Annotated in this window: 42 protein-coding genes (1 of these 42 running past the window's edge); 27 read left to right on the top strand and 15 right to left on the bottom strand. The window is 69.3% G+C overall.

Features of this window, described 5'->3' with window-relative positions:
- On the bottom strand, positions 1–647 hold the 5' portion of the coding sequence (locus ACZ5GP_RS32195; RefSeq protein WP_468754203.1) for an MFS transporter. Its footprint begins 604 nt before the window's first position; 647 of the gene's 1,251 nt are visible here — the first part of the coding sequence; the start codon lies at positions 645–647; its stop codon lies beyond the left edge, outside the window.
- 195 nt (positions 648–842) lie between these two features.
- Between ACZ5GP_RS32195 and ACZ5GP_RS32190 the strand changes: the two genes are divergently transcribed.
- Both ACZ5GP_RS32190 and ACZ5GP_RS32185 read left to right on the top strand, forming a co-directional pair.
- A complete protein-coding gene (locus ACZ5GP_RS32190) occupies positions 843–1,970 on the top strand; it encodes a ferrochelatase (RefSeq protein ID WP_468754202.1) in 1,128 nt (375 codons plus the stop codon).
- 85 nt (positions 1,971–2,055) lie between these two features.
- Positions 2,056–2,865 carry an inositol monophosphatase family protein gene (locus tag ACZ5GP_RS32185; protein ID WP_468754201.1) on the top strand — a complete coding sequence of 270 codons (810 nt, stop codon included), beginning with the start codon at positions 2,056–2,058 and terminating at the stop codon, positions 2,863–2,865.
- A 149-nt stretch (positions 2,866–3,014) separates the two neighbouring features.
- Here ACZ5GP_RS32185 and ACZ5GP_RS32180 read toward each other — a convergent pair whose 3' ends face one another.
- Positions 3,015–3,188, bottom strand: a complete 174-nt coding sequence (locus tag ACZ5GP_RS32180; protein ID WP_468754200.1) for a hypothetical protein — start codon at positions 3,186–3,188, stop codon at positions 3,015–3,017.
- A 302-nt stretch (positions 3,189–3,490) separates the two neighbouring features.
- Between ACZ5GP_RS32180 and ACZ5GP_RS32175 the strand changes: the two genes are divergently transcribed.
- From ACZ5GP_RS32175 to ACZ5GP_RS32160, 4 genes are all read left to right on the top strand, one after another.
- Positions 3,491–4,144, top strand: a complete 654-nt coding sequence (locus ACZ5GP_RS32175) for a response regulator transcription factor (protein WP_389713522.1) — start codon at positions 3,491–3,493, stop codon at positions 4,142–4,144.
- Positions 4,145–4,149: 5 nt separating this feature from the next.
- Complete coding sequence (locus ACZ5GP_RS32170) at positions 4,150–5,397, top strand: sensor histidine kinase (RefSeq protein WP_468754199.1); 1,248 nt, start codon at positions 4,150–4,152, stop codon at positions 5,395–5,397.
- Between the two features lie 393 nt (positions 5,398–5,790).
- Positions 5,791–6,087 (top strand): DUF4193 domain-containing protein, encoded by a 297-nt coding sequence (locus tag ACZ5GP_RS32165; protein WP_205035431.1) that lies wholly within the window; start codon positions 5,791–5,793, stop codon positions 6,085–6,087.
- Positions 6,088–6,100: 13 nt separating this feature from the next.
- The gene (locus ACZ5GP_RS32160; protein WP_468754198.1) at positions 6,101–7,030 is read left to right on the top strand and encodes a hypothetical protein; all 930 of its coding nucleotides are present in this window, start codon (positions 6,101–6,103) and stop codon (positions 7,028–7,030) included.
- A 21-nt stretch (positions 7,031–7,051) separates the two neighbouring features.
- On the opposite strand, the gene ACZ5GP_RS32155 is transcribed toward ACZ5GP_RS32160, so the two are convergent.
- A complete protein-coding gene (locus ACZ5GP_RS32155; protein ID WP_358912324.1) occupies positions 7,052–7,504 on the bottom strand; it encodes a DUF3093 domain-containing protein in 453 nt (150 codons plus the stop codon).
- Between the two features lie 58 nt (positions 7,505–7,562).
- Here ACZ5GP_RS32155 and ACZ5GP_RS32150 point away from each other — a divergent pair, with 58 nt between their 5' ends.
- The 8 genes from ACZ5GP_RS32150 (at position 7,563) to ACZ5GP_RS32115 (ending at position 15,587) form a co-directional block, all read left to right on the top strand.
- Positions 7,563–8,147, top strand: a complete 585-nt coding sequence (locus tag ACZ5GP_RS32150; protein ID WP_468754197.1) for a PaaI family thioesterase — start codon at positions 7,563–7,565, stop codon at positions 8,145–8,147.
- A 23-nt stretch (positions 8,148–8,170) separates the two neighbouring features.
- Positions 8,171–8,713 carry a dUTP diphosphatase gene (gene dut / locus ACZ5GP_RS32145; protein ID WP_468754287.1) on the top strand — a complete coding sequence of 181 codons (543 nt, stop codon included), beginning with the start codon at positions 8,171–8,173 and terminating at the stop codon, positions 8,711–8,713.
- 1 nt (position 8,714) lies between these two features.
- Positions 8,715–9,482 carry a DUF3710 domain-containing protein gene (locus tag ACZ5GP_RS32140; RefSeq protein WP_468754196.1) on the top strand — a complete coding sequence of 256 codons (768 nt, stop codon included), beginning with the start codon at positions 8,715–8,717 and terminating at the stop codon, positions 9,480–9,482.
- Positions 9,483–9,724: 242 nt separating this feature from the next.
- Complete coding sequence (locus tag ACZ5GP_RS32135; RefSeq protein WP_468754195.1) at positions 9,725–10,954, top strand: alginate lyase family protein; 1,230 nt, start codon at positions 9,725–9,727, stop codon at positions 10,952–10,954.
- A gap of 140 nt (positions 10,955–11,094) precedes the next feature.
- Complete coding sequence (locus ACZ5GP_RS32130) at positions 11,095–13,650, top strand: sensor histidine kinase (protein ID WP_468754194.1); 2,556 nt, start codon at positions 11,095–11,097, stop codon at positions 13,648–13,650.
- Positions 13,651–13,682: 32 nt separating this feature from the next.
- Complete coding sequence (locus ACZ5GP_RS32125; protein ID WP_358581429.1) at positions 13,683–14,366, top strand: response regulator; 684 nt, start codon at positions 13,683–13,685, stop codon at positions 14,364–14,366.
- 78 nt (positions 14,367–14,444) lie between these two features.
- Positions 14,445–14,843: an OB-fold nucleic acid binding domain-containing protein gene (locus ACZ5GP_RS32120; protein ID WP_358581427.1), complete on the top strand. Its 399-nt coding sequence runs from the start codon at positions 14,445–14,447 to the stop codon at positions 14,841–14,843.
- A 3-nt stretch (positions 14,844–14,846) separates the two neighbouring features.
- Positions 14,847–15,587, top strand: a complete 741-nt coding sequence (locus ACZ5GP_RS32115) for a DUF3159 domain-containing protein (RefSeq protein WP_468754193.1) — start codon at positions 14,847–14,849, stop codon at positions 15,585–15,587.
- Between the two features lie 108 nt (positions 15,588–15,695).
- Here the strand turns inward: ACZ5GP_RS32115 and ACZ5GP_RS32110 are convergent, their stop codons facing one another.
- The 4 genes from ACZ5GP_RS32110 to ACZ5GP_RS32095 all read right to left on the bottom strand — a co-directional run bounded on the left by ACZ5GP_RS32110 (position 15,696) and on the right by ACZ5GP_RS32095 (position 17,774).
- Entirely contained in the window at positions 15,696–16,364 is a 669-nt protein-coding gene (locus ACZ5GP_RS32110) for a potassium channel family protein (RefSeq protein ID WP_358583578.1), read from the bottom strand.
- Positions 16,364–17,032 (bottom strand): potassium channel family protein, encoded by a 669-nt coding sequence (locus tag ACZ5GP_RS32105; protein ID WP_468754192.1) that lies wholly within the window; start codon positions 17,030–17,032, stop codon positions 16,364–16,366. Before ACZ5GP_RS32105 ends, ACZ5GP_RS32110 begins: the two co-directional genes overlap by 1 nt.
- A gap of 134 nt (positions 17,033–17,166) precedes the next feature.
- Positions 17,167–17,406 carry a hypothetical protein gene (locus ACZ5GP_RS32100; RefSeq protein WP_358583574.1) on the bottom strand — a complete coding sequence of 80 codons (240 nt, stop codon included), beginning with the start codon at positions 17,404–17,406 and terminating at the stop codon, positions 17,167–17,169.
- A complete protein-coding gene (locus ACZ5GP_RS32095; RefSeq protein WP_468754191.1) occupies positions 17,406–17,774 on the bottom strand; it encodes an ArsR/SmtB family transcription factor in 369 nt (122 codons plus the stop codon). The genes ACZ5GP_RS32100 and ACZ5GP_RS32095 overlap by 1 nt, the downstream gene beginning before the upstream one ends.
- 183 nt (positions 17,775–17,957) lie before the next feature.
- On the opposite strand from ACZ5GP_RS32095, the gene ACZ5GP_RS32090 reads away from it, so the two are divergent.
- From ACZ5GP_RS32090 to ACZ5GP_RS32080, 3 genes are all read left to right on the top strand, one after another.
- Entirely contained in the window at positions 17,958–20,255 is a 2,298-nt protein-coding gene (locus ACZ5GP_RS32090; protein WP_468754190.1) for an MMPL family transporter, read from the top strand.
- A gap of 60 nt (positions 20,256–20,315) precedes the next feature.
- Complete coding sequence (locus tag ACZ5GP_RS32085; RefSeq protein WP_468754189.1) at positions 20,316–22,433, top strand: APC family permease; 2,118 nt, start codon at positions 20,316–20,318, stop codon at positions 22,431–22,433.
- Positions 22,434–22,572: 139 nt separating this feature from the next.
- Positions 22,573–23,946 (top strand): class I SAM-dependent RNA methyltransferase, encoded by a 1,374-nt coding sequence (locus ACZ5GP_RS32080; protein ID WP_468754188.1) that lies wholly within the window; start codon positions 22,573–22,575, stop codon positions 23,944–23,946.
- 284 nt (positions 23,947–24,230) lie between these two features.
- Here ACZ5GP_RS32080 and ACZ5GP_RS32075 read toward each other — a convergent pair whose 3' ends face one another.
- Positions 24,231–25,040, bottom strand: a complete 810-nt coding sequence (locus ACZ5GP_RS32075; protein ID WP_405186857.1) for a hypothetical protein — start codon at positions 25,038–25,040, stop codon at positions 24,231–24,233.
- A gap of 1,113 nt (positions 25,041–26,153) precedes the next feature.
- On the opposite strand from ACZ5GP_RS32075, the gene ACZ5GP_RS32070 reads away from it, so the two are divergent.
- The 3 genes from ACZ5GP_RS32070 to pglW all read left to right on the top strand — a co-directional run bounded on the left by ACZ5GP_RS32070 (position 26,154) and on the right by pglW (position 32,087).
- Positions 26,154–26,432 carry a DUF2399 domain-containing protein gene (locus ACZ5GP_RS32070; RefSeq protein ID WP_468754286.1) on the top strand — a complete coding sequence of 93 codons (279 nt, stop codon included), beginning with the start codon at positions 26,154–26,156 and terminating at the stop codon, positions 26,430–26,432.
- Between the two features lie 103 nt (positions 26,433–26,535).
- Positions 26,536–27,429 (top strand): hypothetical protein, encoded by an 894-nt coding sequence (locus tag ACZ5GP_RS32065; RefSeq protein ID WP_468754187.1) that lies wholly within the window; start codon positions 26,536–26,538, stop codon positions 27,427–27,429.
- Between the two features lie 278 nt (positions 27,430–27,707).
- Positions 27,708–32,087 carry a BREX system serine/threonine kinase PglW gene (pglW, locus tag ACZ5GP_RS32060; protein ID WP_468754186.1) on the top strand — a complete coding sequence of 1,460 codons (4,380 nt, stop codon included), beginning with the start codon at positions 27,708–27,710 and terminating at the stop codon, positions 32,085–32,087.
- Positions 32,088–32,144: 57 nt separating this feature from the next.
- Here pglW and ACZ5GP_RS32055 read toward each other — a convergent pair whose 3' ends face one another.
- The 3 genes from ACZ5GP_RS32055 to ACZ5GP_RS32045 are packed head-to-tail and all read right to left on the bottom strand — an operon-like array spanning position 32,145 to position 35,469.
- The gene (locus ACZ5GP_RS32055) at positions 32,145–33,593 is read right to left on the bottom strand and encodes a hypothetical protein (protein ID WP_468754185.1); all 1,449 of its coding nucleotides are present in this window, start codon (positions 33,591–33,593) and stop codon (positions 32,145–32,147) included.
- Positions 33,590–34,966 (bottom strand): KGGVGR-motif variant AAA ATPase, encoded by a 1,377-nt coding sequence (locus ACZ5GP_RS32050; protein ID WP_468754184.1) that lies wholly within the window; start codon positions 34,964–34,966, stop codon positions 33,590–33,592. The genes ACZ5GP_RS32055 and ACZ5GP_RS32050 overlap by 4 nt, the downstream gene beginning before the upstream one ends.
- Before the next feature lie 17 nt (positions 34,967–34,983).
- A complete protein-coding gene (locus ACZ5GP_RS32045) occupies positions 34,984–35,469 on the bottom strand; it encodes a hypothetical protein (protein WP_468754183.1) in 486 nt (161 codons plus the stop codon).
- Positions 35,470–35,619: 150 nt separating this feature from the next.
- Between ACZ5GP_RS32045 and pglX the strand changes: the two genes are divergently transcribed.
- Entirely contained in the window at positions 35,620–39,351 is a 3,732-nt protein-coding gene (pglX, locus tag ACZ5GP_RS32040; protein ID WP_468754182.1) for a BREX-2 system adenine-specific DNA-methyltransferase PglX, read from the top strand.
- A gap of 53 nt (positions 39,352–39,404) precedes the next feature.
- On the opposite strand, the gene ACZ5GP_RS32035 is transcribed toward pglX, so the two are convergent.
- Positions 39,405–39,596: a DUF397 domain-containing protein gene (locus ACZ5GP_RS32035; RefSeq protein WP_468754181.1), complete on the bottom strand. Its 192-nt coding sequence runs from the start codon at positions 39,594–39,596 to the stop codon at positions 39,405–39,407.
- Entirely contained in the window at positions 39,593–40,438 is an 846-nt protein-coding gene (locus ACZ5GP_RS32030; RefSeq protein ID WP_468754180.1) for a helix-turn-helix domain-containing protein, read from the bottom strand. The genes ACZ5GP_RS32035 and ACZ5GP_RS32030 overlap by 4 nt, the downstream gene beginning before the upstream one ends.
- Positions 40,439–40,588: 150 nt before the next feature.
- Here ACZ5GP_RS32030 and ACZ5GP_RS32025 point away from each other — a divergent pair, with 150 nt between their 5' ends.
- A complete protein-coding gene (locus tag ACZ5GP_RS32025) occupies positions 40,589–41,053 on the top strand; it encodes an ATP-binding protein (protein ID WP_468754179.1) in 465 nt (154 codons plus the stop codon).
- An 8-nt stretch (positions 41,054–41,061) separates the two neighbouring features.
- Here ACZ5GP_RS32025 and ACZ5GP_RS32020 read toward each other — a convergent pair whose 3' ends face one another.
- The gene (locus ACZ5GP_RS32020; protein WP_468754178.1) at positions 41,062–44,349 is read right to left on the bottom strand and encodes an AAA domain-containing protein; all 3,288 of its coding nucleotides are present in this window, start codon (positions 44,347–44,349) and stop codon (positions 41,062–41,064) included.
- Positions 44,350–44,575: 226 nt separating this feature from the next.
- Here ACZ5GP_RS32020 and ACZ5GP_RS32015 point away from each other — a divergent pair, with 226 nt between their 5' ends.
- The 5 genes from ACZ5GP_RS32015 (at position 44,576) to ACZ5GP_RS31995 (ending at position 57,155) form a co-directional block, all read left to right on the top strand.
- Positions 44,576–48,532, top strand: a complete 3,957-nt coding sequence (locus ACZ5GP_RS32015; protein ID WP_468754177.1) for a BREX-2 system ATPase PglY family protein — start codon at positions 44,576–44,578, stop codon at positions 48,530–48,532.
- Positions 48,475–51,318, top strand: coding sequence for a BREX-2 system phosphatase PglZ (gene pglZ / locus ACZ5GP_RS32010; protein ID WP_468754176.1), 2,844 nt, complete (start codon positions 48,475–48,477; stop codon positions 51,316–51,318). Before ACZ5GP_RS32015 ends, pglZ begins: the two co-directional genes overlap by 58 nt.
- Positions 51,315–52,649 carry a BREX system ATP-binding protein BrxD gene (gene brxD / locus ACZ5GP_RS32005; RefSeq protein ID WP_030321487.1) on the top strand — a complete coding sequence of 445 codons (1,335 nt, stop codon included), beginning with the start codon at positions 51,315–51,317 and terminating at the stop codon, positions 52,647–52,649. The genes pglZ and brxD overlap by 4 nt, the downstream gene beginning before the upstream one ends.
- Entirely contained in the window at positions 52,646–54,784 is a 2,139-nt protein-coding gene (locus tag ACZ5GP_RS32000) for a DEAD/DEAH box helicase (RefSeq protein ID WP_468754175.1), read from the top strand. Before brxD ends, ACZ5GP_RS32000 begins: the two co-directional genes overlap by 4 nt.
- A 241-nt stretch (positions 54,785–55,025) precedes the next feature.
- Entirely contained in the window at positions 55,026–57,155 is a 2,130-nt protein-coding gene (locus tag ACZ5GP_RS31995) for a DUF2075 domain-containing protein (RefSeq protein WP_468754285.1), read from the top strand.
- 56 nt (positions 57,156–57,211) lie between these two features.
- Here ACZ5GP_RS31995 and ACZ5GP_RS31990 read toward each other — a convergent pair whose 3' ends face one another.
- Positions 57,212–57,340 carry a DUF6408 family protein gene (locus ACZ5GP_RS31990; protein ID WP_245234619.1) on the bottom strand — a complete coding sequence of 43 codons (129 nt, stop codon included), beginning with the start codon at positions 57,338–57,340 and terminating at the stop codon, positions 57,212–57,214.
- Positions 57,341–57,671: the final 331 nt, after the last annotated feature.

Genomic DNA, 57,671 nt, shown 5'->3' with positions numbered 1-57,671 from the left:
ACCTGGAGCCCGATCGAGCGCAGCGCCGAGCCCTTGGTGTGGTGCTCGCGCGGATGCGGCACCGGCTCGGTGGCCTGCTGGGCCGTCAGCCAGAAGACGCCCACGGCGAGAAAGGTACCGGCGAGCAGCGGTCCCGCCTCGGGGAACCACACCGTGGAGAGGCCGATCGAGATGATCGGCCCGAAGATGAAGCACGCCTCGTCCACCACGGACTCGAAGGAGTACGCGGTGTGCAGCTGCGGGGTGTCGCGGTAGAGCACGGCCCAGCGGGCCCTGATCATCGAACCCACGCTCGGCACACAGCCGACCAGGGCGGCGAAGACGAACAGCGTCCAGTCGGGCGCCTCGAACTTCGCGCAGAGCAGCAGCCCCGTCACCGCGGCCAGCGAGACCAGGGTCGCGGGCCTGAGCACCCGGCGCTGGCCGTGCCGGTCCACGAGCCGCGATATCTGCGGCCCGATCGCGGCCGCGGACAGCGCGACGGTCGCCGACAGCGCGCCCGCCAGGCCGTACCGCCCGGTCAGCTGGGACACCATCGTCACGATGCCGATGCCCATCATGGATATGGGCATGCGGCCGAGGAACCCGGCGGCGGAGAACGCCTTGGTGCCGGGGGCGGCGAAGATGGCGCGGTAGGGGCTGGGCACGTGGACTCCGCTGGAGCGCCGGCGCCGCGCGCCGGGAGGGACGCGGGCTCCGGTAAGGCGTGAAGGTGGCTGATACAGCTTACGGCTCCCCGGGTGCCGGACGCACCGTGATTCGCGTGTCGGACGCAGCGTGCTCCCCGTGTCGGACACACCGGGGTTTTCCGGCTGTCGGTGGCGGGTGGCAGGATCGGTCGCATGTCCGATGCGCCTGATCCCACTCCCTACGACGCCCTGCTGCTGCTCTCGTTCGGCGGCCCCGAGGGCCCCGACGACGTGGTCCCGTTCCTGGAGAACGTGACGCGGGGCCGCGGCATCCCCAAGGAGCGGCTCAAGGAGGTGGGGCAGCACTACTTCCTGTTCGGCGGGGTGAGCCCGATCAACGACCAGAACCGCGCCCTGCTGGACGCCCTGCGCAAGGACTTCGCGGAGCACGGCCTCGACCTGCCGATCCACTGGGGCAACCGCAACTGGGCGCCGTACCTCACCGACACCCTGCGCGAGATGGTCACCGCCGGCCACCGCCGCGTCCTGGTCCTCGCCACCAGCGCGTACGCCTCGTACTCGGGCTGCCGCCAGTACCGCGAGAACCTCGCGGACGCCCTCGCCGCGCTGGAGGCCGAGGGACTGGAGCCGCCGAAGGTCGACAAGCTCCGGCACTACTTCAACCACCCGGGTTTCGTGCGCCCGATGATCGACGGCGTCCTGAAGTCCCTCGCCGAGCTGCCCGACGAGGTCAGGGACGGCGCCCACCTGGCCTTCACCACGCACTCGATCCCGAACGCCGCGGCCGACACCTCCGGCCCGGTCGAGGCGCACGGGGACGGCGGCGCCTATGTCGCGGAGCACCTGGACGTCGCCCGGCTCGTCGCCGACGCGGTGCGCGAGGAGACCGGCGTCGAGCACCCCTGGCAGCTCGTCTACCAGTCGCGCAGCGGCGCCCCGCACATCCCGTGGCTGGAGCCCGACATCTGCGACCACCTGGCGGAGCGGCACGCGGCCGGGGTCCCCGCGGTCGTCATGGTCCCGATCGGCTTCGTCTCCGACCACATGGAGGTCCTGTACGACCTCGACACCGAGGCGAAGGCCAAGGCCGCGGAGCTGGGTCTGCCGGTCCGCCGCTCGGCGACGGTCGGCGCGGACCCGCGGTTCGCCGCCGCGATCAGGGAGCTGGTCCTGGAGCGCGCGGCGCGCGAGAGCGGCGCGGCCGTCACGCCGTGCGCCCTGGGAGCGCTGGGCGCGAGCCACGACGTGTGCCCGGTCGGCTGCTGCCCCGCCCGCGCCCCGAAGCCCGCGGCCGCCGGCGCCGACAGCCCGTACGCGTGATCCCGTACGCCTGAATCCGTACGCCTGAATCCGTACGCGTGAATCCGTACGCATGACCCCGAGATCGCGGAGCACAAGGAGCACCATGACGGACCCGCTGAAGGCGCTCAAGGCCGAACTCCTCGACGTCGCCCTGGAGGCCGCGCACCGAGCCGGGGTCTTCCTGCGCGACGGCCGCCCGGACGACCTGGGCGTGGCGGCGACCAAGTCGAGCGCCGTGGACGTCGTCACCGAGATGGACATCGCCTCCGAGAAGCTGATCACCGACTTCCTCGCCGAGCGCCGGCCGGCCGACGGTGTGCTGGGCGAGGAGGGCGCGAGCCTGGCGGGCACCAGCGGCGTGCAGTGGGTCGTCGACCCGATCGACGGCACCGTGAACTACCTGTACGGACGCCCCGACTGGTCCGTGTCCATCGCCGCCCGCAAGGACGGCGAGACCCTCGTCGGGGTCGTGCACGCGCCGATGCGCGGGGAGACCTACCGCGCGGTCCTCGCTCAGGGCGCCTTCGTCGGTGACCGGCCCGCGTTCGTCCGCCCGGCGCCGCCGTTCGAACAGGCCCTGGTGGGCACCGGCTTCGGATACCTCGCCGAGCGCCGGGAGCGGCAGGCCGAGGTCGCCCGCCGGCTCGTCCCGAAGGTGCGGGACATCCGGCGCGGCGGGTCGGCGGCGATCGACCTGTGCGACGTCGCGACGGGCAGGCTGGACGCGTACTACGAGCGCGGACTGCACCCCTGGGACTTCGCGGCCGGTGACCTCATCGCCCGGGAGGCGGGCGCGCTGACCGGTGGCCGCCCCGGAGAGCCCCTCTCGGGCGAGCTGGCCATCGCGGCCCCGCCCGGCCTCTTCGAGGCCCTCCAGGGCCTCCTGGAGGACCTCGGCGCCTGGCACGACTGACCGCGCCCACGACCGCCGGCACGGGGCCGCCGGCGCAGGGCCGACAACAGCACAGGGCCCCGGCATCGCGTCCAGATGCCAGGGCCCTGTGCTGTGTGCTCGGCGTGCGTATGTGCGGCGTGCGTATGTGCTCAGCCGTACGTGTGCGCTCAGGCGTGCACGGCGCCTACTTCGACTCCGTGCTCGGCCGCCAGACGGTGGAGGTCCTCAAGCTCCGCCTGCTCGACCTCGGCCAGGAAGTCGTCTCCCGTCTCACGGGCCATCGTGAGGTCGGACTCCGTGGCCTTTATGCGCTGCAGGAGACCTGCGGTGAATGCGTCCATGGTTGCGCCCCCTCGGCTGGGTCGTGGGTCGATGGCACGGGGGTGTGCCCTCAAGAAGGGGCGATCACGTCTCAAGCCGCCCTGGAGAAAGCGGGTTGGTGGTACGCCACATACAAAGCGTGATCGCGGGTGTAAAGCCGTCCTCCCCCCGCTCCCTTCCGCAGAAACCTCGGAGGACGGAGAAAATCCCGCGTTCCCGGGGCCGACGACCGCCTTACAGCCGGTTTATGGCCGAAAGGGGCAGGATGGAGCCCTACCCCGAGACAAACCTGCCCGCAGGGGCACAGCGGAAGGACAGCGACGTGCGCGTACTCGTCGTCGAGGACGAGCAGCTGCTCGCCGATGCGGTGGCCACCGGACTGCGCCGGGAGGCCATGGCCGTCGACGTCGTGTACGACGGGGCGGCCGCCCTGGAGCGCATCGGCGTCAACGACTACGACGTGGTGGTGCTCGACCGGGACCTCCCGCTCGTGCACGGCGACGACGTCTGCCGCAAGATCGTCGAGCTCGGCATGCCGACCCGCGTCCTGATGCTCACCGCGTCGGGCGACGTGAGCGACCGCGTCGAAGGACTGGAGATCGGCGCCGACGACTACCTCCCCAAGCCCTTCGCGTTCAGCGAGCTGACCGCACGCGTGCGTGCCCTCGGCCGGCGCACGAGTGTGCCCCTGCCGCCGGTCCTGGAGCGCGCAGGGATCAAGCTCGACCCCAACCGCCGCGAGGTCTTCCGGGACGGCAGGGAGATCCAGCTCGCCCCCAAGGAGTTCGCCGTCCTCGAAGTGCTGCTGCGCAGCGAGGGCGCGGTCGTCTCCGCGGAGCAGCTCCTGGAGAAGGCCTGGGACGAGAACACCGACCCGTTCACGAACGTGGTCCGGGTGACCGTCATGACGCTGCGCCGCAAGCTCGGCGAGCCGCCCGTCATCGTGACGGTGCCGGGCTCCGGCTACCGGATCTGACCCCGGTGGCCGCGACCCCGGCGCAACCAGCCGCGCCCCCCAAACCGACATGGGACCCGAGGAAGGTCGAAGCGCCTTTCCCGTGGCTGCGTCCCACCATCCGCATACGGCTCACGCTGCTGTACGGCGGCATGTTCCTGATCGCGGGCATCCTGCTGCTCTCGATCATCTATCTGCTCGCCGCCCAGGCGTTGAACGTGGGCAGCGACCTGCCGTTCCGGGTCACGGGCAGTTCCTCGGTGAGCAGCGAGAGCTGCGCGAACTTCCGGCTGCTGCCCGCGCACCCCACGGAGACCCAGCTCAACTCCGCGCTGAACGAGTGCGTCAACCAGATGCGCCGGAACGCCCTGGACAATCTCCTGAGCCGCTCACTTCTGGCCCTGCTCGGGCTCGCGGTGATCGCGTTCGCCTTCGGGTACGCGATGGCGGGCCGTGTCCTGTCGCCGCTCGGCCGCATCACCCGCACCGCCCGCAGGGTGGCCGGCACGGACCTGACCCGGCGCATCGAGCTGGACGGCCCGGACGACGAGCTGAAGGAGCTGTCCGACACCTTCGACGAGATGCTGGACCGCCTGGAGCGGGCCTTCACCGCCCAGCAGCGGTTCGTCGGCAACGCCTCGCACGAGCTGCGCACGCCGCTGGCGATCAACCGCACGCTCCTGGAGGTGCATCTCTCCGACCCTCAGGCGCCGCCCGAGCTCCACCAGCTCGGCAAGACGCTCCTGGCCACCAACGAGCGCAGCGAGCAGCTCGTGGAGGGCCTGCTGCTGCTCGCCCGCAGCGACAACCAGATCGTCGAGCGCAAGCCCGTCGACCTGGCCGAGGTCGCCGACCACGCCGTCGACCAGGTGCGCTCCGAAGCCGAGGCGAAGGGCGTGCGGATCCGCGGGCAGCGGGCCCCGGCCGTCGTGCAGGGCAACGGCGTGCTCCTGGAGCGCATCGCCCTGAACCTCGTCCAGAACGCCGTCCGGTACAACGTGGCGGACGAGGGCTGGGTCGAGGTCGTCACGGAGGCACAGCACGGCCAGGCGGTCCTGGTGGTGTCCAACACGGGGCCGGTGGTTCCCGCGTACGAGATCGACAATCTCTTCGAGCCGTTCCGCAGGTTGCGGACCGAGCGAACGGGCAGTGACAAGGGCGTCGGGCTCGGCCTGTCGATCGCCCGGTCGGTGGCGCGGGCCCACGGGGGCCGTATCATCGCGGAGCCGCGTGAGGGGGGTGGGCTCGTGATGCGTGTCACGCTCCCCATCTGAGGCGCTGCCGTGAACGTGTCGGCGTGTTCGCTCTGCGCGGAATTCTCGGGGCTCGATCCCAAGGAGTTCGTGTGTGATCGATCACAAAGGCGATTTATCGGCTCTCTACTCTCCGTGATCGCGAAAGTCGTCGGAAAGCCGGGAAAATCCGGGTTTTCGGGGGTCTTGATCACGGGAAGTACACGGGGTGGCGCCCGTGAGTGCGACATTCGGACCGTGTACGGTCCCGATCGCCATCCAAGCCGATCACCTCTTCAGGGGTGCGGTTGGGTGTCGATTGAGTAACAGACCTTGATGTGAGGCAAAATCTCCGCCTCGGGCCGGGCACAAGCCCGGCCTCTCACGCGTTACGTGCGCTGGAGACACCGCAGACACCCAGAGGGGGAGAGCGACATGGCAACGGACTACGACACCCCACGCAAGACCGATGACGACCTCAACGAGGACAGCATCGAGGAACTGAAGGCCCGGAGGAACGACAAGTCGACTTCGACTGTCGACGTCGACGAGTTCGAGGCCGCCGAGGGCCTTGAGCTGCCCGGCGCGGACCTGTCCAACGAGGAGCTCGCCGTCCGGGTGCTCCCGAAGCAGCAGGACGAGTTCACCTGCATGAGTTGCTTCCTGGTGCACCACCGCAGCCAGCTGGCCAAGGAGAAGAACGGCCAGCCGATCTGCCGCGACTGCGACTGAGGCGGGGTCGGCCATGACTGGCTCGACCCCGTTCAGGAAGCGCCGTCTCCGCAACCGCGGAGCGGACGAAGCCGGCGCCCTCGGCGACGGCGTGCGTGACGACGAGCGGGGCTCTTCCGCCAGCGGATCAGCCTCGCTCGAACCGGCGAACGCCCTTGAGGTGGCGCCGGACGAGACGGCGGCCGGCAAGGCCTCCGGGACCACTCGGACACCCGGGTCCCGGAGCCGCGTTGCCGCCGTCACGGACGGAATGAAGGAAGGCGTGCGCAAGGGCGGGCGCGCCGGCCGGGCCGGCATCGGCTATCTCGCCGACCGGCTCATCGAGAACGCCCCGCGGATCCCGGTCCGCGATCTGGCGACCCTCCGCAAGCAGTTCCCGGGCCTTGGCCCCGAGCAGCTCGCGGACAAGCTCGTCTCCGGTGCGGCCAACGCCTCGTCCACGGTGGGCGCGGGAGTGGGCGCGGCGGCGATGATGCCCGTGCCGCCCGCGATGCCGGCGGAACTGGCGGCGGAGATCACCGGCGTCGCCGCGGTCGAACTGAAGATGATCGCCGAACTGCACGAGGTCTACGGCCGACGGCCCGAAGGCAACCTCAAGCAGCGCAGCACGGCCTATCTGACCTCCTGGACGCAGGAGCGCGGCGTGGACGTGGGCAAGCCCTCGACCCTGAACGCGGCGCTGGGCGGCCAGGTCAAGCGGGAACTGCGCCAGCAGATCATGAAGCGCATGGTCCGCAACCTCCCGAACCTCATGCCCTTCATGGTGGGCGCGGCGGTCGGGGCGGTGATGAACCGCCGGGACACCAAGAAGCTCGCCGAGAAGATCCGGGCCGACCTGCGCAAGCAGCAGGTGCCGTGGGACGCGCTGCCGGAGCTGGCGCCCCTGGAGACGCCGGACGATCCTCTGCGGGTGGCCGGCGGCCCCAAGGAGCTGGGGAGCTGACCGGCCGGCCGCCCGGCCGGTCTACGGGGTGTTCTGGCGCACCGCGTCCAGCGCCTTCGCCAAGGCCTCCGGGTGCCGCGTCGAGACGTACGCGTACGGCGTCGGATCGGCCGGGTCCGTGATCGGCACACGCAGGGCCGTCGGGATGTACGCGCGCAGCAGCATGAAGGCGCGCGGGTCGGCCTTGTAGGAGCGCCAGGCGCGGGTCTCCTCGCCCCTGAGGACCTCCGCCTCGCCCAGGGCGGAGACCGGGATCCTCGCGTCGCCCGCGACCAGCGAGCCGGCGACCACGCGGATCCGCACCGAGCCGTACGCGCTGGTGACGACGGCCGCCACCGCCGTGCCGCCGACCAGGCCGCCGAGGAGCGGCAGCGTGCCGAACGGCAGCATGATCAGGCCCATCGCCACACCCACCAGGACCGAGGCGAACCACCACGAACGGGGCGCGGTGAGGCGTTCTTCGTAAGGCTGCATGGAACCAAGCTTGGCACGGGGAGCTGCGAGCGCCGACGCGGAGGTAAGGTCTGCGCCTGTGAGTGGTACATCTGCGGCTCTGAAGCCCCCGGCCGACGCCATAGCGCCCGTCCGGCACCCTGACGCGCCCGCCCCCGGCGAGCTGATCGGCGCGCACTACGAACACTGTTTCGGCTGCGGCGACGGGCAGGCACATGGGCTGCACCTCGCGGCGCGGGCCGGAGACGGTGTGACCGTCACCGCCGAGTTCACCGTGCGCGAGGCGCACCAGGGTGCCCCGGGCCTCGCCCACGGCGGCATCCTCGCCACTGCGCTCGACGAGACGCTCGGCTCGCTGAACTGGCTGCTGCGGGTGATCGCGGTGACCGGCCGCCTGGAGACCGACTTCGTGCGGCCCGTGCCGCTGGGCACCGTGCTGTTCCTGGAGGCCGAGGTCACGGCGGTCGCCGGACGGAAGATCTACTCGAGTGCCACCGGCCGGATCGGCGGCCCCGAGGGGCCCGTGGCGGTCCGCGCCGACGCCCTCTTCATCGAGGTGAAGGTCGACCACTTCATCGACAACGGCCGCCCGCGGGAGATCCGGGCGGCCATGAACGACCCGGACCAGATCCGGCGCGCCCGCGCCTTCGAGGTGAACCCGTGACGTCCCCTACCCCTTCCGGCGAACTGAACGTGCTGATCAGGCGCGTCGACCCCGAAGTGCCCCTGCCGTCGTACGCGCGGCCCGGCGACGCCGGCGCCGATCTGCGGACGACGGAATCCTGCGAACTGGCGCCCGGCGAGCGGGTCGTGCTGCCCACCGGGGTGTCCATCGCGCTCCCGGAGGGGTACGCGGCCTTCGTGCACCCCCGTTCGGGGCTGGCCGCCCGCTGCGGTGTCGCTCTGGTGAATGCCCCGGGGACGGTGGATGCCGGGTACCGTGGAGAGATCAAGGTGATCGTGGTGAATCTCGATCCGCGCGAGAGCGTGCGGTTCGAGCGCTTCGACCGGATTGCCCAACTGGTCGTCCAGCAGATCGAGAAGGTGCGCTTCCAGGAGGTGGCGGAGCTTCCCGCGTCGGCGCGGGCCGAGGGGGGCTTCGGGTCCACCGGTGGCCATGCCGCCGTGGGCGTCGGCCCGGGCGAGAGCGCGGGCGAACCGGCGGGCACCGGCGGACAAACGGGTGGGAATCGATACGCATCGGTCGTATCTGACCGGGAAGGACAGTGACGTGTTCGGACGTCGCAAGAAGGACAGTGCCGCCGAGGACGCGGCAGGCGCGGACGAGCAGGTCGTCGACGGCGTGGACAGCAACGACCGGCCCGACGTCGCGCGCTCGCGCGTGAGGCTCGAGCCGGAGCCCCGTCCCGACGGTCCCTGGGACATCTCGGAGGTCCGCGAGCCCGGCGAGGGCCGGGTCGACCTCGGCGGACTCTTCGTGCCGGGGGTCGAGGGCATGGAGCTGCGGGTGGAGGTCGCGGGGGACGCCATCGTCGCCGCCACCGTCGTGCTCCAGGACAGTGCCATCCAGCTCCAGGGCTTCGCCGCCCCGAAGAAGGAGGGCATCTGGGGCGAGGTCCGCGAGGAGATCGCGGGCGGCATCACGCAGCAGGGCGGTGTCATCGACGAGGTCGAGGGCCCCCTCGGCTGGGAGCTGCGCGCCCAGGTCCCCGTGCAGCTGCCGGACGGCACGGGTGGCGTGCAGGTCGTGCGCTTCGTCGGCGTCGACGGGCCGCGCTGGTTCCTGCGCGGTGTGATCTCCGGGCAGGGCGCGGTGCAGCCGCAGGCCGCCGGTCTCCTGGAGCAGATCTTCCGGGACACCGTCGTGGTCCGGGGCGAGGGCCCGATGGCGCCGCGCGATCCGATCGTCCTGAAGCTGCCGGACGACGCGCAGATGGTCGCCGAGAGCAGCGTCCAGCAGGACCAGCAGGAAGGTTCGCGCTTCTCGGGCGGCATGGGCCAGCTCCAGCGCGGCCCCGAGATCACCGAGGTGCGCTGACGCCGTCGGCGTCCTGACCGCCTGACGGCATCACAACTGCCGTGTGGCCCGCAGTGGTTCCGGTTCGTCCGGACCGCCGCGGGCCACTTTGGCATGCGCCCATGCGGTTCCGCCGCCGCGTCTTGACGGCAGGCAGGTCCGTACCTATGGTCACGGGCCAACGCGCGCGTTCAGAAAGGCACGTGAAGTTCACATACAAGAACGCACGAGACCGTACGAGCCAAGACGAACGGATGGTCCCCATGCCGGATGCCTCCTCTCCCGTACGCCGCCACCGCCGCCGCGGAACCCGTCTCTCCCTCGGTGGGACCGTCGCCACGGCCACCGCCCTGGTCATCGCGCTCCTGCCCTGGTCCGGAACCGGGAAGGCCGAAGCTGCCCCCACGACCTTCGTCCACCCCGGAGTCACCGTCTCGCGGGGCCAGTTGGACTTCACCCGCGAGAAAGTCGCCGCGGGCGCCGAGCCCTGGAAGTCCGCCTACGACCAGATGATGGGCAGCCGCTACGCCTCCCTCTCCCGTACCCCCAAGCCCCGGGCGGTGGTCGAGTGCGGCAGCCACTCCGAGCCGAACCACGGCTGCACCGACGAGCGCGAGGACGCGATCGCCGCGTACACCACCGCCCTCGCCTGGTACCTCACGCGTGACGAGCGCTACGCGAAGAAGTCCATCGAGCTGATGGACGCCTGGTCGGCCACCATCGAGGACCACACCAACAGCAACGCCCCTCTCCAGACCGGCTGGGCCGGCTCCAGCTGGCCGCGCGCCGCCGAGATCATCAAGTACACCTACCCCGGGAACTGGGCGAACTCCGGGCGCTTCGCGACGATGCTGCGCACCGTCTACCTGCCCGAGGTCATCAACGGATCGAACTCGAACGGCAATTGGGAGCTTTCGATGATGGAGGCCGCCATCGGCATCTCCGTCTTCCTGGAGGACAAGGCCTCCTACGACAAGGCGATGGCCACCTTCCGCACGCGCACGGCCGCCTACGTCTACCTCGCCTCCGACGGGCCGCTGCCCCGGACCGTGCCCCGGCAGAACCTCGACACCCGGGAGAAGATCGTCAAGTACTGGCAGGGGCAGGGGACGTTCACCACGGGCCTCAGCCAGGAGACGTGCCGCGACTTCACGCACACCGGATACGGCCTCTCCGCGATCTCGCACGTCGCCGAGACCAGCCGCATCCAGGGCCAGGACCTCTACCCGACGGACGTCGGGGAGCGGCTGCGCCAGGGCCTCGGCTTCCACGCCAGGTACGAACTGGGCGAGGCGCCCCCCGCCGCCCTCTGCGGGGGCACGGTCCACCGGGGCCTCGGACCCGTCACCGAGGTCGGCCACAACGCCCTCGCCGGACGCCTCGGCCACCCCATGACCCAGACCCGCAACCTCACCGAGCGAAACCGCCCCGCCGGCTCCAACAACCTCTTCGTCGCCTGGGAGACCCTGACGCACGCGGACAATCCGCGCTGATCCCGGCCGCGCCGGGCCATCGGCCCGCATCAGGGTTCTGTCAAGGACGCGGACCGCGCACCCCCTTGTCCGTAATGCCGTAATGGTGCGCCGTAAGGTCGATGCTGCGTACACAGTTGTTTCGGGAAGACAATGGGGCCATGGCACGCGGCAAGCTTCGGATCTACCTGGGCGCGGCACCGGGCGTCGGCAAGACGTACGCGATGCTCTCCGAGGCCCACCGGCGCGTCGAGCGCGGCACCGACTGCGTGGTCGGCTTCGTGGAGCACCACGACCGGCCACGCACCGAGGTGATGCTGCACGGCCTCGAACAGGTGCCCCGCAACAACTTGGAGTACCGCGGCACGGCCTTCACCGAGATGGACGTCGACGCGGTCCTGGAGCGCGCCCCCGCCGTCGCCCTGGTCGACGAACTCGCCCACACCAACGTCCCCGGCTCCCGCAACGCCAAGCGCTGGCAGGACGTCGAGGAACTCCTCGCGGCGGGCGTCGACGTCGTCTCCACGGTCAACATCCAGCACCTGGAGTCCCTCGGCGACGTCGTGGAGTCGATCACCGGCGTACGCCAGCGCGAGACCGTGCCGGACGAAGTGGTGCGCCGCGCCGACCAGATCGAGCTGGTCGACATGTCGCCCCAGGCGCTGCGCCGCCGCATGGCGCACGGCAACATCTACCAGCCCGACCGCATCGACGCCTCCCTCTCCAACTACTTCCGCCCCGGCAACCTCACCGCCCTGCGCGAACTGGCGCTCCTGTGGGTCGCCGACCGCGTCGACGAGTACCTCCAGCAGTACCGCGGCGAGCACAACATCCGCTCCACCTGGCAGGCCCGCGAGCGCATCGTCGTCGGACTCACCGGCGGCCCCGAGGGCGGCACGCTGATCCGGCGCGCCTCCCGGATGGCGGCCAAGGGCTCCGGCAGCGAGATCCTCGCCGTCTACATCGCCCGCAGCGACGGCCTCACCGCCGCCTCGCCCAAGGAGCTCGCCGTCCAGCGCACCCTGGTCGAGGACCTCGGCGGCAGCTTCCACCACGTCATCGGCGACGACATACCGGCCGCCCTGCTCGACTTCGCGCGCGGTGTCAACGCCACCCAGATCGTCCTCGGCTCCTCGCGCCGCAAGACCTGGCAGTACATCTTCGGGCCCGGCGTCGGCGCCACCGTCGCCCGCGACTCCGGGCCCGACCTGGACGTCCACATCGTCACGCACGGCGAGGTCGCCAAGGGGCGCGGCCTGCCGGTGGCCCGCGGCGCGCGCCTCGGCCGCTCCCGGATCATCTGGGGCTGGCTCGCCGGCGTCGCGGGACCCGCGCTGCTGACCCTGCTGCTCACCCACGTCGACGCCGACCTCGGGCTCGCCAACGACATGCTGCTGTTCCTGACGCTGACGGTCGCCGCCGCGCTGCTCGGCGGCCTCCTGCCGGCCCTCGCGGCCGCGGCGTTCGGATCGCTGCTGCTCAATTACTACTTCACGCCGCCGCTGCACCTGTGGACGGTCTCCGACAACAAGAACATCCTCGCGATCGTCGTCTTCGTGGGCGTCGCCGTCTCCGTGGCCTCCGTCGTGGACCTCGCCGCCCGGCGCACCCACCAGGCCGCCCGGCTGCGCGCCGAGTCGGAGATACTCTCCTTCCTCGCCGGCAGCGTGCTGCGCGGCGAGACGAGCCTGGAGGCACTCCTGGAGCGGGTCCGCGAGACGTTCGCCATGGAGAGCGTGGCGCTCCTGGAACGCGCGGGCGACACCGCTCCCTGGACCTGCGCGGGCAGCGCCGGCGACGGCCGCCCGGCGGGCCGCCCCGAGGACGCCGACGTGGACATGCCGGTCGGCGACCACATGGCCCTCGCCCTGTCCGGCCGCGTGCTCCCGGCCGCGGACCGCCGGGTCCTCGCCGCGTTCGCCGCGCAGGCCGCCGTCGTCCTGGACCGCCAGCGCCTGAAGTCCGAGGCCGACCAGGCCCGCGCCCTCGCCGAGGGCAACCGCATCCGCACCGCGCTGCTCGCCGCCGTCAGCCATGACCTGCGTACCCCGCTGGCAGGCATCAAGGCGGCCGTGACCTCGCTGCGCTCCGACGACGTCGACTGGTCCGAGGAGGACGAGGCCGAACTCCTCGCGGGCATCGAGGACGGCGCCGACCGCCTGGAACACCTCGTGGGCAACCTCCTCGACATGTCCCGCCTCCAGACCGGCACCGTCACCCCGCTGATCCGCGAGATCGACCTGGACGAGGTCGTCCCCATGGCGCTCGGCGGCGTCCCCGACGGCAGCGCCGAGCTGGACATCCCCGAGACGCTGCCGATGGTCGCCGTGGACAAGGGCCTGCTGGAGCGGGCGGTCGCGAACATCGTCGAGAACGCCGTGAAGTACGCGCCCGAGGGCGAGCCCGTCAAGGTCTCCGCCAGCGCCCTCGGCGAGCGCGTCGAGGTCCGCGTCGTGGACCGGGGCCGCGGCGTCCCCGATGCCGCCAAGGACCGCATCTTCGAGCCCTTCCAGCGTTACGGTGACGCTCCGCGCGGCGCGGGCGTGGGCCTCGGCCTCGCCGTCGCCCGCGGCTTCGCCGAGGCCATGGGCGGCACCCTCGCCGCGGAGGACACCCCCGGGGGCGGCCTCACCATGGTCCTCACCCTGCGGGCGGTGGCCGGGCGCCCGCCGGAGCAGCCCGCCCTCCCCGAGCTTCCCGCCCAGGTCACCCGGTGACCCCGAACCAGAAGTCAGAAAGGCAGGCCGGCATGACCAGGGTGCTGGTGGTCGACGACGAGCCGCAGATCGTGCGCGCCCTCGTGATCAACCTCAAGGCGCGCAAGTACGAGGTGGACGCGGCCCCCGACGGCGCCACGGCGCTGCAACTGGCCGCCGCCCGCCACCCCGACGTGATCGTGCTCGACCTCGGACTGCCCGACATGGACGGCGTGGAGGTCATCCGCGGCCTGCGCGGCTGGACGCGCGTGCCGATCCTCGTGCTGTCCGCCCGGCACAGTTCGGACGAGAAGGTCGAGGCCCTGGATGCGGGCGCCGACGACTACGTCACCAAGCCCTTCGGCATGGACGAGCTGCTGGCCCGCCTGCGCGCCGCCGTCCGCAGGGCCGAGCCCGTCGGCGCCGGCGAGGGCGACGTCATGGTCGACACCGAGGACTTCTCCGTCGACCTCGCCGCCAAGAAGGTCAACCGCGACGGGCGCGACGTACGCCTGACCCCGACCGAATGGCACCTCCTGGAGGTCCTGGTCCGCAACACCGGCCGTCTGGTCAGCCAGAAGCAGCTGCTGCAAGAGGTGTGGGGGCCCTCCTACGGCACCGAGACCAATTACCTGCGCGTCTACATGGCGCAGCTGCGCCGCAAGCTGGAGGCGGACCCGGCACATCCGCGGCACTTCATCACGGAGCCCGGCATGGGGTACCGCTTCGAGCGGTGAGCTGTGCCGTGAGCGGGCATGAGCGCAGGTGAGCGCACCGCTTTCCGGTGCGTCGGCGGCCCCCGGTAGGCTTTCTGTATGAGTGCTGTTCCTGGTTCCGAAAAGCCGGCGGGCCGTTTCCGGCGCATGCTCGACCGGCTGTCCTCCTCCCAGGAGGACCTGGAGTCCGAGGAGCTGCGCGAGGACGCCGACACCGCGGGCTGTGTCCGTATCGGCGACTGCCAGGACCGCCAGATAGTGACCGTTACTGGTACCTTGCGCACGGTCACCCTGCGACCACGCGCCGGGGTTCCCGCCCTGGAGGCCGAGCTGTTCGACGGCTCCGCGGCGCTGGACGTGGTGTGGCTCGGCAGGCGCTCCATCGTGGGCATCGAGCCGGGGCGCAAGCTGCTCGCGTCGGGCCGGATCTCGATGAGCCGGGGCCGCCGGGTGCTGTTCAATCCCAAATACGAACTCAGACCGCTCGGACGGGAGTAGCCGGTGACGTCCCTCGACAAGCCGACGGACCAGGGGAAGACGGATCAGGACGCCGATTCCCGGGCCGTGACCGAGGCAGCGCTCTTCGAGGCCTTCGGCGGCGTGCGGGGCATGGTGGAGACGGTCGTTCCCGGCCTGCTCTTCGTGACCATCTTCACGATCAACAAGGACCTGCACATGTCGGCCATCGCGGCCCTCGCGGTGTCCTTGGTGCTCGTGGTGGTCCGCCTGGTCAGGAAGGACACCGTCAAGCACGCCTTCAGCGGCGTCTTCGGCGTCGCCTTCGGTGTGGTCTTCGCGATGATGACCGGCAACGCCAAGGACTTCTACCTGCCGGGCATGCTCTACACCCTGGGCCTCGCCCTGGCCTACATCATCACGACCCTCGCGGGCGTCCCCCTGATCGGCCTGATCCTCGGCCCGGTCTTCAAGGAGAACCTCTCCTGGCGCACCCGCAACCCCGGCCGCAAGACGGCGTACGCCAAGGCGAGCTGGGCCTGGGGCCTGATCCTGCTCGCCAAGTGCGCGGTCCTCTTCCCGCTGTACTGGTGGGCGGACACCACGCAGTTCGGCTGGGTCCTGATCGCCCTGAAGATCCCGCCGTTCCTGCTCGCCGTCTACCTCACCTGGGTCTTCCTGGCGAAGGCCCCGCCGCCGATCGACGTCTTCGCGGAGATGGAGGCCGCCGAGAAGGCGGAGGAGGAGCGCAAGGCCGCGGCGCGGGGCCAGGAAGGCGCCCTGTAAGGGGCGCGGGGAACTGCGCGACCAGGAACGACGGACCCGCGGTGAACATACGCGGTGGGGGGCGCCCGGTGACCACCGGGCGCCCCCCACCGCGTACCGCAAGGACCGCTAGCTCTCCCGGCGCACCGACAGCAGGTCCTCCAGCTGCTCCTCCCGCGCCTGCGCGGCCACGAAGAGCAGTTCGTCGCCCGCCTCCAGGGAGTCGTCCGGGGACGGCGCGAGGACGCGCGTACCGCGGATGATCGTCACCAGCGAGGTGTCCTCGGGCCACTGCACGTCGCCGACCAGCGTGCCCGCCAGGGCGGACTCGGGCGGCAGCGTCAGCTCGACGAGGTTCGCGTCGCCGTGGCTGAAGCGCAGCAGCCGCACGAGATCGCCGACGCTCACCGCCTCCTCCACGAGCGCGGACATCAGGCGCGGCGTGGAGACCGCGACATCGACGCCCCAGGACTCGTTGAAGAGCCACTCGTTCTTGGGGTTGTTCACGCGGGCGACGACGCGCGGGACGCCGTACTCCGTCTTGGCGAGCAGCGAGACGACGAGGTTGACCTTGTCGTCGCCGGTCGCGGCGATCACGACGTTGCAGCGCTGGAGGGCGGCCTCGTCCAGGGAGGTGATCTCGCAGGCGTCGGCGAGCAGCCACTCGGCCTGCGGCACGCGCTCGACGGAGATGGCCGTCGGCGCCTTGTCGACCAGCAGGACCTCGTGGCCGTTCTCCAGCAGCTCACCGGCGATGGAGCGGCCCACGGCGCCGGCTCCGGCAATGGCGACCCTCATCAGTGACCGCCTTCCTCGGGGCCTTCGGCGAACGCCGCCTCGACCTTGTCGACCTGATCGGTGCGCATCATCACGTGCACCAGGTCGCCCTCCTGCAGGACCGTCTGCGAGGTGGGCAGGACCGCCTCGCCCAGCCGGGTGAGGAAGGCGACGCGGACGCCGGTCTCCTCCTGGAGCTGGCTGATCTTGTGCCCGATCCAGGCCTGGGACGCGTGCACCTCGGCGAGCTGCACGCCCCCGGTGGGGTCGCGCCACAGCGGCTCGGCGCCGGAGGGGAGCAGGCGGCGCAGCATCTGGTCGGCGGTCCAGCGGACCGTGGCGACCGTGGGGATGCCGAGGCGCTGGTAGACCTCGGCGCGGCGCGGGTCGTAGATGCGGGCCGCGACGTTCTCGATGCCGAACATCTCGCGGGCGACGCGCGCGGCGATGATGTTCGAGTTGTCGCCGCTGCTGACGGCGGCGAAGGCGCCCGCCTCCTCGATGCCGGCCTCGCGCAGGGTGTCCTGGTCGAAGCCGACGCCGGTGACGCGGCGGCCGCCGAACCCGGAGCCCAGGCGGCGGAAGGCCGTGGGGTCCTGGTCGACCACGGCGACCGTGTGCCCCTGTTGTTCCAGGGTCTGCGCGAGAGCGGAACCGACTCTCCCGCAGCCCATGATGACGATGTGCACGACCGTCCTTCCGGCTGTGTCAATACTCTGTGCTCAGGCTGAACGGTAAAAGCGTCTCAGACCGGAGCCCAAGCTACACACGCGCGGTCGGCCCGGGGCACCCCCGTGCACCTGTCGGACGGGTCGGCCGCGGCTCAGTCCACGCTGCGCAGCAGACCCTCCACGGTCTGCAGCCGGTGGCCCAGCTCGACCAGCTGCAGGCGGGTCGCCTCCTGCTCCGACCTGGCGCGTTCGGCCACCTCGCGGTACTGCTGCATGGCCTCGGCGTACTGCCGGTCGCGCTCGCGGTTGCGCTGCGACTGGAAGTAGGCGACGGCGACGATCGCGCCGGCGAGTATCAGGAAAAATGCGATCGGGATGATCACGTCTTCCACTAGGGCGTCCCCTTTGCTGAGTGCTGTTCGTCCTCGCCCGTCCGGTCCGACGGATCCGCGGGGCTCGCTTGGTCCGCCGCACCCTGCCGGGCGGCCGCGGTGATCGTATCCACGTTCAACCGCACGTCGAAGGGCGCCAGTTCGAAGTACTTGAGTGCCTTGCCGTCGTCGGAGAGCTCCAGGCGGCCGACGACGAGGCCGGCCTTCTCCATGCGTTCGAGGTGCATGTAGAGCAAGGGGCGTGACACGCCGAGCCGTCGGGCCAGCTCGCTGACGTAGAGCTGGCCGGACGCGAGCTCGCTGATGATCCGGATGCGCTGGGCGTGGCCGACGGCCGCGAGAAAGGCCAGGAGCTCCTCGCTGTCCATGGTCCGCCCTCGCGTTGGTCACCACACCTGTCCCTACCTGTCAGTCAAGGCTTACGTATGGCGGGTTCCGCTGTCAATCCACGTCCCGACGCCTCGGCATGACAGTTGACGGTTCATTCCTTCACCTGTCAGTCTCCACTTACACATGACAGGCAAGGTCGAATTGGTGGGGGCGGGACGGACATGAGAAAGCGATCGGCCACGGTGCGCGTGGCCCGGTGGAGCGCGCTGCACCCATGGCGGGCGATCATCGGATGGCTCGTCTTCGTGGTGCTGTGCCTGGGCGGCGGGATCGCCGCCGGCATGAACAGCGCGACGTCGCAGGACTTCCGCGTCGGCGAGGCGGGGCGGGCCGAGGCCCTGGCCGTCGAGGGCGGCGTCCAGCTCAGGCCCACGGAACAGATACTCATCCGGGCCGTGTCGGGCCCGCTGGACGAGGCGGCCGCCGACGCCGCCGTCAAGGACGTCACCGCTCGGATGAAGGCCTTGCCGGAGGTCGCCTCGGTGGCGGAGCCGGTGCGCTCGGCGGACGGGCGCGTCCTGCGGGTCCAGGTGGAACTCAACGGCTCCGAACAGGAGGACCAGGAGAACGTCCCACCGCTGCGGGCCCAGACCGAGGAGGCCGCGAAGGCCCATCCGGACCTGGTCATCGAGGAGACCGGCGACGCCTCCGTGAGCGCGGGCGTGGACGGCCAGCGCAACGACGACCTCAAATTCTCCGAGGCGATCACGCTGCCCATCACCCTGATCACGCTGGCGGTGGTCTTCGGCTCGGTCGTCATGGTGGGCGTACCGCTGCTGCTCGCCGTCACCTCGATCATGGCGACCATGGGCCTGGCGATGGTGGCCTCGCACCTGCTGCCCGACACCGGCGTCGGGATGAGCATGATCCTGCTCATCGGCATGGCCGTCGGCGTCGACTACACGCTCTTCTACCTCAAGCGGGAACGCGAGGAACGGGCGCGGGCGGGCGGCCGCCTCACCTCCGAGGCGCTCGTCGAGGCCGCCGCCGCGACGGCGGGCCGCGCGATCGTCGTCTCCGGGCTCGCCGTGATCGTCTCCACGACCGCGCTCTACCTCGCCGGTGACGTCATCTTCGACTCGCTCGCCACCGGCACGATCCTGGTCGTCGCCGTCGCCGTGCTCAGTTCGGTGACGGTCCTTCCCGCGCTGCTGGTCAAGCTGGGACGCCGCACCGAGCGCCGTGCGGAGCGTCGCGCCGCCAAGCGCCGCGACCAGGGCAAGCCCGTACGGATGTACGAGGAGAAGAAGCCCGGCAAGGTCTGGCACGCCCTGCTCACACCTGCCCGCAAGCACCCCGCGCTCACCCTGGGCCTGTCGGTCCTCGTGATGCTGGGGCTCGCGCTGCCCGCGCTGAACATGCACCTCAAGAACCCGGCGCGCGACAGCTTCTCGCGCGAGATACCGGCGATGAAGGAGTACGACCGGCTGCTCGACGCCTTCCCGGAGCAGCGCGTCCGCCACCTCGTCGTGGTGCGCGCCGACGCCTCGCGGGCCGGCGAGGTGACGGCGGCGCTGCGCGAGCTGGCCCGCGAGACACAGGCGGACCCGCTCTTCTCGAAGCGCTCCGGTGCCCCGCTCATCCGCTCCTCCGACGACCGCAGGACCACGACCCTGGAGCTCAACACCCCGCATCCGACGTACTCCGAGGAGTCCGAGGGCTCGCTCGAACACCTGCGCGCCGACTACCTGCCGGCGACCGTCGGCACACTGCCCGGCGTCGAGACGGCCGTCACCGGTGAGGTGGCGCGCGGCGTCGACTACGTGGCGCACCAGAACGACAAGCTGCCGCTCGTCCTCGGCTTCCTGCTCCTGATGACCTTCCTCATGACGCTCTACGCGTTCCGCTCGGCCGTCCTCGCACTGCTCGGCGTCGGGCTCAACCTGCTCTCCGCGGCCTCCGCGCTCGGACTGCTCGTCCTGGTCTTCCAGGGCCGGTGGGCCGAGGACCTGCTGTCCTTCGTCTCACTCGGCGGGATCTCCTCGCGCGTACCGCTCTTCCTCTTCGTGATCCTCTTCGGGCTCTCCACGGACTACCAGGTCTTCGTGGTCAGCCGGATCCGCGAGGCCGCCCTGAACGGCGTGCCCACCCGGCAGGCGGTCCTCGACGGCATCGCCTCCTCCGCCAAGATCGTCACCAGCGCGGCGATCGTCATGGTCACCGTCTTCGCGAGCTTCGTGATGCTGCACATCCTGGAGATGAAGCAGATGGGCTTCGTCCTCGCGGCGGCCGTCCTGCTCGACGCGTTCGTGATCCGCGTCATGATCCTGCCCGCCGCGCTGCTGCTCCTCGGCCGCCTGACCTGGTGGCCGTCCGGTGCGGTCCGCCGAGCGCAGGAGCGGTCGGCCGGCCGCTTCGGGGGGCCGGGCGGGGGCTTTGCCGCCGAAGGCGCCGGGGAGGGCCCCGACGGCTGGTTTGAGCAGCGCTCTAAAGAAGGCAGCCTCCCACACGGCGGTTAACCGGGGCAGATGGGGGTGGTGGGTGGGCGGGTGTCCTTGCGAACGCTTACGATCCTCTGCGTGTCCAAACTGACCGACGTGCCCAAACGGATCCTCATCGGGCGCGCACTGCGCAGTGACCGGCTCGGAGAAACGCTCCTGCCGAAGCGCATCGCACTCCCCGTCTTCGCGTCCGACCCGCTCTCCTCCGTGGCCTACGCGCCTGGGGAGGTCCTCCTGGTCCTCTCCATCGCGGGGGTGTCGGCGTACCACTTCAGCCCGTGGATCGCCGTCGCGGTCGTGGTGCTGATGTTCACCGTCGTCGCGTCGTACAGACAGAACGTGCACGCCTACCCGAGCGGTGGCGGCGACTACGAGGTCGCCACCACCAACCTCGGCCCCAAGGCGGGGCTCACCGTCGCGAGCGCCCTGCTCGTCGACTACGTCCTGACCGTGGCCGTGTCGATCTCCTCGGGCATCGAGAACCTCGGCTCCGCGGTCCCCTTCGTGGTCGAGCACAAGGTCCTGTGCGCGGTCGCCGTGATCATCCTCCTCACGCTGATGAACCTGCGCGGCGTGAAGGAGTCCGGGAAGCTCTTCGCCATCCCGACGTACGTCTTCGTGGCCGGCGTCTTCATCATGGTCGCCTGGGGGGCCTTCCGCGGGATCGTCCTGGGCGACAGCATGCGGGCGCCCACCGCCGACTACGAGATCAAGCCCGAGCACCAGGGCCTCGCCGGCTTCGCGCTGGTCTTCCTGCTCCTGCGGGCCTTCTCCTCCGGCTGTGCCGCGCTCACCGGCGTCGAGGCGATCAGCAACGGCGTCCCGGCGTTCCGCAAGCCGAAGTCCAAGAACGCCGCGACGACCCTCGCCCTGATGGGCGCCCTGGCCGTCACCATGTTCTGCGGCATCATCGCGCTCGCCATGGTCACCAAGGTCCGCATGGCGGAGACCCCGGCGAAGGACCTCTTCCACAACGGCGTCCCGGCCGGCGCGGACTACGTCCAGAACCCGGTCATCTCCCAGGTCGCCGAGGCCGTCTTCGGCCACGGCAGCCTCCTGTTCATGATCCTGGCCGCGGCCACCGCGCTCGTGCTGTTCCTCGCCGCCAACACCGCGTACAACGGCTTCCCGCTGCTCGGCTCGATCCTCGCCCAGGACCGCTACCTGCCGCGCCAGCTGCACACCCGCGGCGACCGCCTCGCGTTCTCCAACGGCATCGTGCTCCTCGCGGGCGCGGCGGCCCTGCTGGTCGTCATCTACGGCGCCGACTCCACCCGCCTGATCCAGCTCTACATCGTCGGCGTCTTCGTCTCCTTCACGCTCAGCCAGATCGGCATGGTCCGGCACTGGAACCGTCACCTGGCTGCCGAGAAGGACCCGAACAAGCGCCGGCACATGATCCGCTCCCGCGCGATCAACACCTTCGGCGCCTTCTTCACCGGCCTCGTACTGGTCGTCGTGCTCATCACCAAGTTCACGCACGGTGCCTGGGTCGCGCTGCTCGGCATGTGCATCTTCTACGTGACGATGACGGCGATCCGCCGCCACTACGACCGCGTGGCCGAGGAGATCGCCGCCCCGGAGACCCCCTCCGACGACAACATGCGCCCCTCCCGGGTCCACTCGATCGTCCTGGTCTCCAAGATCCACCGCCCGACGCTGCGCGCCCTGTCGTACGCGAAGCTGATGCGCTCGCACACCCTCGAGGCGCTCAGCGTCAACGTCGACCCGGCCGAGACCAAGGCGCTCAAGGGCGAGTGGGAGCGGCGCGGCATCACCGTGCCGCTGAAGGTCCTCGACTCGCCCTACCGCGAGATCACCCGGCCGATCATCGAGTACGTGAAGAGCCTGCGCCGGGAGAGCCCCCGGGACGTGGTCAGCGTGATCATCCCCGAGTACGTGGTCGGCCACTGGTACGAGCACCTGCTGCACAACCAGAGCGCCCTGCGCCTGAAGGGCCGCCTGCTCTTCACCCCCGGCGTGATGGTGACCTCCGTCCCCTACCAGCTGGACTCCTCCGAGGTCGCGAAGAAGCGGGCCCGCAGGCGCCAGGAGTGGAACGCGCCGGGCGCGGTGCGACGGGGGCCGGTGGAGAAGCCGAGGCGCGCCAAGGACAAGGACAGGGCCAAGGACAGCGGCGACAAGGACAAGGGTGGGGACCGGGGCGGGGACAGGGAGCCGAGCAAGAAGGCCTGAGCCCTCGGCCCCCTCGCCGTGGTGAGCGGTCGGCGCCGTGGTGGGCGTCGGCGCAGTGGTGAGCGGCCGGGCGACACCCACGTAGACTGGTGGGCTGTTGTCCGGCTGTTCCCCTTTTACGTTGTGGAGTCACCCCGCCATGCAGGCAGAACCGAAGAATTCGCAGGCGGGGGACGCGTCGGCCGAGTCCGCCGGCGAGGCCGTGTCCCTGGTCGGCCAGGAGCACGAGGTCGAGGTCGGCCCCGTCGCGCACGGCGGCCACTGCGTCGCCCGCACCGCCGAGGGCCAGGTGCTCTTCGTGCGGCACGCGCTGCCCGGCGAGAAGGTCCTCGCCCGGGTGACCGAGGGCGAGGAGGGCGCGCGCTTCCTGCGGGCGGACGCGGTTCAGGTGCTTGAAGCCTCCAAGGACCGCGTCGAGGCGCCCTGCCCCTACGCCGGCCCCGGCCGCTGCGGAGGCTGCGACTGGCAGCACGCGAAGCCGGGCGCGCAGCGCCGCCTCAAGGGCGAGGTCATCACCGAACAGCTCAAGCGCCTGGCCGGGCTCACCCCCGAGGAGGCGGGCTGGGACGGCACGGTCATGCCGGCCGAGGGCGACAAGCTGCCGCCGGGCGAGGTCCCGGCATGGCGTACGCGCGTGCAGTACGCGGTCGACGCGGACGGCAACGCGGGCCTGCGCCGCCACCGCTCCCACGAGGTCGAGCCGATCGACCACTGCATGATCGCGGCCACCGGGGTCTCCGAACTCGGCATCGAGAGCCGCGACTGGTCCGGGATGGCCTCCATCGAGGCGATCGCGGCGACCGGCTCCCAGGACCGCCAGGTGATCCTCGCCCCGAAGCCGGGCGCGCGCCTGCCGATCGTGGAGCTGGACAAGCCGGTCTCGGTGATGCGGGTGGGGGAGAAGGACGGGGGCGTCCACCGCGTCCACGGCCGCGCCTTCGTCCGCGAGCGGGCCGACGGCCGCACGTACCGCGTCGGCAGCGGCGGCTTCTGGCAGGTCCACCCGAAGGCGGCGGAGACGCTGATGCTGGCGGTCATGCAGGGCCTGCTGCCCCGCAAGGGCGACACGGCCCTCGACCTGTACTGCGGCGTCGGCCTCTTCGCGGGCGCGCTCGCGGACCGGGTCGGCGAGCAGGGCGCGGTCCTCGGCATCGAGTCCGGCAAGCGCGCGGTGGAGGACGCCCGCCACAACCTCGCGGGCTTCGACCGCGTCCGCATCGAACAGGGCAAGGTCGAATCGGTCCTCCCGCGCACGGGCATCACCGAGGCGGACCTGATCGTCCTGGACCCCCCGCGCGCGGGCGCGGGCAAGCAGACGGTACGCCACCTGACGGGCCTGGGCGCCCGCCGCATCGCCTACGTGGCCTGCGACCCGGCGGCGCTGGCCCGTGACCTCGGCTACTTCCGCGAGGGCGGCTACAGGGTGCGGTCGCTGCGGGCGTTCGATCTGTTTCCGATGACGCACCACGTGGAGTGTGTGGCGATCCTGGAGCCGGTGAAGAAGGACGCCTGACCTGCGGTTTCTCCAAGTGTGCGTTATGGGAGTTACGTGCGTTAGGTGCGATATCTTGACGCAAATCTGACGCACGTGACGCACGTTTGACGCACGGACGGCACGGTTTCTGATGGCTCGTCATGCGTATTTGTCAACCGCTGGCTGGAGCCCTCGGGGGCGTGGTCGTAGGAGCCTTGAGGTGGCTGAGGCGCTGGCTGCCGAGCTGTTGGCTGCCACTGTCTCATCCGCTTCTCGGTAGTGACGTTCCGTGACGCTCGGTGGGGTGTCCGGTGCGTGCTGTGTCAGGGGCCGTAGGGACTCCAGTGCCCGAGAAAGGGCCTGAGATCGTCGGCTCGTGGTTCGGGGATGTCGGGCAGTCGCGGCGGTGTGTTCAGAGGGTCGAGGCGCTCCACGCGGGCTGCTGCCCAGTCGATCCACGCTTCGGCTTCGCTCCTGTCCTGGCCTGGGGGCATGGCCTCGACCCGAGTGCGTACGGCGCTCACGTACTCCGTCAGTCGGATGGCGTGGCGCCATGCGGCTTCCTGCGCCTCGAAGTGCCTGACGCGGTACGCCTCGGCGTACTGGACGCGCGCTTCTTCCATGGCGGCTTCCCAGCGGACGCGTTTCTGACGCGCTGCTTCGATCTCGTCGAGACGTCTGCGTTCGGCGGCTTCGCCGCGAAGGGTGACCTCCTGCGCGATCTCGGCGAGCTGGTCTTCGAGGGAGCGGCCGGGGGTGTCGGCCCATTCGCTCGCCCGGTGCGGCTGGCCGCCGCTGAGGACGAAGCGGAGGCGTTCGGACGGGGTGTAGTCGAAGCGGGGGATCCTGATCCAGGAGTTCTTCTTGGCCTCGGCGAGTTCCTTCTCGGTAGCGACGTGCTCCGTCCGGTCCTGCTCCTGGAGGACAAGGAACCCCACTGCCTGGCCCTGTGCCGTGATGGTGAAGTGGGGATCTGCCCTGCGGCGGCGATGGGACGGGGGCGCGGAGCCAGTCTGTCCTGCCGAACTGGAATGTCCTTCGTTCTCGGCAGTGATGATCAGCGCCTGGATAAGCCTGAGGGCGCGTCCTTGGACGGACTTGGTGAGGCCCAGCGGCTGGGGTTCGTTCTGCATGGCCCGGAACCACGGTGTGCGGCCGCGCGAGCCGGGAGGGCACGCGGACGGGTTCGAGGACGGCGAGGCGCCAGGCGGGGATGTCGACGAGTTGGATCTCGTACCCGCCACGGCACCAGCCCCCGTCTAGCTCTTTCGCCTCCGGGACCCTTCCGGACCTGCGTGCCGCGGCGACGCGGGACGGCCACTTCTCCAAGCCGGGACCGCTGCCGCTCTTGACGATCTTGCCGCCGGCCTCCGCGAGCTCTTGCAGCAACTGCTCCGTGAACGTCACGCGAGGCTGTGGGGGAGGGCTTGGCTTTCGCTCGGCTGCCGGAGTCTCCAGGGCTCGGGTGGGCGGCGGTTGCGGAGTGGCGACCTGGGTCTTCCGCGGGCGGGACCCGCGTGGAGGGTAGGTGCCGTGTGCCAGGTAATGCTGGCCAGCAGCCGTCAGGACGACGCTCCACTGCCCACCCTTTCGGGAGACCGTGGCCAAGCCCCGGCTCTGCAGTGCCTGGCACGTGGTCTTGTAGGAGCTGGTCTCCCAAACACCGGCAGGGGACCCGGTTCCCACCCACTCCAGTACCGCAAGCTGACGCTCATTGACCTGCCGCTCCAAATGGCCCGCCTCCAACTCACCTTGGACGTTCGGCGCCTAGATGCTGTCAGCTTCGGCCGTCGATGGCGGGCACTTCCACATGTATTTGCTCGAACGAGACGGCTGGCATGCCGGAGACCGCACCTAATGAGGCCTCGGCCCGCGATCATGCGTGTAGAAGGCGCTTGGTGGGTGGGTGAGGGGGGCTTTGACCTGCGTGGACGAGCGTTCACTTGCTGGCCGCTTCTGAGACTTCCGGTCGTTTGCTGACGACTCGGGTGTCAGTGGCTCCAGAACGTGCGGCACAGGGAGTGAAGACGGCGTTACTGGCGTACGCGGACGGAGATGTAGCCTCGGTGCTGAGGGCGGCCGTCCTGCTTCGTGGCGGCGACCTGGTACGTCGCACGCCGACACACCTGCCACAGCTCAAGACCTCCTCGGCCAAGTCGCCACTGACCTGAGCGCCTCTCCGCAGACCCGCTCGTCTCGCTTCCCGCCTTCGCGGCCCGGCTGGTCGGCGTTGCCGCCTACGCCACCTGCACGAGCGTGGGGGAGCACTGATCTACCACGGAGACTTTGACTGGGGCGGGCTCCGCATCGCAATTGCACTGCTGCGTCGCGTCCCCTGGCGGCCCTGGCGCTACACGGCAGCCGACTACCGCGCCGCGGTGCTCGCAAGGCCTGACGGCCTGCCACTCACAGGGCAGCCGGCCGAGGCTCTCTGGGACCCGGATCTACAGCAGGCTCTCTTGGAACTCGCTGTCCGTGTCGAGGAAGAGACGGTCCTCGACGTACTGCTGTCCGACCTTGTGTGACGACGGTACCGACCTGGCCACGACCGATCCCTGCTCGGTTGTCAGTGCAGTTCGATGAGCCTGTGGGCAGCGGCGATCGACGTTCGTAGGGATGTGGATGGGGATGGAAGTGGCCGAACAACCGGTGTTTCTGCTCGGCGAGGGGCTGAACGCTTTGGAGCCTGCCCCTTTCGATACCGAGGCCGAGTTCCAGGCGCTGCTCGCACGCCATCCCCGGATCCTGGACTTCGGTTCGCTCGCCGACGGCCGATCCCTTCGGCTCGTTCTCGTGGCGCGCGAGATGAGAGTCCCCACCAGTACCGAGAGCGGCTCCGCGTACTGGCTGGACCATCTGTTCGTGGACGCGGACGGTGTGCCGACCCTGGTGGAGGTCAAGCGGGCGGCCGACACACGCTTACGACGGGAAGTCGTGGGCCAGATGCTCGACTACGCCGCCAACGGGGCGCGTTACTGGCCTGCCGCGCTGCTCCGGCGGTCCTTCGAGGAAACCTGTGCGGTGGACGGGCGGCCTCTCGAGGACGCCTACCAGGAGCTGCTGGGCGGCCAGTCGCCCGATGAGTTCTGGGCGACGGTCGAGGAGCGGCTCGCGGCCGGGCGGATGCGGCTGCTCTTCGTGGCGGACCGGATACCTCTGGAACTGAGGGCCATCGTCGAGTTTCTGAACCGTCAGCTGCGGCAGACCGATGTCTACGCGGTCGAGCTGACCCAGTACAGGGGCAGCGGTGATCACCGTGTACTCGTCCCGAGAGTTCACGGCGAGGTGGCCACAGCCAACAAGACACAGTCGAGGTCAGGCCAGGCGGGCAAGAGCGGGGTACCCCAGTTTCTCCGTCTACTTTCCGGCCTCGGGCAGGGAGGTTCCCGTCTGGACGTTGTCACTGCGCGAGGATCCGGACAAGGACGATCTCGCCTTCAGCTTCGGGTCCATCACCCACCACCTGGGAAGCGACGCGACTTCGGCCTTCGCGAACGCCCTGCCGGCCGTCGACGGACTTGAGCAGAGGCTCGCGGCGCAACGGGCGAAGGGCTTCAAGGGCTGGCCGTGGGTTTCGCTTGCGGCACCGTCCAGCCGACCGGAGGCGCTGGGCCAGGTGCTGGCTGCCATCGAGCAGCTGATGAGCGATGACAGCACCTGATCGCAGGGATCGGTGCATGACCATGCACACCGCATGGTTTCGAGTAGGCGCGCGATAGGCTCTACCAGGTGGTTTGCCCGTCTGGTTGGGCGCGGGGTGTGATGGAGGCCGGAAAGTGACAGCAGCGGGAGGAAAGCCGGTGCCCAAGCCCGGCCCGCCGAAGCCCGTCCAGCAGTGGTTCCAGGATCGGCCCTCCCCCTATGCCTGGGAGCAGGAGGCCCTGGACCACGTACGGAGACTGCTGCCCGCTGCCGAGCCCTACCGGGCCTGGGCCACCTTCTCCTTCACCGCGCACTCGGGGCGGATCAATGAGTGCGATCTTCTCGTCGCGGTCCCCGCGGGCCTGTTCCTGATCGAGATCAAGAGCCACCCCGGAGAGCTGCACAACACCGGCTCCACCTGGAACTTCCGCGGCAGCGACCGCACGCGGACCATCAACAACCCGCTGCACTTCAACGACCTCAAGTCGAAGGAACTCCGGAGCCAACTGCGTTGGGCGGCCCGCAAGCTCGGGATGGATGAGCGGATCGTTCCGCGAATCGAGCCTGCGGTGTTCCTGTCGGCGCCCGACCTCGTCAGCCACCTGGACGAGGTCCAGCGCATCCGCGTGTACGGGCGGGACGACGGCGGCAGCGGCCTTGACCGCATCTGGCAGGACTTCCTGGGTCTGCCCCCCGACCGGCCGGAGCGGCGGATCACGCCCGAGTTCGCCCGGCAGACCCTGCCGCAGCTGCTGCGGACCATCGGGATCCGGCAGTCCACCGGGCACCTGCGGTTCGGCGATGCCTGGAAGCTCCGCCCGCATCCGCTCGACGCCGGTGCCACCTGGGAGGACCGTCTCGCCGTTCGCGACGACGGCCTCGTGCAAGAAGAGGGCCGGGTCCGGATCTATCTCGTCAGCCAGGGGGCGACCGAGGCGGCTCGCAAATCCACGGAGCGTGCCGCTCGCCGCGAGTACCAGGTGCTGCAGGGCATCAACCACCGTGGCATCGTCGATGCCGTCGAGTTCCGGGAGCACGAGGGCGGCCCGGCCATCCTCTTCCGCCACCGGCAGAGCGATCTGCGCCTGGACCAGTACCTGGACACCTACGGTGGCAAGCTCACCCCCGAGATGCGTCTCGACCTGGTCCGCCAGCTCGCCGAAGCCGTCCGCTACGCCCACAACCGGTCCCTCTACCACCGAGCGCTGGCCGCGCGGTCGGTCTACGTCTCCTTCCGCAGCGAAGGCGCCGCCCCCGAGCTCCGGATCACGGACTGGCAGACCGCCGCACGCGACTTCGACAGCAATGCCACCTTCTTCCGCTCGATCGGCGGTTCGGCGCTCGATGCCGCCCTGATCGAGGACGAGGCCCGTGTCTACCTGGCACCGGAGACGGACCAGCCGTACGCCGATCCTGCGGATCTCGACATCTTCGGTCTGGGCGCGGTCGCCCATCTCATCCTGACCGGTCAGCCGCCCGCACCGCAGCGCAGCGTGCTGACCGAGCGCCTGCGCGCCGACTCCGGCCTGCACCTGTTCGCCGTCGCCGACGGTGTCTCGGAGGCACTGGACGCACTGGTCTACCAGGCGACCCGTTCCGATGTGAACGACCGGCTGAGCTCCGCCGAAGCATTCCTGGACCTGCTCGACGAGGCGGAACGGGCCGGTGTCCTGCCCGACTCCCCGGAAGCAGCTGCAGCCGACCCGCTGGAGGCGATGCCAGGGCAGGCGATCGATGCCGAATGGTCGGTACGCCGGGTCCTCGGCACCGGCGCCACGGCGCGCGCCCTCCTCGTGGAGCGAGCGGTCGAGGACGAGGACGGCAACGTCCGCATCGACGAGCATGTCTTCAAGGTGGCGCTGGACGAGGAGAAGGCGGAGCGGCTGCGTGCCGAGGCCCGCGCTCTGAAACTCGTCGGCGGCGGAGCCGTGGTGCAGTTGCGCGGCGAGGAGCTGCGCGAGATCGGCGGACGGACCATCCTCGAGCTGGAGTACGCCGGCGAGCAGTCGCTCGGTGCCCGGCTCCGCGGCAAGGGACAGCTCACCTACCACGAGCTGGAGCGATTCGGCGAGGACCTCTTCCAAGCGCTCGACCAGCTCGCCGGCCACGGGGTGCGCCACCGCGACATCAAGCCCGACAACTTCGGTATCCAGCGCCGCAAGGACCGTACCTGGCAGCTGAAGCTCTTCGACTTCTCCCTGACCGACGCCTCGGACCGGGATGTGAAGGCGGGCACCCGCGGCTACCTCGATCCCTTCCTGGGTTCGGTGCGCCGCAGCCACTACGACGATCACGCCGAGTACTACGCGGCAGCCGTCACCCTGCACGAGATGGCCAGCGGCGAACGCCCGTTGTGGGGCGACGGTCTCTATGATCCGCTCACCAACGAATCAGCCGAACTCCACATCGCGAGCGAGCTGTTCGAACCCGCACTGGCGGAAGGCCTCCGGGCCTTCTTCGAACGGGCGCTGCACCGTGAGATCGAGCAGCGCTTCGACACCCTGCGACAGATGAGGGATGCCTGGCAGGAGGTCTTCCGCGCCGCGGACGCGACGCGTCCCACCACTACTCCCTCCACTGTCGGGACCGTGGCCGAGGACGCCGAAGAGGCACGCGACAGCGCGGCCGCGGCGGCCGAGGCCACCACCGTGCTGGAGGCCGCGGGCCTGTCCCCCCGCGCGGTCTCCGTCGCCAACGGCCTCGGTGCGACGACCGTCGGCCAGCTGCTGGAGATCCAGCCGTACGCCATCTCCAAGGCCCGCGGGGCGGGCGCCCTCGTCCGCAAGGAACTCAACCGGCGCCGCAAGCAGTGGGCGGCCGCCCTCCGGGGCAAGCCGGGCAACGCGGCACCATCCCCGACTCGGACCGCCAGGCCGACCGAGGGGCACGCCGACGCTCCGGGCGCGGAGTCGGCCCGCATCCTCTCGATAGACGACATGGCGGCGCTGCTGACTCCCGCGGCCGGCCGCAAGGGTTCCCACCGGGAACAGGTCGTACGGCTCACCCTGGGGCTCCCGCCCGAGGACGGCGGTCTCTCCCCGCTGGGTCCTTGGCCCGTGCAGGCCCGCATCGCCGATCACCTGAAGATCAAGCAGCCGCCGGTCTCCCGCCACCACCGCATCGAGATCAAGCAGTGGGCGGAAGCGGAATGGCTGGCACCGGTCCGCTCGGAGCTCGCGGACATCCTGGAGAGCTCGGGCCGTGTGATGACCGCCCCCGAGGCGGCGGTCGAACTGCGTGCCCGCCACGGGGCCGACGACGACACCCCCCAGCGGACCCTCGCGCGCTCGCTGGCCGTCGTACGCGCCGCAGCGGAGGCGGAGACCGGCGACGAGACGGACGGACACGAGCCCAGGCTCGCCGTCCACCGGCGTGGCGACACCGTCCTTCTCGCCTCGGAGTCCCTGCCGGGCACCGACGACCCCAGCCCACGGGAACTGGCCGACTACGCGGCGGCGCTCGGCGCCACCGCCGAACGCCTGGCCCGGCAGGAGCCGCTCCCGGGCCGAGCGGAGGTGGTCCGTGAGCTGAGGGCCGTACCGACGCCGGAGGGGTTCGCACCCCTCGCCGACACCCGTCTCGTCGCGCTCGCCGCGGCCATCGCCCCGGTCGTCGAGGTCACGCCGCGTCTGGAGCTGTACCCGCGGGACCTCGGACTGGAGCGCGCGCTGCGCATCTCCCAGGCCGGCGCGGGCGTACGGGCTGACCGGGGCATCAACCCGGCTGAGCTGGTGGCACGGGTCAAGGCACGCTTCCCCGAACTCCAGGTGCTCGCGGGCGGCCGTGAGCCCACCCACGTCGAGCTGGAGGACGCCCTGCAGGCGGCCCGGTTCGACCTCCGCTACGACCTCGACTCCGACACCTTCCAGCTGCCCGCCGCCAGGACGGCCCACCCCGTGACGGCTTCCGGCGGTCTGACCAGTCTCCTGCCGCCGCGCCGTGTCACTCGCCTGGAGCGGGAGGACCCGCACGGAGCGGTGCGTGAACGCCTCATGGCAAGTGCCAAGCGCGGCGGCTTCCTCGCCCTGACGGTGAAGGGCGTCCGGCTGCCGGGCGTCGCGGACGCCGTGGCGGCTGCCTTCCCGGTCCTGCCCGTCGACGTGGGCGCCGTCTTCCTGGAGGAGTTCCGGAAACTGGTGGAGGAGAAGGGCCAGGACTGGCAGACGGTGCTGCGCGCGGACAGCGCCTCCGCACCCGGCCGGATCAAGCCGGGCCTGGCCACCTTCGTACGGGCCGTCTGGCAGCGCGTCGGGGAGGACCTCCAGACCCGCTGTGCCCTGCCCCGCACGATCCTGTTCCTGCACGACGCCGGCCTGATCGCCCGCTACTGGGACGAGGGCGGCCGCGCCTTCCTCGTCGGCCTCCAGGGCGCGGCCCGCCGACCGGTGGAGAACCCGCACGGGCTGTGGCTGCTGTGCCCGGTGGAGACCCGGTCGCAGCTGCCACACCTGGACGGCCGGACGGTCGAGGTGATCGGCGGGGACGGGGAGCAGGCGCACCTGGACGGGGCGTTCCTGGAGACACTGGGGAAGGTGTGAGGGCGGGGTGCTGCTTCCGGCCGGGCCGGGAACAGCACCCCGCTCTCTCCGAGCGGGTCAGATCACCGGCTTACGGGCAACCCCGCCCTTGCGCCGGATGTCGAAGTTGAGCCGGTAGATGTCCGGCAGGTCGATGGCCTTGTTGCTGCGCTCGGTCATGACGCCCAGATCGAGTAGCTCCTGAAGGATCGCTGAGGGACTTTCGGCGTTGCGCGGGCCGCTGCCCTGCTTCACGTCTTCCAGCAGCTCCGCGATCCTGGCCGACAGCCGGTTGGACTCCCACGCGAAGCGCACGGCTGAGGGCTCCATGGGAACCTGGCTGCCTTCGAGCAGTTCCACGGCGAGTGCTGCCCAGCCGATGTCGTCCGTCAGCTCCTCGACACGGTTCTTGGAGGCGCTGCTCAGGCTCTCGCGGATCGCGTCGTAGTGCAGGGGCAGCGAATGGCCGGCGTATCGCTCTCCGGTCAGCTGTGCCGACCTGAGGAGCGCGTGCAGCCACGTGCGGGGGCTGACCCGGCCGAGGCCGTCCTGAAGATGGTTCGGCACCCAGGTGTAGGTGTGGCCCTTACGGCGGTCCGTGCCCATGAAGGGGCCGGCCAGCGTCACGAAGACCTCTTCCTGCCGCTTCTGGTCGGCGATGACATCGACCGGAGCTATGAAGCGGCCCTCGCCCTCCGGCCGCCACTGACCGGTCGCCTTGCGGAATGCCTTCGCCTGCTCGCTGGTGTGATTGCCCAGTTGGTGGAAGAGGAGCCCGTACAGGTTCTCCCGACTCCAGCTGAGGTCGGTGGCGTTCGCACCGAGCTTCGAGGCGTCCGCGAAAGCCTTGGGGGCACTTTCGTAGAGGTCCGGCCGTACGAAGATCTTGGCGCGCAGCGTTCCGGTGGTGAGCCGGAGCTCCAGAGCCACCTCGAAGAGTCCGGACAACAGTCGGTCGAGCTGGCCGCGGTCGTTGTGCAGGTGATCGAGCGTGTCGAAGAGCAGAACGAGGGTCTTGCCCCGCTCCCGTGTCTCGCGGTCAGCGCGACGCAGTGCGGCCTCGTACTTCTCGCCGTTCCGGCCGACCCACTCGATGCGTTCGGACCATGACTCGAAGGCGAGGATCTCGGGCACCTTGAGTGCCATGAGGACTACCGCTGACCACAGGTCCTTGGCGTCGACACCCTGGGAGACCAGGGCGGCCAGCGCTCGCTTCCCGGGGAACACCGGGTCGTCGCCACCGCCCTGGGCGAACCCGGTGATCACTTCGATCCGGCCCAGCCTCGGCATCATGTAGGAGGCCGAGGCGACCTCGCGAAGCTCGGGGTCGGTCAGGGCTTTGGCCCAGTACGTCTTTCCGGTGCCGCGGGCTCCGCGGACGACTGTCACGTCCGGGTCCAGCGCGAGCCGGTGCGAGGAGGGCGTGAACATCGTACGGAGGTCGGGGGTGCTGGTGTCCGCGTCGGGGGCGGAGCTGAGCGCGTCGATCAGCAGGGTGCGGGTCGCCTGGATGGCGGGGTCGTTCATGACTTGTCCTCGTACGGGTCCAGCACCAGTTTCTCCACCGTGTCGACGAACTCGCGGTAGGCGGCCCTGACGAACGGCAGCTCGGGCCAGTTGCGGCTGCGCAGCGGGTCCAGCCCCACCAGATCGTTGCCGAAGAGGATGGGGATGGGGGCGTAGGGCTTGTCGTCCACCTCGCCCTTGACGGGGAGGAAAGGTTCCTCGTACTCGTCGTCGGGCAGGTTGTAGAGCGTGTCCATGAAGACGTCGTAGGCATGCCGCCGCAGGGTGTTGAGACGGTCTATGTCTCCTGCGGAGTGGAACATGGCGGCCACGACCCGGACCCGGTCGCGCAGGGCGCGGGCACGATCGGGCCGCAGCTTCCACTGGGACAGGAGCATCCGGTAGCCGTCCCAGGTGGACGGGTTGTCCACCGCGAAGAGCAGGGCCTGGTCGCAGAGTTTGGTCAGGGTGACGGCCGCGATGTCGTGGATGCCGGCGCGGCTGTCGAGCAACACCACGTCGGGGCGGCGACCCTTCTCCTCCACCTGTGCCTCGCATGCGGCGATGGCGTCCTCCAGCCGCTGGGCGAAGGGGCGGGGCGTGCCTCCCGGCTCGTCTGCGGGAAGGTCGCTGTAGATTCGGTTCAGCTTGGCGAGGTAGTCGTACGGCCGTCCGGCGAGCGGAGTCCCGGCAGCCGGAGCCAGCCACACCTCGCCGTTGCCCTGCTCGGGCGGGAGGATAGAGGAACGGCTGACCAGCTCAAGACCATCGGCGTTCCCGACGGCCGACTCCACCAGGTGGTCCACGATGCCGTGCGGGGGAGTGGCCCCCGGCTCGGCGAGCAGGTTGGACACCCCGGGGGATTCCAGGTCAAGGTCCACGACGAGTACGCAGTGGCCGCGCTCGGCGAGGTTGCGGGCGAGGACGGTGGTGGCGGTGGAGCGGCCGACGCCGCCCTTGAATCCGTAGAAGGCGAGGCGGCGGGTTTGGCGAACCGGCTGCTGCTCGACCTCGGCGCCCACGGCTGCCCAGTCCCCGCCGACGACGGTGCGTTCCAGTACGGCGACCTGGCCGGGGCCGTCCCGCTCCCGTTCCTCCAGCACGATGAGCTCGGCCGCGCCGAAGAACATCTCCGGGACGAAGAGCGAGCTGGCCGTCTGGACAGGATCGTCCCCGGCGAAGGGGCGGACCTTGGCGGCGAACCCCTCGCGGAGCGACACGACCGTTTCGGATTCGGGGTCCAGCGGCTCGGCATCGGCGCGGTCGTCGACCAGGAGAGTGGACTGACCGGACAGATCACGGACGAGTACGACGTCCCGTCCGTCCCGGGCGGCAAGGCGGGCGAGATCGCACGCGGCTTCCCAGGCTTCGTCGAAACGAGGAAGTGAGGTCATCAGGTCAGGTCGTTTCTCTACTTCGCATGGTCGTACGCGGTGATCAGGCTGAGCGTGGCTGCGAGATGCCTGGCGATGCGTTCGGGGGACAGGGTGTCGCCATCAACATAGCGGTGCCCCTCGTGCCATTTGTCGTGTGGCGTCTTGAACGGGTTCTGCCGCGGGATGTGTTTACGGATCTCGGCCCCTCTCCGACCGTCCAGCACCATCATCAGGTGCTCCCACGCGCCGGGCATGTGGCCGTGTGCTGCCTTGAACTTGTCCATCCCCGGCATGTTCTCGATCGTCGGGCTGTACGGCTTGGCGGTGGGCCTTTCCTGCACCGAACCGAAGAAGTCGATGAGCATCGCCTTGGCCACACATTCCGCGGCCAGTCCGGCCAGGTGATCGGTGGGGCCGGGGAGCGCGCCGCCGTTCGAGAGCTGGAGAGCAGCCTTGTAGAGGTCGTGGCCCGCCTTGAGGAAGGTGTGCCGGGGGCGCGTCGGGGTGGTCGGAGCCGTCACGACGATCATTTTATCCGGATGATCAAGGATCTGGTGGGGGTTTTGCGGGGGCCGTGGGGCTCCGACAGCGGTCCGTAGGCTGGCAGGATTGAGTACCTCAGCCGCAGGCCATGCGGCGGATGACGCAGTGCGGCGAGAAGGAAGCGAACAGTGACGGACACCACGGCCGGTGCGGACCGGGCGGAACGCCTGAAGGATCTGGTCAAGGATCTGAAGCGGCAGGTCCTGCTTCTGGAGGACGACCTGAGGGCGCGCACCGAGTCCGAGGACGAGATCCGCACCCGCCTGGAGACGGAGTACCGGCAGGCGCAGGAGTCCCGTCGCACGGCGGCCCGGTACGAGTCCTGGCGCGACGAGCGCGTCACACAGTCGGCTGCGGCTTGGGTGCTGGCCTGTGTGTTCGTCCGCTTCTGCGAGGACAACGGCCTGATCGACGAGCCTTTCATCGCAGGCCCCGGCGACCGGCTGGCCGTGGCCGAGGCCCGCCACGAGGCGTTCTTCCGCGAGAACCCGAGGCTCAACAACCGCGACTGGCTGCTCGCGGCCTTCGACCACCTCGCCAAGTCGAACACCACCGCCGCCGGCCTCTTCGACCGCGACCACAACCCGCTGTGGGACATCATGCCCGGGTACGAGGCGGCGACCGAGCTGCTGTCCTTCTGGCGCCGGTGGGGTGCGGGCGGCGAGATCCGCTACGACTTCACCGACCCGGAGTGGGACACCCGCTTCCTCGGCGACCTCTACCAGGACCTGAGCGAGCACGCCCGTAAGACGTACGCGCTGCTCCAGACGCCGGAGTTCGTGGAGGAGTTCATCCTCGACCTCACGCTTGAGCCGGCGGTCTCGGAGCACGAGTTCGGCCTCGACCCGGTGTGGACCGGCCCGGACGGTGAGGAGCGGCGGGGCCTGCGGACCATCGACCCGGCGTGCGGGTCGGGCCACTTCCTGCTGGGCATCTTCCACCGCCTGATGGACAAGTGGCGCGCGGCCGAGCCGGGCACGGATGTCTGGACGTTGGTTCGCCGCTCGCTGGAGTCCGTGCACGGGTGCGACAAGAACCCGTTCGCGGTGAGCATCGCGCGATTCCGGCTGTTGGTGGCGGCAATGCGGGCGGCGGGCTCGCGGCGGCTGGCGGACGCGCCGCCGTTCCCGATCAACGTGGCGGTGGGGGACTCGCTGCTGCACGGGCGGGATGCGGCAGGTATCCAGACGGACCTGGACACGCTGTTCGCGGAGATGTCTGCGGGTCGCGAGGAGGGTGCGTTCGCGTACTCCACGGAGGACGTATGGGACTACGCGAAGCGGGTGGACCTGCTGGGGCGGGGGTCGTACCACGTGGTGGTGGGGAATCCGCCGTACATCACCGTCAAGGACAAGCTGGAGAAAGAGAACTATAAGAAGGGGTACGATGCGAGTGTCGGCCAGTACGCGCTCTCCGTCCCCTTCGCGCAACGACTCTTTGAATTGGCGTTCAAGGGAGTTGGTGGGGTTTCTGGGGGTGGTGGATTCGTAGGGCAGATCACCGCAAACTCCTTCATGAAGCGTGAATTTGGCAGGGATCTCATCCAGGTCTTCTTTAGGCTTCGTGTTGAGCTGTCTCATGTGATCGATACTTCAGGCGCTTACATTCCTGGCCATGGCACTCCTACAGTCATCCTGGTAGGTAGGAATCGAGTACCGGGCGAGAACCGTCCAATCCGAGCCGTACTTGGAGTGCGTGGTGAGCCCGATCAGCCGTCCAATGCGGCAGACGGCCAAGTCTGGCGCGCCATCAAGGATCAGTACCGGCGACCTGGAAGTGAGTCCGCCTGGGTCTCCGTCGATGACCTGGAGCGCAGTAGCTTTGCCGACGCTCCTTGGTCCCTCAGTGGCGGAGGGGCTGCAGGGCTAGTTTCCCGCTTGTCATCCGCGCAGAATCCCCTGCTGGGGAGTCGCGTCCGACTGATCGGACGCACCGCTCACACTGGCGCCGACGAAGCGTATTTTGCCCCCTTGGGGAATTGGGCTCGCCGCGGAGTCGGATCGTCGAAATTTGTACCCTTGGTTGAAGGGACGGCGATCCGTGATTGGGGCGTACGGCCGGAAACCGAAGCCCTCTTCCCGTACGGGGAGGGTTTGATCGCGGACGATTCTGATCAAAATCTTGCGCACCTGCTCTGGCCGCGTAGGAGTATTCTTCGTATTCGGCGTGAGCCGGGTGGAACTCATGAGGAAATCGGGCTGACCTGGTACGAGTGGAGTCGCTGGCACCCGGAGCGATACTCGGTCCCCTTGGGTATCTCCTTCGCATTCGTCGCGACACATAATCAATTTGCGCTGGATCGTGGGGGAAAGGTATTTAAGCAGAGTGCTCCAGTGATTAAGCTTCCTGGTGATGCTGGGGAGGAGGAGCATCTGGAATTGTTGGGGGTCCTCAACTCGTCGACTGCTTGTTTTTGGCTGAAGCAGGTTAGTCAGGACAAGGGGAACCGAGGCGGTGAGCGTTCCACAGGGCGCTACGCGTGGGAGAGCTTCTTTGAGTTCACCGGCACGAAGCTCCAGGAGTTTCCGCTCCCTGAGAACCTTCCTCTGGAGCTGGGGCGGGAGCTTGATTCGCTTGCGCAAGAGCTGGCAAGCGTGGAGCCCGGAACGTTCGTTGAGCGAGGGGTGCCTCTCCGGAACGTACTTGATGAAGCTCGTGTCAGATATGCGCGTATTCAGCAGCGAATGATTGCCGTCCAGGAAGAGCTGGACTGGCAGGTGTACGGATTGTATGGGTTGCTCGGCGACGCAGAAGTAGCGCGGACCCTGACGCCTCTTCGTGAAGGTTTTGCCCCGCCCGAGGTACGTCTTGGAGAGCGCGCATTCGAGCTCGTGATCGCGGAGCAAGCTGAGACGGATGAGGCTGTTGAGCAGTGGTTCAAGCGCCACCACTCAATCCCCATTACAGAGATCCCCACCCACTGGCCGGACTGGTACCGCGAAATTGTCCAGGCTCGCATCGACCTCATCAGCCGTCAGCCCAAGGGCATCGGGCTGATCGAGCGCCCCGAGCACAAGCGGCGCTGGTCCGTTGAGCCTTGGGAGAAGAAGGAGCGGGCCGCCCTGCGGTCGTGGCTGCTGGACCGGATGGAGAACACCGGCCTCTGGTACGAGGTCCGTGACGGGCTCCGGCGTCCTCGGCCCATGACCGTCAACAATCTTGCCGACCAGCTCAGCACGGACGAGGACTTCACCTTCGTTGCTGCGCTCTACGCGTCCGATCACCTCGGCAAGCCGGACCTTCCCCTCGCGCAAGTGCTGTCGGAGGTTGTTGCCGACGAACACGTGCCCTACCTCGCTGCCATGCGCTACAAGGACTCCGGTCTGCGCACGCGCAAGGAGTGGGAAGACGTCTGGGAGTTGCAGCGCAAGGAGGACCGGACCGGGGAGCGGCTCGACATCGATTCGCCGGCCAGGTACAAGCCCTCCGACTTCCTGCGCGCCTCCTACTGGTCGAACCGTGGCAAGCTCGACGTGCCCAAGGAGCGGTTCATCTCGTATCCCGAGGCCGGTCCGGACGCCGACTCGACGCTGATGCTGGGTTGGGCCGGCTGGGACCACAAGGATCAGGCGCAGGCGCTGTTCGATCTGCTCAAGGCGCGTACCACCCGGGACGGCTGGGACACCGAGCGGATCGTTCCGCTGCTGGCCGGCCTGCGTGAGGTCATGCCCTGGGTTGTTCAGTGGCACAGCGAGTACGACGACGAGTGGGGCGACGTACCGGCGGAGGAACTGGTGGCCGAGTACGAGGAGCAGCTGCGCAAGCATCAGGTCGGCGCGGCAGAGCTGATCGCATGGCGACCCGTGAAGAAGACGCGGGGGCGTAAGCCCGTCCAGCAGAGGGCTCTGGACGACGAGTAGCGCCAGGCAACTGGGTGGCGGCGTGGATGCCCCCGCCACCCAGTTGGTCCGTCTCAGAGGTGGGTGTCAGCAGTGTGCGCCGCGAAGGCCGACCATGCGTCGGGTGATACGGCCAGCGGTCGCAGGTGGGTGTCCTTGGAATCCCGGACGAGGACGGCTTCGGGAGATACGGCGACCTCGACGCAGTTGTCGCCGTCCCCGCCGCTGTAGCTGCTCTTGAACCAGGCAAGTTCGGTGGTGCTCATAGCGCTCCTCGCATCCGCTCCAACAGGCTCGCGGTGTCCTGACGGCTCAGAGCCTGTGAGCGCATCTTGCCATAGCGCTGAAGCATGGAACTGACTGCTTTCGGATCGCTGATCACGGTGCTGGTGCTGTGACCTTCCACGTATCCGAGCCACTGGTTGACCGCTGTCTCGGCCAGATACATGGACCCGTCGTACCCCGAGTGGTCCTCCTGTCGCAGGGGCATGACCAGGATCTCCACGTTGCGACGACCGCCCTGCTCCAGCAGGCAGTCCAGCAGTGCCCTCGCCACTTCGGTCCCGCCCAAGCGGCGTTCGAGAAGTGCCTGCTCGATCATGAAGCAGAATGCGGTGTTGGGGCGCTCTGTGAAGAGGTGCTGCCGCGCCAGTCGCGCTGCGACCTGGAGTTCGAGCTGTTCCTCTGTCAGCGGCGGGAGGCGCCGCTCGAAGATCGCCCGGATGTACGGCTCCGGCTGCAACAGCCCCGGAATCACCCTGCACTCGTACGCGTACAGCGACACCGCCTCTTCCTCGATGCCCGCCCACTGATGGAACCGCGACGCCAGCCCCGCCTTCCGCGTCAGGCTCCGCGCAGCCGCCGCCAGCACCTTCGTCGCGACCACCCCCAGCGGTTCCTCCGCCCGCTCCGACAGATCGCCCGGCGGGAAGCGTTTGCCCTGCTCGATCTTGGCGATGTAGTGCGCCGAGTACCGCACCCGAGGGGCGAACTCCTCCTGGGTGAGGCCTGCTTCCTCCCTCAGGACCTTGAGCACCGCCCCGAAGGTCTTGAGGCTGTCCGAGAGTTCTGGTTCATTGTTGGTACCGCCGCCGTGGTCCTCGTTCATCACACAGCCGCCCCTCCGCACGCGCACCCGCCCGACCGACCCATGGTCACGGACGGTTACCCGCCCAGTCCAGCGGGTGAACCAGTACAGAGCGATCTGTACCAGTGTCGTCCCTGCCGAGCGGTGCCGACGGCCGGAACGCTGAGGCCCATGACCGCTCCTCACACCCAAGCTCCCGTCACCGTACGTACGTTCACCCAGCGCTTCTCCGCCACCCGCCGCGGCGCGCGACTCGCCCGGATGCTGGCCGAGGTCGAGGCCGTCGCCTGGGGCATTCCGCGTGGCTCGGCGGCCTTCGACGCGCTCACGCTCGTCGTCGCCGAGCTCGCCTCCAACTCCGCGCTGCACGGCCGGGTTCCGGGGCGGGACTTCGAGCTGCGGCTCCTGCTCGCCCCCGGCGGCAGCGCCGTACGCGTCGAGGTGTCCGACACGCACCCCCGTCGGCCGGAGGCGCCGCCCGCCGAGCACCCACCCGTTCCCGGCGAGGACGGCGGCCGGGGTCTGGTGATCGTCGACGCCCTCGCGCTCCGGTGGGGCGTACGGGACCGGGTCGGGCCGGGCAAGACCGTGTGGGCCGACTGCCCCCTGCGCCTGGAGCAGCCGTACCTCCACTGAACACGTGCTCAGCGCGAGCCCGGCAGCCGGATGTCCTGGGTCCAGGCGTTCGAGCTGCCCTTCGCGGTGGTCTTGCAGGCGGTGGCATAGCAGCGCCAGATCCAGTTGCGCTGCTTGTAGCGGCGGATCTCGATCTCCGTGCCCTTGCACCGACCGCACTTCGGCGGGCGGGCGAACACCTCCGCGTGCTCGTGCTCCAGCAGCTTCCGGGCGAAGTGGGAGCCCCGCATCGTCAGCATCACCTCCCGTGTGTCGTGCTGCGAGAGCACGTTGAGGCTGCCGAGCATGACCGTGCGCTCGTCGATCACCGCGATCTTCTGGTGCATCACGTACATCGGGACGACCGTGTGGACCACGGCACGCAGGTCCGCGATGAGCGACTGGTTGTTGTCCTGACGCTGGAGCTTGTCCGTGTCGTCGCGGATGAAGACGGTGACGCGGACTCCGCGGCCGACAGCGTCCCGCAGTTCGGGCAGCAGGGAGCGGAGCCGGTTCGCCACCCACGGGGCCCACAACCACAGCGACTCACGCGCCTGCCGGATCTGGTCCGTGAAGGCCCGGTAGAAGTCCCGCTCGTCGTCGATCCCCGTCACCTCCACGTGCCGGCTCAGCACCTCGGCGAGCGCGGCCCCGAACTCGCCCCGATACGTGGGGGGCGCGTGCGGTGGGGTGACCAGGTGCTTGGCCTGGAGGCGTCGGACGCCCGGGGTGCCGATCATCCCGGCCAGCTGCGCGAGGGCGGTTCCCGCCTTGGCCCCGCGGATACGTTCCCAGCTGCCGATGATGTAGAGCCGGGTCTTGACCCGGGTGACGGCTACGTTGAAGAGCCGTACGCCGTTGCGCCTCCACTCGTCGGCTCCGGGCTGCCGGTGGGCGAGGGCCATCCACAGCTCCCTGCTGTCCGCCCCCTCCACGGTGTCGAAGATGACGACGTCGAACTCCCGCCCCTGGAACCGGTGCGCCGTGCCCACCTCGGCCAGGGGCCGCCCGGAGCCCTCGACATCGCGCAGGGCCTCCAGTGTGGCCTCGGCCTGGACCCCGTACGGGGTGACGATGCCCGCCTCCTCGCCGTTCTCCCGGTGAAGTTCCACCAGCGCCCGGGAGATGAGGGAACCTGCCGGCCACCACCCCTTCCGGCTTCCCGTCAGATGGGCCCTGGCCAGTTCGTGCAGGCCGTCCGTGTCGATGAGGACGATCTCGGGGTCGTCCGCCGGTCGCGCCGCCCGCGCCTGGCTGCCGCCGCGCAGCACGCCGCCGTACGCCAGATCATTGGCCAGTTTCATCACGGCGGGGCCGAAGCGGTGCTGCTCGGTGAGGGTGACGCACGCCGGGTGCGCCTGCGCGTCCGCCGGCTCGACGATCCCGCAGTGCTGGAAGACGTCGGGGAGCAGCCATCGCTTGATGTCGTCCCGGTCCGGCTCCTTGAGCGAAGGCGGGATGACCGCACCCAGCTGCATGAAGTCCCCGAGCAGGACGGCGGCACGGCCTGCCTTTCCCGTTGCGAGCAGTACCTCCGGCAGGGTGGCGGCGCCCGCCTCGTCCACCAGGACGACGTCGTACGGGCCCTCGAAGACCGCCCGGTTGGTGCGGAACCTGGCGAGGGTCGTGGCGACCAGCTTCGCGCCCTTGATGATCTCGCCCTGGGCGTTGCGGGCGAGGCGTTCGTACTCCTCCTGGACTTCCTCGTACTGCTTCTCCAGCGCGGGGCGTCCGGCGGCGTCGGCCGCCACGGCCGGGCGCAGCCGTTGAGCCCGGTCGTACCGCTGTGGCCACCCCCACCGGACGGCTTCTGCGGTCAGATCGTGTGCAGCCTGGGCCTGCGAGGCCGCCTGGGTGGCTTCGGCCGACTCCCGGTCCCAGACCTGGCACAGTTCCTGGGCACGTTCCGCCGCGATCAGCTTGGCTTCCGCGTCGGCTTCGAGACTGTCGATCTGCTGCGGGGTGTACGGGATGGCGGATATGAGTGCGGCGATCCGGGTGTCGAGCGTCGCTATGTGGGTGGTCGCCGTCGTACGCGCGTCCATTGCCGCGCGGCGGTCCCTGATCGCTTGTTGCTCGGCGTCGTGCAGCTGCTGCTGGAGCTCCGTGATCTTCTCCCGCTTACGCCACCGGGCCACCGGGCCCAAGGCTTCGAGCTCCTGTAACTCCTCCCGCAGCTCACCGCAGGAGTCCTCCGTCAGCAGCGCGGCGGCTTCGCGGCGTTCCGCTGCCAGCCGGACCCGGACCTGCTCCTTGCGCAGCCCTTCGACCTGCTTCCACTGCTCACGCGACGCATCCGTGGCCGCGCTGCGGTCGGACGCCTCCTGCGCCACCCGCGCGGCATCCGCGTAGCTCTGTACCGCTTCCGCCGACCGGGTCTCGGCCGAGGCCACCCGCCCCAGAGCAGCCGCCAGGTCCTGCCCCGGGGTGCGCAGCAGTTTCAGCGCAGCGAAGTAGGCGGCGGGATCGAAACCGGCCAGAACCGTGTTCAGGGCGGCCAGCTGGTCGGCCCGGTTCCGGGCGGCGACGAGTTCGGCCTCGACCGTCCGGCGGCGCTCGGCGACCTCCGCCAGGCGCTCCCGGACCATCAGCGGCAGGGAAACCGAGGCGTCCTCGGCGACCTCCCGCAGGTGGGGCGGGCCCACGCGGACGATGTCGCCCGGGCTGTGGCGCTTCTCCCGGACCACTCCGAGCAGGGCGTTGTCCACGGCGATGTTGGTCGCGGAGACCAGCAGCACCCGGTCGCCCCGGGCGATCAGGTCGCCGATGGCGCGCTTGAGGACGGTGGTCTTGCCCGTGCCCGGCGGTCCCCACACCAGCAGGACACCCGAGCCGAGGCAGGCCCGGTACGCATCCCCCTGCGCGGGATGGAAACCGGGCGGATCCGGGGCCTGCGCGGGTGTCCCGCCGATGGCCCGGCCGGCCAGCGCGGCGGCCAGAGGGGCTTCGCCGAGCCCGGCGATACCGTCGCGCAAGGCCTCGATGAGGAAGGTGGGCGGCTGCTTCAGCATCCACACATGAGGGTCCGCGACATCGGCGAACTCGGCCACGCGCAGGGTGAGGAGCGAGCCGTTCTGCACCGCCTCGGAGACGGTGAAGCCGTTCGCCTCGATGTCGTCGGCTTCGGGGCCGGAGAGCCGCAGGCCGTCGAGTTGGTCCGGGCCGATGTCGGAACCCCGGAGGTCCACCGCGAATCCTCCGGGCTCCCCGGTGCGGACCGCGCGCGCGATGCGCTGCCACCGGGGCTGCCTCCCCGCACCGCCCTCGATCGCGATCCACTCGCCGAGCGCCGTAGTGATCTCCTCGCGCCACCCCACGTACCGCCCCCGCCCCCGTCGGAACCCCTTACCCCGGCGGCCAATCTACCCAGCGGCACGGAGCGTGACCCGTGAAGAGGGAGAAGTGACCGAGGGTGCCCTGGAGTGGCGTGGATCTTGCGGGGGCCGGGTCCCGCAAGCCGTGGGCCTGGCAAGATTGAGGCGTGCCGACCAGCGCACACCGTGTGACGTACGCCAAGCCACCGACCGAGGGACTGATCGCCTGATGCCTACGAGCGAGCTCTTCCTGAAGGATGTCATCGACATCAAGGAAGACGTCCATGCGGGCGACTTCAAGATCGAGCTCTCTCAGGGATTCAGCGAGACCGACGCACGGGTTGCCGAGTACGTCGTCACCGAGCAGCTCCAGGGTGCCTTCCGGCATGCGCTGAGCATCGTGTCGAACGCGGTACGTACGGGGAACTCGCACGCGGCCTATCTGCACGGCTCCTTCGGTTCCGGTAAGAGCCACTTCCTGTCCGTGCTGCACGCGGTGCTCAACAACCACTCGGCGGTCCACGCCAAGCCCCGCCTCATGGAGGTGGTCGCCCCGCACCAGGACTGGCTGCGGCAGAGCCGGTTCCTGATGGTTCCCTACCACCTCGTCGGCTCCACCGACCTCGACTCGGCGCTGCTGGGCGGCTACGTGCACACCGTGCGCGAACTCCACCCCGACGAGCCGCTGCCCCCCGTCTACCGGGCCGACGCCCTGCTCGCCGACGCCCGGGCCCAGCGGGCGTTCCTGGCCGACGACGCGAAGTTCCTGCAGTGGCTGGGCAAGGGGGCTGCGGCGCTCGCCCCCAGCAGCGCCGCGCCCGTGGAAGCCGACCCCGACGACATGGCGCCGCTGGACACGGGTGTCGGCGTGTCGGCTGCGGGCGGCTGGAGCGGCGCCGACTTCGACCTGGCGTTCAGCGCTTCCGCCGTGGACGACCCGTACCGGGAGAAGCTGGTCTCCGCGCTGCTGGCAGGGCCCATGGCCTCGTACGCCCAGGGCGTCCGCGGTGAGGCAGGGGCCTATGTGCCGCTGGAGAACGGCCTCAAGATCATCTCCAGGCATGCCCAGTCTCTCGGCTACACCGGGGTCGTGCTCTTCCTGGACGAGCTGGTGCTGTGGCTCCAGGCGAACATGGGCAAGCAGGACTTCGTCCGGGACCAGGTGCAGCGACTGGTCAAGCTGATCGAGTCCGCGGACAGTGGCCGGCCGGTGCCGATCGTGTCGTTCATCTCCCGCCAGCGGGACCTGTCCCAGCTCATCGGCAGCGACGTGGCCGGCGCCGACGTCGAGAACCTCGAGCAGCAGATCGAGTACCTCGCCGAACGCTTCGACGTCGTCGACCTCGAGGACAGCAACCTCGTCGAGATCATCAAGCACCGCGTGCTCTCCCCCAAGCCGGGCATGGAGTCCGTCCGCGACGACGCGTTCAAGATCGTGGAGTCGTCGAACGACGAGGTGCGCCAGGTGCTCCTCGACGCACAGGGCCGCACCGAGGCCAGCTGGGACGACTTCCGCGAGCTCTACCCGCTCTCCCCGGCCCTGCTGAACGTGCTCGTCGACCTCTCCGGCGCCCTGCAGCGCGAGCGGACCGGCTTGAAGCTGGTGCAGGAGCTGCTGCGCCGGCGTCGCGACGACCTCAAGCTCGGGGAGCTGATCCCGCTCGGAGACCTGTACGACGTCATCGCGGACCGCACTGGTGCAGCCTTTACGCCCAAGCTGCGCCGCGAGTCGGAGATCGCGCACCGCTTCCACGGTCGGGTCAAGGACACCCTTCTGGAGAAGTACAAGTCGAAGGACGACAAGCGCTTCCAGACCGACGACCGGCTGGTCAAGACGCTGCTGCTGGCAGCCCTCGCCCCCAATGTGCCCGCGCTGACCCGCCTCACCGGCAGTCGGCTCGCCGCGCTGAACCACGGCGCGATTCGCACACGGGTCGGCGACGCGGGCTCCGTGGCCGTCAAGCGGCTGCGGGATCTCCAGGTGGAATACGACGGAGAGCTGCGCAGCGAGGGGGACACCAGCGACCCCGTCTTCCACCTGCACCTTTCGGATCTGGACGTGGAGCCCCTCCTCGAAGAGGTTCAGGGAGCCGCCGACCAGCTCGGCTACCGCCGTCAGTGGATCAAGGACCAGCTGTGGCGGGCGCTAGGAGTCAAGGACACCGAGTCCTTCGTCTGTGAGCGGGAGGTCGTCTGGCGCGGCACCAGGCGCCGGGTCGAGATGGTCTTCGGCAACGTGCGTGACACCCACCTGCCGGACGAGGAGTTCACGCCGCAGCTGCCGGGCAACATCCGCATCGTCTTCGACTACCCCTTCGACGACGCCGACCACTCACCCATGGACGACGTCCAGCGTGTCGACAAGCTCCGGAGGGCCGGTCGGAACGAGCCCGTCCTCGTCTGGCTGCCCGACTTCTTCTCCGAGCAGACGGGGCGGCAGCTCGGCCGCCTCCTGAAGATCAACTACCTGCTGGAGCGGGACCGGCTGGAGGATCACACCGCCACCCGCCCCGCAGAGGAACGCACTCAGATCCGAAACCAGCTCAAGGCCTCGCGGGACAGCCTCACCGAACGGCTCACCACATCGCTCCTGGAGCTGTACGGGATCAACCGGGCCGAGCCCGGCACGGTCGGTGCGCAGGTGCCGGAGGGACAGCACCTGATCTCCCTCCAGCGCGGTTTCGACCGGACCCGGCCGGAACCTGCCGTCGGGTTCGAACAGAACCTGCTGCTGCTCGCCGACGAGATGTACGCGGCGCGCTACCCCAAGCACCCCGATTTCGACCCCCGGCTGACCCGCAAGCCCATCACCCTGGGCGACCTCAAGACCACGCTGGAATGGATCACCCGAGCAATGGAGGACGGGTCGCGGCGTGTGGTCGTCGACGGCCACCACCTGGAGAAGGTCCGGAAGATCGTGCACGCGCTCGGGCTCGGCGAGGTGCACGACGGTCCGCTCGTCGTCACCAATGACTGGCGGCTGCGCATCAACAAGCGGGCCGCGGAGAGTGCCGACGCCGACGGCGATCTCGCCGTGGAGACCATCCGTACCTGGATCTCCGAGATGGGCTACGAAGGGCTCGACCGCCACGTCGGCAACCTGCTCATCGCCGCTTACGCGCTGGTCGACGACCGCACCTGGATCTACCAGACCTCCACGATTCCGCAGGCCCCCGAGCTCGACAAGATCGGCCCCGGTTATGGGCTGCGGGCAGTGGCGCTGCCGGACGAGGACACGTTCAACAATGCTCTGCGCAGGGCGGGTGTCATCTTCGGGGTGCACGTTTCGCCGGTGCTCTTCGCCCGTAACGTTGCCCAGCTCGCCAACAAGGTGCGGGGTGTCGCGGACGAACACCGCAAGGCCGTTGCGGGGGTGCGCGACCTGCTGCAGAAGCACGCCGGCCGGCTGGGCCTGGAGGGGCCCGGAGGTGTGCAGGCGCCGCGACTTCAGTCCCTGAAGGCCGCCGCCGATCTCATGGCACGCGTACAGCGCACCGGCGATCCGACCCTCGCCGTCCAGGAGATCGCAGGCATCGCCTACGAGGTCGGCGACGAGGAGATCGGTGCTGCCCTCAAGCAGGCGCCCGATGTGCTCTCCGAGCTCCACTCCGAGGAATGGCCTCCGCTGCTCGACACAGTTCACGAGCTGTCGACGCGTGACGACTCCGTCGGCGACCGGGCCCGCGGACTCCTGGCAACCGTCCAACGCGTGGCGAACAGCCATGAGTCCCGGGACGAGTCCCTCGCCCCGGTCCTCGCCGGCATCCAGGGCTCGGCCATGGCACTGATGCGGGAGGCCACCCGGCTCGCGCAGGCGGCACAGCCGGTGACCCCGCCGCCGGCCCCGGCGCAGCCGACCGCCGAGGACATCCGGCTCACCGAGCACGGCAACCCGTCGGTGCCCACCGCCTCACCCCAGGCAGTGGACCCCCGACAGGGAGCAGTGTGGCCAGGGACTGCCGCTCCTACCGGGCCGGTCGCACCCACCCCCGGCCCGTCGGGCTCCCACGGTGCGTACCTCGTCGAACCGACACGGCTCGAAGCTAGTCTGGCTGCCACCGTCGCGGAACTCAGCAGCGAGCTCCGCACCTTCCTCACCGCTCATCCCGGCGCCCGCGTCCAGGTCTCGTGGCAGGTCGTCGAGGCCGATGCCGGGACGGCCGACACCGAAGAGGCTGGCAACTGATGGTCCAACCTCTTCCGCAGGTCGGCCGCCGCACGATCGAAGCCCTACTGGAAAAGAATGCTTCCGCGCTGCGCGACCGCTCTCTGATGCTGATCCACGGCCGCTACGCACCTGGGGCCACCGGCGCTTTCACCGCTACGGTGGGCGGTGAGCCGCGGCGGGTGAGCGTGCGAGACGAGTCGTCCGTCCTCGGACTGCTCGCCGCGTGGCAGGAGCACCGCGCGGACGCAGCCCCGGGCAGCCTGCTCGTCGTCACCACCGGGGTGGACGACTCACAGCTCGGCTGGGACTTGCGCGGACATGCGGTGCGCCGTCGCACGCTCACCGTGGACCGAGCCGAGATCGTCCTGCAGCGCTTCGGTGCCGCCGGCTTGGACATGCGGATGTACCGCGAGGACTGGCTGCTGGAAGCGTTGCTCGACGCCGAACCTGCGGAAGGCGGCTGGCCGAGAGCCGCAGGGGTGCTCACCCGAGACTCGGCCCTGCGCGCCCTGGTCGTCGTACGCCTCGGGCTGGCCCGGCCCCCAGGCTCCGCAGACACGTCGAGAGAAACCGCCATCGACGCGGACTCCCTGCTGGCCTGGTCCCGCACGACGGCAGGCCCCCGCCGATTCGCCGAACTCAAGGACGTCGAGCGGGACGAGCTGAAGAAGTGGCTCGGCGAGGTGGCCGGCCCTGCGGTACCCGTGCTGCTCGCGCTCGCGGAAACGGGGCGGGGGGCGGACGCCATGGCACTCGGCCTGCTCGGCGCGGCGCTGCGCGATCCGGCGGCGAGCCCGGACACGGTCCTCGCCGTCGGCGGACTCTTCGGTCAGGCACGCCCTCGGCGCGCCGAACTCACCGCCTTCACGGACTCGGTGGAAGGGACACTGATCCGCTGGATCTCCGAGGCACGCAGCAGCGACAGTGCCAGACAACGCGTGTTCGCGGTACTCGACCGGGCCGATGAGCTGGCACGCGACGCCGGCCTCACGACAGGCCTGGCTGCCAGCCGATTTCTCCCCTCCAGCTTCGCAGCCCAGCTGGGGGCGGTGATCGCGGCGGCCCGCCAGTCTCCGGACGCGGGCGAGAACGAACTCGCAGACCTGAAGGGGCATGCCCTGGCCGGGCTCTTCCCCGACCGCGTACGGGTCGCGGAGATGGCGGTACGCCTCGCACGCTGGCTGCGCCTGCCCGTACCCGCCGTCACAGGGGTGGCGGCGGGAGTCGCAGCCCATGGAGCCGACTGGGGCTGGGCCGACCGGGCGCTCACGGTGCTGTGGAGCGGCGATCCCGGGGGCGACCGGGAAGCCGCGCGGCATCTGCGCGCGCTGTATACCGAAGGGCGGGACCGTAGGGAAGCACTGGACGAGGCTTTCGCCCGGCAATTGGCGGGTTGGACACTCCATGCCACTGCTCAGCAGCCGGGCGGCGCTCTGGTGGTCGAGAACGTCCTGGAGACCGTCGTACGACCGCTGGCCGCCGGTGTGCCCCCCCTTGTCATCGTGCTGGACGGTATGAACAGTGCCGTTGCGGCCCAGCTCGGGGAGGAGACGGAACGCGAGGGCTGGCGGGAGATCATTCCGCGTCCGGCACAGGGCGAACCCGCACAGCGCCTCGCGGCGGTTACGACGTTCCCCTCCGTGACCCAGGTGAGCAGGGCCTCACTGCTGACAGGGTCTGCGGTAGCGGGCGGTCAGTCAGTGGAATCATCCGGCTTCACTGCCTTCTGGAGGAAGCGTCGCAAGGACGCCGAGCTCTTCCACAAGGCCTCGATCGGCGGAGACGCCGGGCATTTCCTTGCCCCGGAACTGCTGCTCGCACTCGCCTCGGGCGCCGTAGTCGGAGTCGTCCTCAACACGATCGACGACGCTCTCGACTCCGGGCAGCAGGGCCAGCGCACTGCATGGTCGCTGCACGACGTCACCTACCTGCGCGAACTGCTGGCCGCGGCCCGTAGTTACGGGCGACCCGTCGTTCTGACGTCCGACCACGGGCACGTTCTGGAGCGTGAACCGGGCAGCTCCCCCGTCGAGGTGGACGGGCCGGCTGGGTCCGCCCGCTGGCGGCCGGGCACGGATGCCCGGGAGGGGGAAGTAGCCCTGCGAGGCCCCCGCGTGCTGGATGGAGACGGGACGATCGTCGCGCCCTGGCGCGAGAACATCCGCTACTCGGGTCGCCGGGCCGGATACCACGGCGGTGCTGCCCTGGCCGAAGTAACCGTGCCCGTGCTGGTCCTCGCACCCTCGGCCGAGCTGGCGCCTCAGGGTTGGGATCCGCTTCCCAGGGAGCAAGCAGCACCGTCGTGGTGGCGGGCTTCTGCCGCCACTGCGACGGAGGTGGAGCCTGTAACGGCATGTGAAGTCACCTCCTCGAAGCCCAAGCAGAGCAAGACTCCGAAGCAATCCGAGGGACTGTTCACGGACGCGGACGTAGTGACGGCCGACGGGCGCGGTGGTGAGGAACTCCTGGCCACACCGCTCAGCCTCGGCGACCAGGTGGTGGCGAGCGAGGTCTACGAGGCGCAGAAGGCGTACGTTCGCAAGGCGCCGGAAGTAAAGATCGTGGCGGCCGTGATCGATGAGCTGGTGGCAGCGGGCGGCACCATGTCCCCGGCCGCCCTGGCGGCAGCGATCTCGGCCACCGGACGCGTGCGACGAAACATCGAGGGCTTCGTCGCCACTGTCCAGCGGCTTCTGAACGTCGAGGGTTACCCCGTGCTCGGATTCATCGACGGCGGTCACACGGTCAAACTCGATGAGACGCTGCTGCGCGGGCAGTTCCTGCCGACTGGGGGGTCACGATGACGGGCCCTGTGGCCCAGGCCAGCGCGGTCCGACGGCGGGAAGTCATCGACGCGCTGCGGCGCGGAACCGTGCCCCAAGCGGGTCTCGACCTCCTCGCGGTCGGCCTCGGTCGCTTCGAAGCGGCACTCGACGACGACCTGGCGACGGCCTCGCGGGGCGGGGCCGCCTTCCACGCGATTCGTGGAGACTACGGTTCCGGCAAGACCTTCTTCGCCCGCTGGCTCGCCGAACGTGCGAAGAGAGCGGGATTGGCCACGGCCGAAGTGCAGATCTCCGAGACGGAGACTCCGCTGCACAGGCTGGAGACGGTCTATCGCAGGCTGACCGAGCGGCTGACCACCGCAACACATCAGCCCAGTGCCCTGCGCGCCGTGGTCGATTCGTGGTTCTACACCTTGGAGGAGGAAGTCCTCGACGCCGGAGAGGCCGACGAAGAGGACGAGGCGGGGCTTGCCGAGGCGGTCGACGCGCTGATGGAACGACGGCTGGCGGAAGTCGCCCGCACCACGCCTGCTTTTGCCGCGGCGTTGCGCGGCTACCGCAGGGCCGTCGCGGCTGGGGACGGAGCCACCGCCGAAGCGCTCATCGCCTGGCTGGGCGGACAGAAGTCCGTCGCAGCCTCTGCGCGCCGTACGGCCGGCGTCCGTGGGGACCTCGACCACTTCGCGGCACTCGGCTTCCTCCAGGGGCTCCTCACCGTGCTGCGTGACTGCGGCCACCCCGGACTGCTCCTCGTCCTCGACGAGATCGAAACGCTGCAACGCGTCCGAGGCGACGTCCGGGAAAAGGGGCTCAACGCCCTGCGGCAACTTCTCGACGAGATCGACGCCGGACGCTTCCCCGGACTCTTCCTCGTCATCACCGGAACCCCGGCGTTCTACGACGGCCAACAGGGAGCTCAGAGACTCGCCCCCCTCGCGCAACGGCTCGCCACCGACTTCACCACGGACCCCCGCTTCGACTCCCCCCGTGCGGTCCAGCTTCGTCTGGCGGGCTTCGATCTTCCCCATCTCGGCGAACTCGGCCGAGCAGTGCGGAACCTGTACCGGGAAGAGGCACGTCATCCGGACCGGATCAGCGAGCGGGTCGACGACGCGTACATCGGCGACCTTGCGGTGGCTGTCACCGGCGGACTCGGTGGGAAGGTCGGAGTCGCACCCCGGGTATTCCTGCGGAAGCTGGTCGCCGACGTCCTGGACCGGGTGGACGAGTTCGAGGACTTCGACCCACGGCTCCACTACGCCTTCACCGTCACCTCGTCCGAACTCACGGAGACAGAGCGCAACGCGGCTGCAGGACGCGCGGATGACATCGAGCTGGAGCTGCCGTGAGCGTCTCCGGCGAGCTGGACCCGGCGCTCGTCCACCACATCGTCAACACGCTGGGGTGGCGCAGCCTGCGTCCGCTTCAGGAGGAGTCGGTAGCTCCGGTTCTCGCAGGCGACGACGCCGTGCTCCTGGCTCCGACAGCCGGGGGGAAGACGGAAGCCGCGTGCTTCCCTCTGCTCTCGCGCATGGCGAAGAACCGGTGGACCGGCACCTCGGTGCTGTACGTCTGCCCGCTCAAGGCCCTGCTCAACAATCTGCTTCCGCGCCTGGAGAACTACACGTCATGGCTGGGACGTACGGCCGCGCTCTGGCACGGTGACACCACCGCCGGGGCCAGGAAGCGCATCTTGGCCGAGCGGCCGGACATCCTGCTGACCACCCCTGAGTCGCTGGAGGCGATGCTGGTCAGCGCCAATGTCGACCATGCGTCCTTCTTCTCGGGGCTCAGGGCAGTGGTGGTCGACGAGGTGCATGCCTTCGCCGGAGACGACCGAGGGTGGCATCTCCTCGCAGTCCTTGAACGGATGCAACGGGTGGTGGGCCGGCCCCTCCAGCGCATCGGGCTCTCGGCGACGGTCGGCAACCCGGAGGAGCTGCTCACGTGGCTCCAGGGATCGGGCGCAGGGAAACGGCCGGCCCAGGTCGTAGCCCCACACCTGGCCGGACCAGGGTCGTCGGCGGCAGGGGATACCGCCGTCATTCCGCCGGGTGACATCGAGCTCGACTACGTCGGTTCCCTCGACAACGCGGCCACGGTCATTGCCTCGCTCCACAGAGGAGAGAAGCGCCTTGTCTTCTGCGAGTCAAGAAGACTTGTGGAGGAACTGGGAGAGAAACTCCGCGCGAAAGGGATCACGGCCTTCCTGTCCCATGCCTCGCTCTCCCTCGAGGAACGCAGACGGGCGGAGACAGCCTTCGCGGAAGAACGCGACTGCGTCATCATCTCGACCAGCACACTGGAACTCGGCATCGATGTGGGTGATCTGGACCGGGTGATCCAGATCGACGCGCCATCCTCGGTCGCCTCCTTCCTCCAGCGCCTCGGCCGCACTGGGCGCAGGGCAGACACCCTGAGGAACTGCCTCTTCCTGGCGCTGGACGAATCCGGGCTCCTGGACGCGGCCGGGCTGCTTCTGCAGTGGTCGCGGGGATGGGTAGAGCCCGTGATCGCTCCTCCTGAGCCGCGTCACATTGTCGCGCAGCAATTGCTTGCTCTCTGTCTGCAGGAGCACCGAGTTGGCGAGAACCTGTGGCAGGAGTGGTGGAACGGTCTCGGACCCTTCGGCAGCGCTGCAGAACCGATCGCGCGACATCTGGTCGACGAGGGATATCTGGACCGGGACGGAGGACTCCTGTTCATCGGCCCGGAAGCCGAACGGCGTTTTGGCCACCGCCATTTCATGCACCTCACGGCAGTCTTCACTGCGCCTCCGCAATTCACTGTGCTGCACGGCCGGTCAGAGATCGGTCGAACCGATCCCAGCCTGCTCACCGAGCGGGTGAACGGGCCGCGCCGCCTGTTGCTCGGCGGGCGGAGCTGGCTGGTCACGTACATCGACTGGCGACGAAAGCGCTGCTTCGTGGAGCCCGTGGACGGGGGAGGAAAGGCGAAGTGGAGCAGCGCCGGATTCGGCCCCGGAGCATCGTTCGAAGTGTCGCGGGCGGTACGCGAAGTGCTGCTGGGCGCAGATCCACCCGTCAAACTCACGCAGCGGGCGGTCCGGTCCCTGAGTGAAGCGCGTGAGCACTTCCTGGAGCGGGTGCATCAGGGAGGCACGCTCATCATCCGGGATGCCGATGGTCGCATGCGCTGGTGGACGTGGGCGGGGCACCGGGCCAATGCCACACTGGCGGCCACCCTCGATGAGGTGGCGGTGCCGGGCCAGCGCGTCAACGATCACTGGATCCGGCTGCGTGAGGACGTGACGCCGGCGTCCTGGAAGAGTCACACCGCCGGTGCGGCCGACCGGCTCTGTCTTCCCGCAGTCGATGAGCGGGCCGTACGAGGTCTGAAATTCGCCCAGGCTCTGCCGCCGAGGCTGGCGGAAGCGACGCTTTCCGCCCGTCTGGCCGGCTCGGAGTCTGCGGTTGCCGTGTTGTCCGAACCTGTGCGATTCGTCTCGATCGCTGGGCAATGAGACTGCCTGGGATGGGACGTCAATTTCCGTGTTGCCGGGCCTCAAGGGGTACCCAGTGACCCGCACCGCGTGATCCAGCCACGATCGCCAAAGTTCCGGCCGGCAGCCATCGTGATGTTTTCGGCAGGCCAGGCCTTACCTAAGATCACCACAACCGAACTGCGGCCCGACGGGCTTCCTGGACAGGACATGCCCCCACCCGCACGAGTCACTCGTGCCCTGGGGGAACCACCTCGTGTCCATGCTCCTTCTGAGACTGTCGGCTCAGGATCTGCTCACTCTCGACTCGCGCGACCGGATGGTGCCGCATCTTGCCGCCCGGTGGCGGTACTTCCGGGGAGCGGACGCCTCGGAGTCGGAGCGCTCCGCCTGGGCGGAGAGCCTGGTGAGCCTCGCGAGTGACCTGGTCGCAGTGGGACGGGGGAACGTGGAGATGATCGTCGAGTGTGCGGCCACCCTCGACGAGGCGGTCTGTCCCGGCGATCCCCGCCTTATCGACGTCGTTCTGGTGGGGCGCCATCCAGAGCGCCACGTGCCCTCCGTGCAGTTGGTCGAGTTGAAACGTTGGTCGACGGTGAGCCGGGTGGAACGGGCGACCGCGGACCTTTTGCATGTGCCGGGAATCAAAGACAAGAAGAAGCATCCGGCGCTGCAACTGGGCGCAAACTATGAGGCGTTCACGAGCCCTAGAGGTCCGTTCCAGGGTGCCGACTTCGAATGCGGCGGTTTCGCCTACCTGCACAACGCCACCGACGAATCCGTGAGAACCCTGATCGACGTGGACGCGCCGACAGGGGCCTACGCCCGCGTCTACACGAGTGACCGCCGCGAGCAGTTGTTGTCCGACCTCAGGATGAACTTCGCGGAGGACGGTGCGGCCTCCACGGCAGAGCGGATGCTGCAGAGCATGGGCCTGCGCAATACTCCGCTCCTCGATGCCATGATCTGGTCCCGCGGAGCCGACACCGTCTTCACTCTGCGAGGGCGGCAGAAGGAGGTCGCGGATCAAGTTCTGGAGACTGCGTCGAGGGTCCTACCGGACCCTCGACATCCCGCCCTGGTACCGGACGAGCGGCGTGTGGTCTTCCTCGTGACGGGTGGGGCGGGAACCGGGAAGAGCGCGATCGGCCTGCAGATAAAGGCGGAGCTGGAGGCTCAAGGCCGTACGGTCAAGTACGCCAGCGGCAGCCGGGCTTTCAACGGGGCCCTCCAAGAACACGTTGGCTACGGGGATCGGCAGTTCAGGGAGACGTTCACCTACTTCAGCAGCTTCGTCACGCCACCTGACCCGCTCCTGGACGTGCTGATCTGCGACGAGGCACACAGGCTCCGGGATCGGTCGACCAGCCGATTCTGGAAACCCGAAGAGCAGGGCACAGGACCGCAGGTCGACGAGCTACTGGCTGCGTCCCGTTTGACGGTGTTCTTTCTGGACGAGGGACAGTCCGTGAGACCGAACGAGGTCGGAACGGTCGATCTGATCAAGGACGCAGCCGAGCGGCGCAACGCTCTCGTCATTCCCTACAAGTTGAGGGAACAGTTCCGATGCGGGGGCAGCGACGCCTACGTTCGTTGGGTGAAAGCGTTGCTGGGCGTGACGGACGAGGAGCCCGGCAAGTGGCGCCCCGACGGACTGATGCACATCGAGGTGGCGGACACCCCGGAAGAACTCGAGCAGATCATTCGGACAGAAGTACGGGCCGGTGCGTCTGGGCGCATGGTCGCCGGCTACTGCTGGCCGTGGACGAAGCCGCTCGGCAAGGAGCGACGACTGGAGGCCGACGTCCGTATCGGCGAGTGGCACCGGCCGTGGAACGCGGACAGCGAAAGCTTCTGCGAGAACGAGGCGCCGCCGTCAAGGATCTGGTCCGTGCACGAGAACGGCCTGGGTCAGATCGGCTGTGTCTACACCGCGCAGGGACTCGAATGGGACTGGTGCGGGGTGCTCATGGGTGACGACATGGTGCGCCGCGGTGACCGGTGGGTCTTTCGGCGGGGCAAGGAACTCAAGACCGCGGATCCGGGCATCAAGCGGGTTGCAGAGCCCGGTTCGTTCGATCCCAAAGTGAAGGCCGGCAGAGTCGATGACGACGAGTTCGCGCGTCTCGTCCGGCACGCCTATCACGTGTTGATGACCCGGGCCAGTCGTGCCACGGTGCTGTATTCCACCGACCAGGAGACCCGGGACTATCTCAAGAGTCTCGTCGGCGAAGTCGAGATTCATGGGCTGCGTCCCACTTGGGAGAACCTTCCGGTGGAGGCGCGTACGCCGCATCTTCCCAGGCCTGGCCGAGGACGGGGGCGGGGAAAGAACAAGGGGAGGAGTCGGAAGAGTGGGGGGTCACAAGCCCCTGAGATGAGGCTGTTCTGACAAGAGCTGTCGTATGAGTGAGGTGGCGGACTCACCGGGCCCGCCACCGGCCTGCACTAGAAGAGCAGACCTGCCATCGCCACCAGGGCCGTCACCAAGAGGTTGGAGACGACTGCGGCGGCAATCTCGATCAGGATCTCGCGGATCCGTTCACGACGCGCAGGCTTGCACTCGACCGAGGTCATGGCCACTCCAAAGCAGTGAGATCGGAATGGCAGGGGGACGCCCTACCGGGCATCCACGCTCGCGTCGCATGTCACCACACGACGGGCACAACCATTCCTCACCCGCAACTCACTGGGGTGAGCTCAGGAACCGCAGCCTCGTACCCTTCGGGAAGGTGCGCAGCGCGATCATGCTATCTCGTCGAGTCGACGCGGAGTGTGGATTCCGCAGTCGCAGTCGCAGCCGCATACGCGGACTAGGTCGTTTCTGATGGCTCTTGGACGGTGTCGCGGAGCCAGATGGCGATCGCTGCGACGGTGAGGGTGCCGTTGAAGATGTAGTCGCGTTTGT

It is taken from the genome of Streptomyces sp. NPDC031466, from assembly GCF_055581265.1.
The sequence above is the reverse complement of the archived record's forward strand: the minus strand, read 5'-3'. Positions and strand labels throughout refer to the sequence as shown.

What these genes read in the sequence shown, in the direction of transcription:
- ACZ5GP_RS32190 (WP_468754202.1), top strand. Translation starts at nt 843, where the DNA reads ATGTCCGATGCGCCTGATCCCACTCCCTACGACGCCCTGCTGCTGCTC.
- ACZ5GP_RS32185 (WP_468754201.1), top strand. Translation starts at nt 2,056, where the DNA reads ATGACGGACCCGCTGAAGGCGCTCAAGGCCGAACTCCTCGACGTCGCC.
- ACZ5GP_RS32180 (WP_468754200.1), bottom strand. Translation starts at nt 3,188, where the DNA reads ATGGACGCATTCACCGCAGGTCTCCTGCAGCGCATAAAGGCCACGGAG.
- ACZ5GP_RS32165 (WP_205035431.1), top strand. Translation starts at nt 5,791, where the DNA reads ATGGCAACGGACTACGACACCCCACGCAAGACCGATGACGACCTCAAC.
- ACZ5GP_RS32160 (WP_468754198.1), top strand. Translation starts at nt 6,101, where the DNA reads ATGACTGGCTCGACCCCGTTCAGGAAGCGCCGTCTCCGCAACCGCGGA.
- ACZ5GP_RS32155 (WP_358912324.1), bottom strand. Translation starts at nt 7,504, where the DNA reads ATGCAGCCTTACGAAGAACGCCTCACCGCGCCCCGTTCGTGGTGGTTC.
- ACZ5GP_RS32135 (WP_468754195.1), top strand. Translation starts at nt 9,725, where the DNA reads ATGCCGGATGCCTCCTCTCCCGTACGCCGCCACCGCCGCCGCGGAACC.
- ACZ5GP_RS32130 (WP_468754194.1), top strand. Translation starts at nt 11,095, where the DNA reads ATGGCACGCGGCAAGCTTCGGATCTACCTGGGCGCGGCACCGGGCGTC.
- ACZ5GP_RS32125 (WP_358581429.1), top strand. Translation starts at nt 13,683, where the DNA reads ATGACCAGGGTGCTGGTGGTCGACGACGAGCCGCAGATCGTGCGCGCC.
- ACZ5GP_RS32120 (WP_358581427.1), top strand. Translation starts at nt 14,445, where the DNA reads ATGAGTGCTGTTCCTGGTTCCGAAAAGCCGGCGGGCCGTTTCCGGCGC.
- ACZ5GP_RS32110 (WP_358583578.1), bottom strand. Translation starts at nt 16,364, where the DNA reads ATGAGGGTCGCCATTGCCGGAGCCGGCGCCGTGGGCCGCTCCATCGCC.
- ACZ5GP_RS32095 (WP_468754191.1), bottom strand. Translation starts at nt 17,774, where the DNA reads ATGGACAGCGAGGAGCTCCTGGCCTTTCTCGCGGCCGTCGGCCACGCC.
- ACZ5GP_RS32090 (WP_468754190.1), top strand. Translation starts at nt 17,958, where the DNA reads ATGAGAAAGCGATCGGCCACGGTGCGCGTGGCCCGGTGGAGCGCGCTG.
- ACZ5GP_RS32080 (WP_468754188.1), top strand. Translation starts at nt 22,573, where the DNA reads ATGCAGGCAGAACCGAAGAATTCGCAGGCGGGGGACGCGTCGGCCGAG.
- ACZ5GP_RS32075 (WP_405186857.1), bottom strand. Translation starts at nt 25,040, where the DNA reads ATGCAGAACGAACCCCAGCCGCTGGGCCTCACCAAGTCCGTCCAAGGA.
- ACZ5GP_RS32065 (WP_468754187.1), top strand. Translation starts at nt 26,536, where the DNA reads ATGGAAGTGGCCGAACAACCGGTGTTTCTGCTCGGCGAGGGGCTGAAC.
- ACZ5GP_RS32055 (WP_468754185.1), bottom strand. Translation starts at nt 33,593, where the DNA reads ATGAACGACCCCGCCATCCAGGCGACCCGCACCCTGCTGATCGACGCG.
- ACZ5GP_RS32050 (WP_468754184.1), bottom strand. Translation starts at nt 34,966, where the DNA reads ATGACCTCACTTCCTCGTTTCGACGAAGCCTGGGAAGCCGCGTGCGAT.
- ACZ5GP_RS32035 (WP_468754181.1), bottom strand. Translation starts at nt 39,596, where the DNA reads ATGAGCACCACCGAACTTGCCTGGTTCAAGAGCAGCTACAGCGGCGGG.
- ACZ5GP_RS32030 (WP_468754180.1), bottom strand. Translation starts at nt 40,438, where the DNA reads ATGAACGAGGACCACGGCGGCGGTACCAACAATGAACCAGAACTCTCG.
- ACZ5GP_RS32025 (WP_468754179.1), top strand. Translation starts at nt 40,589, where the DNA reads ATGACCGCTCCTCACACCCAAGCTCCCGTCACCGTACGTACGTTCACC.
- ACZ5GP_RS32015 (WP_468754177.1), top strand. Translation starts at nt 44,576, where the DNA reads ATGCCTACGAGCGAGCTCTTCCTGAAGGATGTCATCGACATCAAGGAA.
- brxD (WP_030321487.1), top strand. Translation starts at nt 51,315, where the DNA reads ATGACGGGCCCTGTGGCCCAGGCCAGCGCGGTCCGACGGCGGGAAGTC.
- ACZ5GP_RS31995 (WP_468754285.1), top strand. Translation starts at nt 55,026, where the DNA reads ATGCTCCTTCTGAGACTGTCGGCTCAGGATCTGCTCACTCTCGACTCG.
- ACZ5GP_RS31990 (WP_245234619.1), bottom strand. Translation starts at nt 57,340, where the DNA reads ATGACCTCGGTCGAGTGCAAGCCTGCGCGTCGTGAACGGATCCGCGAG.